This window comes from Vibrio sp. SCSIO 43135, from assembly GCF_023716665.1.
GTDB classification, from domain to species: Bacteria; Pseudomonadota; Gammaproteobacteria; order Enterobacterales; family Vibrionaceae; genus Vibrio; species Vibrio paucivorans.
On sequence record NZ_CP071859.1, the window covers coordinates 1,956,279 to 2,013,949 of the forward strand.

General features: G+C 45.1%; 56 protein-coding genes (2 of these 56 cut by a window edge). 22 read left to right on the plus strand and 34 right to left on the minus strand.

Features of this window, described 5'->3' with window-relative positions:
* The 4 genes in view from J4N42_RS08640 to J4N42_RS08655 are tightly spaced (at most 14 nt apart) and all read right to left on the minus strand, a layout consistent with a single transcriptional unit that may run on beyond the window.
* A protein-coding gene (locus J4N42_RS08640; protein WP_252027475.1) for a type II and III secretion system protein family protein crosses the window boundary here: on the minus strand, positions 1–1,267 show its 5' portion. Its footprint begins 80 nt before the window's first position; only the first 1,267 of its 1,347 coding nucleotides appear in the window; it begins with the start codon at positions 1,265–1,267; its stop codon lies off the left edge, out of view.
* Positions 1,268–1,281: 14 nt separating this feature from the next.
* Positions 1,282–2,082 carry an RcpC/CpaB family pilus assembly protein gene (locus J4N42_RS08645; protein WP_252027476.1) on the minus strand — a complete coding sequence of 267 codons (801 nt, stop codon included), beginning with the start codon at positions 2,080–2,082 and terminating at the stop codon, positions 1,282–1,284.
* Between the two features lie 5 nt (positions 2,083–2,087).
* Complete coding sequence (locus J4N42_RS08650) at positions 2,088–2,528, minus strand: prepilin peptidase (protein ID WP_252027477.1); 441 nt, start codon at positions 2,526–2,528, stop codon at positions 2,088–2,090.
* Positions 2,529–2,533: 5 nt separating this feature from the next.
* Positions 2,534–2,737 carry a Flp family type IVb pilin gene (locus tag J4N42_RS08655; protein ID WP_252027478.1) on the minus strand — a complete coding sequence of 68 codons (204 nt, stop codon included), beginning with the start codon at positions 2,735–2,737 and terminating at the stop codon, positions 2,534–2,536.
* Positions 2,738–3,153: 416 nt separating this feature from the next.
* Here J4N42_RS08655 and J4N42_RS08660 point away from each other — a divergent pair, with 416 nt between their 5' ends.
* Complete coding sequence (locus tag J4N42_RS08660) at positions 3,154–3,999, plus strand: winged helix-turn-helix domain-containing protein (RefSeq protein ID WP_252027479.1); 846 nt, start codon at positions 3,154–3,156, stop codon at positions 3,997–3,999.
* A 66-nt stretch (positions 4,000–4,065) separates the two neighbouring features.
* Entirely contained in the window at positions 4,066–4,566 is a 501-nt protein-coding gene (locus J4N42_RS08665) for a hypothetical protein (protein WP_252027480.1), read from the plus strand.
* Between the two features lie 34 nt (positions 4,567–4,600).
* On the opposite strand, the gene J4N42_RS08670 is transcribed toward J4N42_RS08665, so the two are convergent.
* The 4 genes from J4N42_RS08670 to J4N42_RS08685 all read right to left on the minus strand — a co-directional run bounded on the left by J4N42_RS08670 (position 4,601) and on the right by J4N42_RS08685 (position 9,647).
* Positions 4,601–5,533 carry a class I SAM-dependent methyltransferase gene (locus J4N42_RS08670; protein WP_252030814.1) on the minus strand — a complete coding sequence of 311 codons (933 nt, stop codon included), beginning with the start codon at positions 5,531–5,533 and terminating at the stop codon, positions 4,601–4,603.
* 22 nt (positions 5,534–5,555) lie between these two features.
* Positions 5,556–6,263 (minus strand): TIGR01621 family pseudouridine synthase, encoded by a 708-nt coding sequence (locus tag J4N42_RS08675; protein ID WP_252027481.1) that lies wholly within the window; start codon positions 6,261–6,263, stop codon positions 5,556–5,558.
* Positions 6,264–6,374: 111 nt separating this feature from the next.
* A complete protein-coding gene (locus J4N42_RS08680) occupies positions 6,375–7,988 on the minus strand; it encodes a methyl-accepting chemotaxis protein (RefSeq protein ID WP_252027482.1) in 1,614 nt (537 codons plus the stop codon).
* Positions 7,989–8,216: 228 nt separating this feature from the next.
* Positions 8,217–9,647 (minus strand): sodium-dependent transporter, encoded by a 1,431-nt coding sequence (locus J4N42_RS08685; RefSeq protein ID WP_252027483.1) that lies wholly within the window; start codon positions 9,645–9,647, stop codon positions 8,217–8,219.
* A gap of 347 nt (positions 9,648–9,994) precedes the next feature.
* On the opposite strand from J4N42_RS08685, the gene cls reads away from it, so the two are divergent.
* Positions 9,995–11,449: a cardiolipin synthase gene (gene cls, locus J4N42_RS08690; RefSeq protein ID WP_252027484.1), complete on the plus strand. Its 1,455-nt coding sequence runs from the start codon at positions 9,995–9,997 to the stop codon at positions 11,447–11,449.
* 78 nt (positions 11,450–11,527) lie between these two features.
* Complete coding sequence (locus J4N42_RS08695) at positions 11,528–12,718, plus strand: cystathionine beta-lyase (RefSeq protein WP_252027485.1); 1,191 nt, start codon at positions 11,528–11,530, stop codon at positions 12,716–12,718.
* Positions 12,719–12,770: 52 nt separating this feature from the next.
* Here J4N42_RS08695 and J4N42_RS08700 read toward each other — a convergent pair whose 3' ends face one another.
* From J4N42_RS08700 to pspA, 8 genes are all read right to left on the minus strand, one after another.
* Complete coding sequence (locus J4N42_RS08700; RefSeq protein WP_252027486.1) at positions 12,771–13,229, minus strand: globin family protein; 459 nt, start codon at positions 13,227–13,229, stop codon at positions 12,771–12,773.
* 79 nt (positions 13,230–13,308) lie between these two features.
* A complete protein-coding gene (locus J4N42_RS08705; protein ID WP_252027487.1) occupies positions 13,309–13,872 on the minus strand; it encodes a DNA-3-methyladenine glycosylase I in 564 nt (187 codons plus the stop codon).
* A gap of 56 nt (positions 13,873–13,928) precedes the next feature.
* Positions 13,929–17,030, minus strand: a complete 3,102-nt coding sequence (locus tag J4N42_RS08710; RefSeq protein WP_252027488.1) for an efflux RND transporter permease subunit — start codon at positions 17,028–17,030, stop codon at positions 13,929–13,931.
* Positions 17,030–18,109, minus strand: a complete 1,080-nt coding sequence (locus J4N42_RS08715) for an efflux RND transporter periplasmic adaptor subunit (RefSeq protein WP_252030815.1) — start codon at positions 18,107–18,109, stop codon at positions 17,030–17,032. Before J4N42_RS08715 ends, J4N42_RS08710 begins: the two co-directional genes overlap by 1 nt.
* A 2-nt stretch (positions 18,110–18,111) precedes the next feature.
* Complete coding sequence (locus J4N42_RS08720; protein WP_252027489.1) at positions 18,112–19,143, minus strand: efflux RND transporter periplasmic adaptor subunit; 1,032 nt, start codon at positions 19,141–19,143, stop codon at positions 18,112–18,114.
* A 159-nt stretch (positions 19,144–19,302) separates the two neighbouring features.
* Entirely contained in the window at positions 19,303–19,722 is a 420-nt protein-coding gene (pspC, locus tag J4N42_RS08725) for an envelope stress response membrane protein PspC (protein ID WP_252027490.1), read from the minus strand.
* Positions 19,685–19,918, minus strand: a complete 234-nt coding sequence (gene pspB / locus J4N42_RS08730; RefSeq protein ID WP_252027491.1) for an envelope stress response membrane protein PspB — start codon at positions 19,916–19,918, stop codon at positions 19,685–19,687. Before pspB ends, pspC begins: the two co-directional genes overlap by 38 nt.
* A 9-nt stretch (positions 19,919–19,927) precedes the next feature.
* On the minus strand, positions 19,928–20,596 hold the full coding sequence (gene pspA, locus J4N42_RS08735) for a phage shock protein PspA (RefSeq protein WP_252027492.1): 669 nt from the start codon (positions 20,594–20,596) through the stop codon (positions 19,928–19,930).
* A 196-nt stretch (positions 20,597–20,792) separates the two neighbouring features.
* On the opposite strand from pspA, the gene pspF reads away from it, so the two are divergent.
* The 7 genes from pspF (at position 20,793) to J4N42_RS08770 (ending at position 27,964) form a co-directional block, all read left to right on the plus strand.
* A complete protein-coding gene (gene pspF, locus J4N42_RS08740) occupies positions 20,793–21,797 on the plus strand; it encodes a phage shock protein operon transcriptional activator (protein ID WP_252027493.1) in 1,005 nt (334 codons plus the stop codon).
* 118 nt (positions 21,798–21,915) lie between these two features.
* The gene (locus J4N42_RS08745) at positions 21,916–23,535 is read left to right on the plus strand and encodes an ABC transporter substrate-binding protein (RefSeq protein ID WP_252027494.1); all 1,620 of its coding nucleotides are present in this window, start codon (positions 21,916–21,918) and stop codon (positions 23,533–23,535) included.
* Positions 23,535–24,497, plus strand: coding sequence for an ABC transporter permease (locus J4N42_RS08750; protein ID WP_252027495.1), 963 nt, complete (start codon positions 23,535–23,537; stop codon positions 24,495–24,497). Before J4N42_RS08745 ends, J4N42_RS08750 begins: the two co-directional genes overlap by 1 nt.
* A complete protein-coding gene (gene sapC / locus J4N42_RS08755; protein ID WP_252027496.1) occupies positions 24,484–25,371 on the plus strand; it encodes a putrescine export ABC transporter permease SapC in 888 nt (295 codons plus the stop codon). Before J4N42_RS08750 ends, sapC begins: the two co-directional genes overlap by 14 nt.
* Positions 25,371–26,366, plus strand: a complete 996-nt coding sequence (locus J4N42_RS08760; protein WP_252027497.1) for a peptide ABC transporter ATP-binding protein — start codon at positions 25,371–25,373, stop codon at positions 26,364–26,366. The genes sapC and J4N42_RS08760 overlap by 1 nt, the downstream gene beginning before the upstream one ends.
* The gene (locus J4N42_RS08765) at positions 26,363–27,148 is read left to right on the plus strand and encodes a peptide ABC transporter ATP-binding protein (protein ID WP_252027498.1); all 786 of its coding nucleotides are present in this window, start codon (positions 26,363–26,365) and stop codon (positions 27,146–27,148) included. The genes J4N42_RS08760 and J4N42_RS08765 overlap by 4 nt, the downstream gene beginning before the upstream one ends.
* Positions 27,149–27,187: 39 nt before the next feature.
* Complete coding sequence (locus J4N42_RS08770; RefSeq protein WP_252027499.1) at positions 27,188–27,964, plus strand: DUF2927 domain-containing protein; 777 nt, start codon at positions 27,188–27,190, stop codon at positions 27,962–27,964.
* Positions 27,965–27,993: 29 nt separating this feature from the next.
* Here J4N42_RS08770 and J4N42_RS08775 read toward each other — a convergent pair whose 3' ends face one another.
* Positions 27,994–28,377, minus strand: a complete 384-nt coding sequence (locus tag J4N42_RS08775; RefSeq protein ID WP_252027500.1) for a DUF2750 domain-containing protein — start codon at positions 28,375–28,377, stop codon at positions 27,994–27,996.
* A gap of 74 nt (positions 28,378–28,451) precedes the next feature.
* The gene (locus tag J4N42_RS08780; RefSeq protein WP_252027501.1) at positions 28,452–29,357 is read right to left on the minus strand and encodes a manganese-dependent inorganic pyrophosphatase; all 906 of its coding nucleotides are present in this window, start codon (positions 29,355–29,357) and stop codon (positions 28,452–28,454) included.
* 213 nt (positions 29,358–29,570) lie between these two features.
* On the opposite strand from J4N42_RS08780, the gene J4N42_RS08785 reads away from it, so the two are divergent.
* Positions 29,571–30,290, plus strand: coding sequence for a substrate-binding periplasmic protein (locus tag J4N42_RS08785; RefSeq protein ID WP_252027502.1), 720 nt, complete (start codon positions 29,571–29,573; stop codon positions 30,288–30,290).
* Between the two features lie 75 nt (positions 30,291–30,365).
* Entirely contained in the window at positions 30,366–31,574 is a 1,209-nt protein-coding gene (locus tag J4N42_RS08790) for a putative manganese transporter (protein WP_252027503.1), read from the plus strand.
* A gap of 66 nt (positions 31,575–31,640) precedes the next feature.
* Here the strand turns inward: J4N42_RS08790 and J4N42_RS08795 are convergent, their stop codons facing one another.
* Complete coding sequence (locus tag J4N42_RS08795) at positions 31,641–33,380, minus strand: glycoside hydrolase family 36 protein (protein ID WP_252027504.1); 1,740 nt, start codon at positions 33,378–33,380, stop codon at positions 31,641–31,643.
* Between the two features lie 248 nt (positions 33,381–33,628).
* On the opposite strand from J4N42_RS08795, the gene J4N42_RS08800 reads away from it, so the two are divergent.
* Positions 33,629–34,417, plus strand: a complete 789-nt coding sequence (locus tag J4N42_RS08800) for a substrate-binding periplasmic protein (RefSeq protein WP_252027505.1) — start codon at positions 33,629–33,631, stop codon at positions 34,415–34,417.
* Between the two features lie 99 nt (positions 34,418–34,516).
* On the opposite strand, the gene torA is transcribed toward J4N42_RS08800, so the two are convergent.
* The 3 genes from torA to torE are packed head-to-tail and all read right to left on the minus strand — an operon-like array spanning position 34,517 to position 38,420.
* On the minus strand, positions 34,517–36,979 hold the full coding sequence (gene torA, locus J4N42_RS08805; RefSeq protein WP_252027506.1) for a trimethylamine-N-oxide reductase TorA: 2,463 nt from the start codon (positions 36,977–36,979) through the stop codon (positions 34,517–34,519).
* A 24-nt stretch (positions 36,980–37,003) separates the two neighbouring features.
* Positions 37,004–38,185: a pentaheme c-type cytochrome TorC gene (gene torC / locus J4N42_RS08810; RefSeq protein WP_252027507.1), complete on the minus strand. Its 1,182-nt coding sequence runs from the start codon at positions 38,183–38,185 to the stop codon at positions 37,004–37,006.
* 52 nt (positions 38,186–38,237) lie between these two features.
* Complete coding sequence (torE, locus tag J4N42_RS08815) at positions 38,238–38,420, minus strand: trimethylamine N-oxide reductase system protein TorE (RefSeq protein WP_252027508.1); 183 nt, start codon at positions 38,418–38,420, stop codon at positions 38,238–38,240.
* 440 nt (positions 38,421–38,860) lie between these two features.
* Between torE and J4N42_RS08820 the strand changes: the two genes are divergently transcribed.
* Positions 38,861–39,655 (plus strand): ABC transporter permease, encoded by a 795-nt coding sequence (locus J4N42_RS08820; RefSeq protein WP_252027509.1) that lies wholly within the window; start codon positions 38,861–38,863, stop codon positions 39,653–39,655.
* 157 nt (positions 39,656–39,812) lie between these two features.
* Here J4N42_RS08820 and focA read toward each other — a convergent pair whose 3' ends face one another.
* Complete coding sequence (focA, locus tag J4N42_RS08825; protein ID WP_252027510.1) at positions 39,813–40,655, minus strand: formate transporter FocA; 843 nt, start codon at positions 40,653–40,655, stop codon at positions 39,813–39,815.
* A 417-nt stretch (positions 40,656–41,072) separates the two neighbouring features.
* On the opposite strand from focA, the gene J4N42_RS08830 reads away from it, so the two are divergent.
* Entirely contained in the window at positions 41,073–41,306 is a 234-nt protein-coding gene (locus J4N42_RS08830; protein WP_252027511.1) for a TIGR02647 family protein, read from the plus strand.
* Positions 41,307–41,354: 48 nt separating this feature from the next.
* On the opposite strand, the gene J4N42_RS08835 is transcribed toward J4N42_RS08830, so the two are convergent.
* Positions 41,355–41,789 carry a PACE efflux transporter gene (locus J4N42_RS08835; protein ID WP_252027512.1) on the minus strand — a complete coding sequence of 145 codons (435 nt, stop codon included), beginning with the start codon at positions 41,787–41,789 and terminating at the stop codon, positions 41,355–41,357.
* Between the two features lie 87 nt (positions 41,790–41,876).
* Here J4N42_RS08835 and J4N42_RS08840 point away from each other — a divergent pair, with 87 nt between their 5' ends.
* From J4N42_RS08840 to J4N42_RS08850, 3 genes are read left to right on the plus strand one after another with little or no spacing between them, the layout of a single operon-like run.
* Entirely contained in the window at positions 41,877–42,761 is an 885-nt protein-coding gene (locus tag J4N42_RS08840; protein WP_252027513.1) for a LysR family transcriptional regulator, read from the plus strand.
* A 3-nt stretch (positions 42,762–42,764) separates the two neighbouring features.
* Positions 42,765–43,607: an NAD(P)H-binding protein gene (locus J4N42_RS08845; protein WP_252027514.1), complete on the plus strand. Its 843-nt coding sequence runs from the start codon at positions 42,765–42,767 to the stop codon at positions 43,605–43,607.
* Complete coding sequence (locus tag J4N42_RS08850) at positions 43,600–44,238, plus strand: YdcF family protein (protein ID WP_252027515.1); 639 nt, start codon at positions 43,600–43,602, stop codon at positions 44,236–44,238. The genes J4N42_RS08845 and J4N42_RS08850 overlap by 8 nt, the downstream gene beginning before the upstream one ends.
* A 64-nt stretch (positions 44,239–44,302) precedes the next feature.
* On the opposite strand, the gene clpA is transcribed toward J4N42_RS08850, so the two are convergent.
* Complete coding sequence (gene clpA, locus J4N42_RS08855; RefSeq protein ID WP_252027516.1) at positions 44,303–46,570, minus strand: ATP-dependent Clp protease ATP-binding subunit ClpA; 2,268 nt, start codon at positions 46,568–46,570, stop codon at positions 44,303–44,305.
* A gap of 46 nt (positions 46,571–46,616) precedes the next feature.
* Positions 46,617–46,937, minus strand: coding sequence for an ATP-dependent Clp protease adapter ClpS (gene clpS / locus J4N42_RS08860; RefSeq protein ID WP_252027517.1), 321 nt, complete (start codon positions 46,935–46,937; stop codon positions 46,617–46,619).
* A gap of 471 nt (positions 46,938–47,408) precedes the next feature.
* Here clpS and cspD point away from each other — a divergent pair, with 471 nt between their 5' ends.
* Positions 47,409–47,630 carry a cold shock domain-containing protein CspD gene (cspD, locus tag J4N42_RS08865; protein WP_252027518.1) on the plus strand — a complete coding sequence of 74 codons (222 nt, stop codon included), beginning with the start codon at positions 47,409–47,411 and terminating at the stop codon, positions 47,628–47,630.
* Between the two features lie 160 nt (positions 47,631–47,790).
* Positions 47,791–48,351, plus strand: coding sequence for an SOS response-associated peptidase (locus J4N42_RS08870; RefSeq protein ID WP_252027519.1), 561 nt, complete (start codon positions 47,791–47,793; stop codon positions 48,349–48,351).
* Between the two features lie 64 nt (positions 48,352–48,415).
* On the opposite strand, the gene J4N42_RS08875 is transcribed toward J4N42_RS08870, so the two are convergent.
* On the minus strand, positions 48,416–50,641 hold the full coding sequence (locus J4N42_RS08875) for an NADP-dependent isocitrate dehydrogenase (protein WP_252027520.1): 2,226 nt from the start codon (positions 50,639–50,641) through the stop codon (positions 48,416–48,418).
* Between the two features lie 309 nt (positions 50,642–50,950).
* On the opposite strand from J4N42_RS08875, the gene J4N42_RS08880 reads away from it, so the two are divergent.
* The gene (locus J4N42_RS08880) at positions 50,951–51,670 is read left to right on the plus strand and encodes an rRNA large subunit pseudouridine synthase E (protein WP_252027521.1); all 720 of its coding nucleotides are present in this window, start codon (positions 50,951–50,953) and stop codon (positions 51,668–51,670) included.
* A gap of 97 nt (positions 51,671–51,767) precedes the next feature.
* On the opposite strand, the gene hisIE is transcribed toward J4N42_RS08880, so the two are convergent.
* The 7 genes from hisIE to hisD all read right to left on the minus strand — a co-directional run.
* Positions 51,768–52,403 (minus strand): bifunctional phosphoribosyl-AMP cyclohydrolase/phosphoribosyl-ATP diphosphatase HisIE, encoded by a 636-nt coding sequence (gene hisIE / locus J4N42_RS08885; protein WP_252027522.1) that lies wholly within the window; start codon positions 52,401–52,403, stop codon positions 51,768–51,770.
* Complete coding sequence (gene hisF / locus J4N42_RS08890) at positions 52,400–53,173, minus strand: imidazole glycerol phosphate synthase subunit HisF (protein ID WP_252027523.1); 774 nt, start codon at positions 53,171–53,173, stop codon at positions 52,400–52,402. The genes hisIE and hisF overlap by 4 nt, the downstream gene beginning before the upstream one ends.
* Positions 53,155–53,892 carry a 1-(5-phosphoribosyl)-5-[(5-phosphoribosylamino)methylideneamino]imidazole-4-carboxamide isomerase gene (gene hisA / locus J4N42_RS08895; protein ID WP_252027524.1) on the minus strand — a complete coding sequence of 246 codons (738 nt, stop codon included), beginning with the start codon at positions 53,890–53,892 and terminating at the stop codon, positions 53,155–53,157. The genes hisF and hisA overlap by 19 nt, the downstream gene beginning before the upstream one ends.
* A gap of 12 nt (positions 53,893–53,904) precedes the next feature.
* Positions 53,905–54,519 (minus strand): imidazole glycerol phosphate synthase subunit HisH, encoded by a 615-nt coding sequence (hisH, locus tag J4N42_RS08900; protein WP_252027525.1) that lies wholly within the window; start codon positions 54,517–54,519, stop codon positions 53,905–53,907.
* Positions 54,520–54,545: 26 nt separating this feature from the next.
* Positions 54,546–55,619: a bifunctional histidinol-phosphatase/imidazoleglycerol-phosphate dehydratase HisB gene (gene hisB / locus J4N42_RS08905; RefSeq protein ID WP_252027526.1), complete on the minus strand. Its 1,074-nt coding sequence runs from the start codon at positions 55,617–55,619 to the stop codon at positions 54,546–54,548.
* 68 nt (positions 55,620–55,687) lie between these two features.
* On the minus strand, positions 55,688–56,728 hold the full coding sequence (gene hisC, locus J4N42_RS08910; RefSeq protein WP_252027527.1) for a histidinol-phosphate transaminase: 1,041 nt from the start codon (positions 56,726–56,728) through the stop codon (positions 55,688–55,690).
* Positions 56,729–56,740: 12 nt separating this feature from the next.
* A protein-coding gene (hisD, locus tag J4N42_RS08915) for a histidinol dehydrogenase (protein ID WP_252027528.1) crosses the window boundary here: on the minus strand, positions 56,741–57,671 show its 3' portion. The gene runs 380 nt beyond the window's last position; 931 of the gene's 1,311 nt are visible here — the last part of the coding sequence; its start codon lies off the right edge, out of view; the stop codon is at positions 56,741–56,743.

Genomic DNA, 57,671 nt, shown 5'->3' on the forward strand with positions numbered 1-57,671 from the left:
CAAAATATCGGCTCAGGGTGCTGGTTTTCTGCATCATTGGTAATTGAAGTTGTGAGGCTTCAACGGGTTGCACTAAATTAACCGTGGCAACAATGATGAGCTCCATTTTGTTGCGTTTGGTTGAGCTTTTTCGAAACAGCGCACCGAGTACGGGAATGTCACCAATGTAAGGAATCTTGCTCAGTGACTCTTGGTCTTCAGAGCTTAATAAGCCAGCTAAAACAAAACTTTGACCATCACCCAACTCCACCGTTGTTTGGGCTCGGCGGGATTTGAGGGCGGGTAAGCTATATCTTCGATCTTCATATTGAGTATCGAGAGAGCTTACTTCTGGCATCAGAGCTAGCTTGATCTTTTCGTCGTTCAGCACTTTGGCCATTAGGTCTAGGCGAATACCAAACTCTTTGTATTCGATATTGGTCCCACCATCGACCACAGTGACAACAGGGATTTCCCCACCTACCAAAAAACTGGCGTTCTCGCCGGAAATGACCGATAAATTGGGCTCTGCTAGCACATGGCCCACTGTGTCATCACCAATTGCGGTGATCACCGACAAGATATCCGAAGAACTGAAGTCTTTAATTGGATTAACAAAAATGCCCGGATTCGCTCCCGAACTCCCATACTGCACACCAATTTCTTCCATAAAGCTTTGTGATACTTCGGCGATAGTGAGCTTTACGTTCACCTGCTTCGTGGTTACCACTTCGATATTATTGACCAGCCCTTCGAAGCTACGGCGTGTCATAAAGCTGACTTCGTTATCATTTTGATCATCTAAATCGCCAGACCACTCGACCAATTTCTCGTCAGACTTCTTAGCCAGCAACTCACCAACCATCACACCTAAATCATCTTTGAGCTGTTCGTTTGGCACCGTACCTGTCAATACGACCTGGTCACCAATATTCGAGACGTTAACCTCAACATTGGGGTAATGAATCTCAAGTTGTTGACGAATTGGCTCTAAGCTTTTATTCACTTGAATGTTCTTGGTTACAATGATTTCGCCATTCTCATTAAAGACCAATAAAGCTGCCCTGCCTGTTTCTTTGGCGTAGACCACGATGTTTCGACTATCAATCACTTGATAGTCGGCGATTTCTGGCTGAGAGATAAAAACAGAAGAGACATCCTGTTGTACCGAAATGGTCTTTGCCTGTCCTTCATCCATCTTGACTAGTTTTTGTGCTAGTGCTGAATTTGAGATGAGCAAAACCAACCCAAAGGATAGCCACCTACCCAGGTTTATAGTCGTTTTCATTATGTTTATGAGCTCTAGTTAATGGATAGTTCGCTCGCGCGAAATTCTCTTACGGCATTAAAGCCAGGGAGTACGTCACCGGCATTGGCGCTCATTGCAGCTTTGTCTGGTACCCCTAGTGCATGGTGGACTTCGAGATCCGCCACTTTTCGGGCAATGGTCAGTTTCGCGACTTGTTTTCGCTCAAGTTCTAGCACAAGATCCACACTACGAGACTCTGGATAGTTACGTGTCGCTTCAGTGATCTTAGTATCCAGCTTGAGAATCTTGACGCCCATTAATACGGGCGAGACAGAGATTGATTCATTAGCCGCTCGACTTGAACTGCCAACATTCACTGCTGCGCGCGTTTTGGGAGAGGTGATGGCCACAACATCGACATAACTACCGACACTTAGCTCTTGCCCGATCGCTGACTCAGCAGGGAAAGATAAATAAAACGGCACCTTGCCAGGCTCTATCGTGAGCTCAACGTACCCGTTATCACCAGGTTGGAGGATAGACTCAGGGTAAACCAACTCACCTTTCTCAAGCGGACGTGCGTAGACCGATAATCGATCAAAATCGACTGACATATCCTGATTGACGCCCAATGCATTGGCTTGTAGTAACGTCACCCGCTCTAAAATGAAGTCTCCGCGTTCGATGCTTTCGCCAGATCCAACGTTTCGGCTTAATTTAACTAACAAGATTTCAGGCTCTTTCTCGTCAATGATATGTGGTGTTTCGGGTTGAGCCGTGAGCTCGATAGATAACACGTACATCCCAAAAGCCAGAACTAAAAAAGAGAGTAATAGTGGTATTTTTTTATTCATTAGATTTACGCAATTGAAGCAGCAATACAAAAGATTCCGGATACCCCTATCGGCAGTCCATAAGGAAGCCCTTCTTTAGGGTTAGTTACATTTCCGAACACTCGATGACATCCCCAGTAAAAGGTCGCCAAAATACCACCCAATAACAGAATGATTACGATATATAGCAGAGCCAATTCAGGTTTAATTGCAGTAGAATAGGCCAGTATCAGTTTGATATCTCCACCACCCAAGATATTTTTTGAATGTAGAAATAAGCCAATGACAAATATCAATATCGTTACATTTAGCGAAGCATAGCTTTCATTTAATATCATCAAAGATATTGCGGATACCGCAACAAAAACCACAATACAATTGGGTATTAACCGGTGAACTATGTCGGATAAAAAGATAAAAAGGGTGGCTATTATAAGCCCCCCTATTAACAACCATTTGAGATCCATTTACCTTACGATTGTACATTATCTCCGGCTTCACCAATGTGATCGCTAATAGTCGTCATTGCACCTTCTAATGCATCTTGAAGGCTACCATTAAATACTGCTAGTACGATTGCAGACATTGCAACACCAATGATTGCGTATTCGATCGCTGTTACACCGCGCTCATCATTTTTTAAAGCTAATAGTTGGCAAGCAAACTTATTCAACATGACAATTCTCTCTTATTATTTATGGTTTTACTCGATTATTAACACGTACAAAATTTCGAATATTACTTGTACGTTTTGTTTGTTTAATAAGCGCAGTCAAAATTCTAACGCTTGAAAACAAACGCAACGTTACCTGAAGCGAAATCACACGCATACAACCTGAAAGCCAAAATCACATTTTCACCAATAAAACACCCACATACTATTGATTATCAATGAGTTATCAAAGTTGTGAAATGCCTTTTTCACACCAACATATTTGGTTATTTACCGTTATCGAGAGTGATTGAGAATATTTATGCATTTATATAGAAGTTCTAGCCACGCCTTGTATTTCATTAGTTATATTGATGTTTATATTTAATATGGCCGTGCTATAGTTGGGAGCAACATCAACAAACCAAACCGATAACGCTGTGCAATGGATAATCAACGGTCGACTTTTTGACGCCGATAAAAAACAGATAACCTACAAAGATAAATCCATTTCTTTAGGTTATTACGACACAAGGTTGTTATCGATATTATGCGAGAGTGAAGGAAAAGTAGTGTCGAAAGAGACACTTCTCGCGGCATGGGCGCCTAAAGTAGTATCTGATACCAGCATTACACGCTCTATTTCAACACTACGTTCTCATATTGGGGACGATGGAAAGCAACAGTTAATCTTGCAAACTGTTGCCAAGAAAGGCTATTGCCTGAACCACGCGCATTTAAGCTTGAACCAAGATAGTGTTCAACAAGATGAAGACTATAATTCAGTCGTAAAAGTGGAAGTCGATTACGAAACTAAACCACAAGAAGAAATTAGTTTTGAAGATTCCATTATTACCACTAATAAAGCACATCAACTTGGCCATATTCAATTATTGAAATACACCAAGGTAATAACGTCATGTTGCTTTTTGTTACTTGCTTTTTATATTACGTTTGATCGCCCTATTGGTATGTTCATATTTAAGAATAATCAGTTAAATTATATTAACGCAACCAAGATTTTGGAAACAAATAGAAATACTTTCCGCCATACATTCTATGCCAAAGGGGATACATCAACACTCCAACCGATTGCTGAGTTATTAGATATTCAGGTCGAAAAACACTTAAACCTATACTTCAACATACAGCGTCATAACCTAAATGTTGCAGTGATTGATGTCGTCAGGCCAGATAAGTCATTCACTATCACGGTTAAAAACCATCACACAGACCAAGCGTATACCGTTAACACGATAGAACGCGCTATCAACGCTGAGTTTTGAGGCTCCAAGCGTTTAGAATCCCCTCAACTGGGTAGGCGTTGAAACGCTGTAGGAAAAAGAAAAATAATGATTAAGAACAAGACAAACGCTTTGTTGCTTTTCAGCAGTGCTGCACTGCTAGTTGCTGTCGTGTTGGAGACTTTCGTGGAACCGATTACTTTGCATGGTTCTAGCAAAATGTATGTATTCGATGCCGACTGCAAAAATTACAAAGTTACCCTAGTTTCGCACTTAGTGCTCACCGAAGACCAGTTCGATATAACGGCTTCGTTCGAAGAAAGCGGTGTTGACGGGTTATTCCATGTCAACTACCAGATACCGGTAAAGCGCTCGCTGCCCTTCTCACTGGATACAGCGAACATTCGCACTAATGTGGACACCAACAACATTAAAGTGAACAGCTTATTTGAAAGCCATTGGTATCGACTTTCTTTAAGAGAAGGGAATCGTGTGTTCTTACACAAAAGCTTGAGCCACTATGACTTAGAGCTTGAACCGAAATCTCGTAATGTTCTATTCGACATAAATGGATATTGGTTTACCACTAAGCCTGCGATGTACTTGTAATCGCAGGCTCAGTTCGCATAAGGCGCTATATAGATTACGAAAACACCAAGGCTTTTAAACTTGCTTCACTGTCAGAGTCAGCAAATTCAGGCGGGTTATCTAAGCGGTATTGGTATTCGAGCGTTGGCGCTTCTTCTTTCATGCTATCAATGAGAAATGCGCAGTTCACTACTGGAGAGTTCACACAGGCGAGCACTTGGCCTCCTTCGCTAAGCAACTCAGGAAGCTTGCGTAGGATTCGCTTGTAGTCTTTTGTTAGGGCGAAGCTGCCTTTTTGGAATGAAGGTGGATCGATAACAATCAAATCGTAAGGACCGGACTTTTTAATCTTCCCCCAAGATTTGAAAATATCGTGGCCTAAAAATCCCACTTGATTCAAATTGTGCTGGTTTAGCTTGTGGTTTTCTCGCCCTTTATTTAAAGATGAACGCGCCATGTCGACATTGAGAACTTTGTCAGCCCCACCCGCAATCGCCGCAACAGAAAATCCACAGGTGTATGCAAATAGGTTAAGTACATTCTTGTGCTTGGCCTGATTTTGAACCCATTCACGCCCTAAGCGCATATCGTAAAACAAACCAAAGTTTTGGTTTCGACCAATATCAAGTTGGTACTTCAGTCCGTTCTCAGTAACAACCGGACGTTCGTCGAGCTCACCGACCAAAACTTCAGACGGTGCGCCTTGCGCGTATCGGTGTTGAATGAGAATACAAGACCCTCGTTTTTCTTCCCACAATCCACTTTGACTAAGAGCAATGAGCCCAGCCTTTAAGGACGCTAAAAAACTTTCATCCACTTCCTTGAACACATTCACGATAAGTTGGCCTTGCAGCCAATCGCAAGTAAGCTGTTCTAGCCCTTGCCAACAACGTCCTCTGCCATGAAACAAACGGCGTACTTCGTTGGGAGCAGAGACAAGTTGTTCGGTGATATGTTCAAAAAACAATTCCAGTTGAGATGTTTGCATTGGTTTCTCGAAGTTAATGAAGTTAGTGTTGAATCGACGTAGGAAGCTTTGGCCAAGATAGTGCCCACGGTGTGAGCCAAGATTCGATCCCATTTGAAACAGGCTCACTTGTCCACAGTTGACCAAAGTTTTCAAAGGATCGCGGGTCACACACAAATTCGTATTGCTCGCCACTATAAGCAATCCTCAGAGCAAACGCATGTAAATAACCACGATCTACCTGAGAGGCGGAATTGTAAATTGGGTCCCCCTCAATACCAGAGCCCACCGATTTAAGTGCGACACGGATTTGGTGAGTCTTTCCTGTGTATGGTTTACATAGAAACAGTCTTTGCCCTGGCTCTCCTGCAAGTGAGAAAAATTGAGTCACAGCAGGGTTAGATTGAGAGCTCACTAATTTCCATGATGAACGACGTGAGCGTTCCATATCCCCAACAATAAGCCCCTGCTTCTTCTTCGGCTTTTTACTGCCTATCGCTAAGTAAAACTTTTCCACCAGCCTATCTGCGAACTGTTTTGATAGCTCGCTGGCAGCTTGAGCATTACGTGCCAGAATCAACAGCCCAGAGGTCATCTTGTCTAAACGGTGCACTAAGTAAAGTTGTGAGTCCCCAGATACTTTGGCGACTTCTTGCAACAGCATAGTGTCGCCGTCATCTTTATGGACAGATACATTAGGGTGTTTATTGATCACCAGAAAGTCGTGATGAGTATAGAGAATATCGAACATTGACTCGCTCCAAAGCTAGAGCGAGGAGTATACCTAGAATTGCGTTAGATGCTAGTGTTTGCCTAGCCTGATACCTAGCGAGACAAACACTATCCAGCCATATAGCTAGCTTTAGGCGAGTTTAAATTTACCAATCAATTGCTCAAGCTCAGCCACTTTGTGATTTAGCCCAGACGTGCTTTCAGAGCTTCGATTCGCTAAGGTCAATGATTGTTCTGAAATGTCGCTAATAGCCGTAATATCCGCTGCAATCTCTTTGGTCACCGCAGTTTGCTCTTCTGCAGCCGTGGCGATAGAGTTCACCATACTTTGCACATTGGCCGCACCAGCAACGATCTCTTCGAGCGCACTCACTGCTCCGTTACTTTGCTCAACACCTATCTCCACCAAACGGCAGTTGTCATCGGTGTAAGTGACCGCTTCTTGGGTCCCCGTTTGAATGGCTTGGATAATCCCTGACACTTCTTGTGTTGCTTTGGTTGTCCTTTCAGCAAGCGCTCGAACTTCATCTGCTACCACAGCAAAACCACGACCAAATTCGCCCGCTCGCGCAGCCTCAATCGCGGCATTCAAAGCCAACAAGTTGGTTTGTTCAGCAATATCTTCAATTACTTTGATCACACTGCCGATTTGTTCACCATGAGAGCCAAGCTGATTCATTTGCTTCGACATATCCGTCATCTGTTGAGACACTTGCTGAATGCTTGCTACCATCTCGACGATGACGTTACGCCCTTCTTCTGCCGATGTTTCTGAGCGCTGTGCTTCTTCATAAGTAGCGGAACCTTGCTGCGCGACTTCTGATATCGTCAAACTCAACTCTTCTGCGGCAGTAGCAATTAGGCTTGCTTTATCCGCTTGCGCGGAAGCGCCATTTACAATATCGCTACTGATTGACGACAACTCACCCGTCACCGTTTGAACCTGATCGGTCACCGAAGAAATAGAACCAATGAGATTCACAAGTGAACTCTGCATTTGGTTAATTGAAGCACCCAGATTTGCCAGTTCATCACCCGAGTTATCGACGATATTTTCTGTGGTTAGGTCACCACTGGCAACGCGCTGCGCTACCTGCTCCAAATTGGTTAAACGCGAGGTGATCGACTTGGACAAAATAAACGCGATAAGGCCACCTAGGATGAGCGCGATTGTGGACATAATTAAAATCGAGTTTTCGATCAAATTAAATGACTCATTAAGTTCTAGTAACGCAGTGTTAGTTTGCTGCTGCTCATTGGCAGAAGCTTGGTCAAGCAACGCCTCTATAGGCAATAGATACTGCTCGTAAAGGCCACGTAGTTCTCGAATATCGAACACTAAGTCACCTTGGCCAACATTCGGCACTATTTCATTTTCGAAAACTTGGGTAAAACTGTTCATCAGCGATTCGATACGCTCGATACGCTGGTAATCTTCACTTCCACGATTCTCTAAGCTTTTAGCTTTCTCAATCGCCTGCGCAAACTCTTTTTTATTGTCTCTGTAATCTTGAATGCCATTATCAACGCCGGTTACAGTTCCCATAGCGTCACGATATACATCTCCAGCTTCATCTATCAGCACCAAATACGTAACCGCTTCAGGCACATCATCGGTACGAATTTCCGTTGCGACATTGTGCGAACTGAGCACTTCAAACCATATGATGGTAACCAGTATTAATAGTAAGGCGAGGATGGAACCAAAGCCTGCATACAGTTTTTTTCCTACTGACAATTTCACGTGACACCTTCCCTAAGTAAAAAGTCACTCGCTAAGAGTGCGAGTTCATCTATTATTATCGGCGCCTATACTGATACCTTTAGCAATAAACTAATAATATGCTAATTAAATCATTGAGATACCAGTACTACGGGTGTTGCTTGCTGTACGCTGTTGACCCAAATAGAAAGCACAAAAAAGGCGAGAAACCTAAGTTTCTCGCCTTTTCGTATTTTATCTATCTAAGCGTTATAGCTTCTTAGATATGATACCTGTTAGAGCAATGATACCAATACCAACTAGCATGATTGCACCTTTTCCGCTATCGAAGCCACTAGAGATACCAGCGAATGCTACTACCGCTACCGCTACTGGGATTACGTACTTAACTAGGTTGTACCATAGACCGAATAGTGGGAACTTAACTTCACCGTCGTTTGTGATTTCTTTTTCAAGCTCTTCGCGAGATAGTCTCCAACCAGCGAAGATACATACAAGCATACCACCAACAGCAAGGAAGATTTTATCAGTAAGTAGGTCGAAGATATCGAACGCACCAGTACCGAATAGTGTTGGACCAACGCCGCCAAGTGACAGAGAAGCAAACACACACAGTACCGCCATTACTGCACCTGCAGATAGAACAGCCGTCGAACGCTTCATACCTTTCTCATCGATTAGGTAAGAAACCACTACTTCTAGTAGAGATACTGAAGACGTTAGTGCCGCTACTGTTAGACCTACGAAGAATAGTAGAGCGAAGATTACGCCTACACCGCCCATTTCAGCAAATAGCTGTGGTACAACAACGAATACTAGACCTGGACCAGCTGCTGGCTCCATACCAAGTGCAAACATTGCTGGGAACATTGCGATACCGGCTAGGATAGCAACACTTGTATCCATTGCAGTAACCATACCTGTAGTTTGTACTAGGTTTTCTTTCTTCTTCAGGTAGCTACCGTATGTAATCATACAGCCCATACCCAGACTTAGAGAGAAGAATGCTTGACCAAGAGCCGCTAGAATTACGCCGCTGTCTACTTTCGAGAAGTCAGGGCTAAATAGGAACTCAACACCAGCCATTGCGCCAGGAAGCATTAGACCTTTCACTGATACGATGATCAGGATAAGGAATAGAATTGGCATCAGAATCTTACCCGCTTTCTCGATACCACCTGAGATACCACGGCTAACGATTACGATGTTCATTAGAAGGTAAATACCCATCCACATAAGTGGTTGTACAGGGTTAGTGATAAAGCCACCAAAGCTATCACCGATTGCTTCAGGAGTGCTTAGTAGGCCCCCTGCTACTTTCTGAACGTAAGCAAGAGCCCAACCACCCACTACAGGGTAGAAGCCCATGATCAATAGGCCACTCAGTACGCCGATAACGCCGACGAAAGTCCAGCGACCATCGGTCGATTTGAATGCACCCACTGCTGCACGACCAGTCTTACGACCAACCGCAAATTCAGTCAGCATTACGCTAAAACCAATGAAAATTACGAACGCAAGATAGATAACGATGAATGCACCACCGCCATTTTCACCTGCTGTGTATGGGAATTTCCAGATGTTACCTAAGCCAACAGCAGAACCTGCTGCAGCCATTACGAATCCTAGTTTCGACCCCCAGGTATCACGGGGTTTCGTGGTTGAATTGCTAGTAGCCACTTTATCTCCAAAATTTTGTGTTGTGTTTGCATTATCTGTGGCGTCAAATTTTTTAGTGTAAATTAATATTTACGCTTATTAAAAGTTATAGGTGACGCTTCTACGGTAGCAAGTAAACCAGTTTGAGATTAAAATTGGAACCCCGCAAAGTCTATTTTACGGCTTTATCTATAGTTCTATAGCTTATTTGTTGCTTTTTTGAGCTAATAACGTTAATGAATCCTGTCATTTACACTTTGGTAACAATTTCCGACTAGTTCTCACACTTTGATACCAAATAATTCCGTTTCCAAACGCCATTTTTCTATTTAATATCAACCTCAACTCATAAAACATGAAATGGATGTATGGATAAGTTCTATCACTTCCTCACTTTAGCTAGCATTGCCCTTTACTGGCTGCTTGTCGCAGGTGTCACTTTACGTGTGGTCCTTAAGCGTCGCTCAGTCAGCGTTTCCCTTTCTTGGCTAATGATTATTTATATTCTTCCCGTCGTCGGTGTTGGCTGCTACTTTCTATTCGGCGAACTCAACCTAGGTAAGAAGCGAGCAGACCGCGCACGCGATATGTTCCAGCCGTTTGGTAAATGGTTTGGTCAATTGAATGATTGCCACGCCCACCTTCCCGAGTCTATGGGCGCGCATATCTATAAGATTGACGAGTTATGTAACAACCGCATGGGGATCCCTGCACTCAGCGGTAACACTCTGTCTCTACAGAATTCACCCAGTGAAATCCTCCACTCCATAATTAATGACATCGAACAAGCAGAGCAAAGCATAAGGATGGTGTTCTACATCTGGCACCCTGGTGGGCTTGCTGATTCTGTCGCCTCTGCACTTATTCAAGCGGCTAAACGCGGGGTGGATGTAAAGCTATTGCTTGATTCAGCCGGCAGCCCTCGTTTTTTCCGCAGCCCGTGGGTTTCAATGATGAAAGATGCGGGTATCGACGTTGTTCAAGCATTAGAAGTGAGCCCATGGCGTATCTTCCTGCGTCGTCTCGATCTACGTCAACATCGTAAAATTATTGTCATTGACGATAACGTTGCTTACACAGGCTCAATGAATATGGTCGATCCTGCTTATTTTAAGCAGAGTTCAGGCGTTGGTCAGTGGATAGACATCATGGTTCGCGTCACTGGCCCAACCGTCAACGTGCTTTCAGCCATTCATTGCTGGGACTGGGAAGTAGAGACGGGCTCTCGTACCCTGCCTCAACTACCACAATGCAAAATTGACCCAACTCTACAACAGCATCCGGTACAAGTTGTACCATCGGGCCCGGGGATGCCTGAGCATCTGATTTCCCAAGTATTAGCTTTGGCAATCCACCAATCCAATAAATCCGTTCGCATCACCACTCCTTATTTTGTCCCAAGCGCAGACTTACTTGAAACTCTCAAAATGACGGCGCAGCGTGGGATTAACGTGGAACTCATTATCCCACATAAGAACGACTCAATGATGGTGCAATGGGCATCACGAGCTTTCTACGCTGAGCTGCTGGCAGCTGGGGTTAAAATCTATGAGTTTTACGGTGGACTACTGCATACAAAATCCGTTGTGATTGACGACCAATTCTGTTTGGTCGGTACAGTCAACATGGATATGCGCAGTCTATGGCTTAACTTTGAAGTTACCCTAGCAATTGATGATCAAGCCTTCACTCAAGAAATGCGCTGGCTACAGCAAAGCTATATTGAGCAGTCTTACTCCATCGATGAAAAGCAGTGGAAACAACGTTCATTGCGTTCACGTTTCCTTGAACGCCTGTTCTACCTGTTTAACCCTCTTCTGTGATCTTTTTAAATCATGGGGTTGCAAATATAGGCAGCTCCATGGTTTAAATAAGTGATACAACTCAGCCAAGGAACTCTTATGTCGGAAGGCAAACAAACCAAATACGTCACCGCTGGCCGTGACAAAAAGTGGACTAATGGTGTAGTGAACCCACCAGTCCAACGTGCTTCTACTGTAGTTTTTGACACGGTTGCCGAAAAGCACAAGGCAACGGTCAACCGTGCCAACAAAACGTTGTTTTACGGGCGCCGTGGTACCAATACACACTTTGCTTTCCAAGATGCGATGGTTGAAATCGAAGGTGGTGCGGGCTGTGCGCTATACCCTTGCGGAACAGCTGCAATTTCTAACGCAATCTTATCGTTTGTTGAAACAGGCGATCACATATTGATGGTCGATACCTGTTATGAGCCGACCCGTGATTTTTGCGACAAGATCTTGAAGAAGATGGGAGTGGAAACCACATACTACCAACCGACCATTGGCGAAGGCATTCGTGAACTGATTAAACCAAATACGCGTATTCTATTTACCGAATCACCGGGCTCTATCACTATGGAAGTCCAAGACATCCCTACTCTTTCTCGTATCGCTCACGAGCACGATATCATCGTTATGCTCGATAACACATGGGCGGCGGGCGTTAACTTCTCACCTTTTGAACATGGGGTGGATATTTCGATTCAAGCCGCGACCAAATACATTGTCGGCCATTCAGACGTCATGTTAGGAACGGCAATTGCCAGCGAGAAGTATTGGGACCAGTTGCGTGAGCAAAGTTACTTAATGGGGCAATGTGTATCTCCCGACGACGCTTACCTCGGCTTACGTGGGATCCGCACACTCGATGTACGTTTACGCCAGCACGCAGAGAACAGCTTGAAAGTCGCAGAATGGCTACAAAGTCGCCCGGAAGTGGATCACGTTCGCCATCCAGCTCTAGAGTCATGCCCTGGCCATGAGTTTTTCAAACGTGACTTTACTGGCGGTAATGGCCTATTTTCATTTGTACTCAAATCTAGCTACCCGCGAGCGACAACGGCTCTACTTGATGGGATGAAGCATTTCAGTATGGGCTACTCTTGGGGCGGGTATGAAAGTTTGATTCTTGCCAATGAGCCTAAGAGCTTTAATAGCCTTCGCACCATTTCGAATCCAGAGTTTGAAGGCACGCTAATCCGTCTTCACATTGGTCTAGAAGATGTCAGTGACCTCATCGCCGATCTAGAAGCAGGCTTTGAGCGTTACAACACCCTCGTAAACCAATAAATAGCCTCTACGTTGTTCAATAAAAAAGCCTGACCGTTGTCAGGCTCTTTTATTAGTGATTGTAGCGCTTGCGATTCTGATAAGTATCTGGGTCAAAGTCCGAGTACGCTGCTGTTCTCATCACTAGCGCAATGGTCGAAAACACTTTTACCCAAGCATTTCTGGTTCTGTCGTCAAAGTCTGCGCCAAGTCCTGTTTTCAACGTATACAAAAGTGCATTTCCCACTGGTGTGTAATCGTCAGCTTTCACACCGTAAGCAACATGCCGCCGAGCCAAATCCTGCAATATAGGAACCAAAGCTTCTAGATCATCTAACCCCTTTACGGCAACGGTTAAGGTGGCCATGAGTTTACGCCCCTGATCTTTTAAATTGGACTTGAATAAGCGACGTAAACTCGGATCGTATTCAAATAGCTTGGCATAAAAAATTTCTGCTGCTTGTTCAGCTATAGGCTCAACTTTGGCAAAACTTTTCTGAATCAATTGCTTTTCAATCGCACTAATCGACATTGTCACTCCTAGCCTTTTATTATTTCTTAAGAGTAGAAGTAATTCATAGCTTTAGCTCAGATAATTACCTGCCTTAACCTCATTTTTTATAGCAAGGACATGAAACAAGGTGATCATTCACCATGCCTGTCGCTTGCATAAATGCGTAGCAGATTGTTTCTCCGACGAACTTAAAGCCCTTCTTCTTGAGAAACTTACTCATAGCGAGAGATTCTGGTGTCGAAGCTGGGACTTGATCCATCGATGTCCACGCATTCACCTTTGGTTTATCATCAACAAACTGCCAGAGAGCTTTGGATAACGAACCATATTCTTTCTGCAACTCTATCGCAGCCCTCGCATTACCGTATACTGAAGCGATTTTGCCTTTATGCTTCACCACATCAAAGTTCTCAATGATCTTCTCTACGTTATGTTCATCAAGCTTTGACAAAGCTTCAATATCGTAATCAAGAAAGGCGTGTTTGTAGCCATCTCGCTTTTTCAAAATTGTAATCCAGCTCAGGCCAGCTTGAGCGCCTTCAAGTGTAATGAACTCAAATAATACTCGGTCGTCATAAACCGGTACGCCCCACTCAGCATCGTGGTATTCACGCTCTAGCGGGTGATTCATCGCCCAAGCACACGTTGTATCTTTTGTCATAGTCTGTTCCTTACAAAAACGCCTCTGCAAGCAGAGGCGTTTACATCAATTTTCTATTAGGCTGGTATCTTCACTCTGTGGAAAATACGATACAACACTGGCACGACAATTAGTGTCAGTACGGTAGCAAAACCTAAACCAAACATGATGGTTACTGCCATTGGCTTAAAGAAGATATCAGGTAGTAGAGGGATCATACCAAGAATAGTCGTGATCGCCGCCATACATACCGGTCGTACACGACTTAGCGCCGCATCTACCACTGCCACATATGGGTCTTTACCTGACTTCATTTCAATCTCAATTTGGTCAAGCAACACGATACCGTTTTTCAGCAGCATCCCAGACAAACTCAAGAAACCAAGTAGAGCCATAAAGCCAAACGGAGTATTCAATGCAAGTAAACCAGTGGTAACCCCAATAACGGCGAGTGGTACAGTTAACCAAACGATTAATGGCTCTTTCACCGAATTAAACAAGAACACGGTAATCAAGAACATAAATAGGTAACCAAGCGGCATTGTGGTGAACAGAGATGCTTGAGCATCACGAGAAGACTCGTATTCGCCGCCCCACTCCAAAGAGTAACCTGGTGGCATTTCAATAGCTTCAATTGCAGGCATCAAACGTTTTTGCAGTGTTGACGCGGTTTCTTCACCCAGAAGGTCGGGATCTGCCATAACGGTCAACATGCGCTTACGATTCTTACGTACTATGATTGGATCTTCCCATAGTACATCGTAACCCAAGGTGACTTGCTGCAACGGAATGAACTCACTTTGAGCTGGGCTCCAAATCTTCATCCCTTCGATATTACGAATATCGATACGCTCATCTTCTGGCAAACGTGCCACGATCGGCATCAAGGTCGTACCATCACGATATACACCAATAGACTTACCCGAGAAAGACATCGACAAGAAATCATCGATATCTGACTTAGTGATGCCGTAACGTCTAGCCTGACTCTCGTTGAATTGAGGCTCAAGTACTTTGGTACGTTCACGCCAGTCGTGTCTAACATTGGTCGCACCTGGATCTGCATGCATGATGTCCACTACTTGAGAAGCAATACTACGCAAAACGGTTGGATCTGAGCCAATGATTCGCGCTTCTATCTTAGCGCCACCACCAGGGCCTAACTCAATCTGTTTGAGCTTGTAGTTCACTTCTGGGAAGTTATCTTCAACATGCTGTCTAAAGTTGGTCATGAGCTCGTGGAGCGCTTCATAACTGTCGACACGTGTTGTGATCTCACCGTAGGCTGCATAGCTCTTTTCTGGAGCATAAGTCAGCATAAAACGCTGTAAACCTTTACCTGCTGTTGTGGTGATATGCTCAACATGATCTTGCTCAGAAAGCCATGACTCCAGTGCTTTTAACTTGGTGTTGGTCGCACGAATATCTGTCCCTTCCGGTAACCAAATATCCGCTTGGAACATTGGTGTCGTCGAAGATGGGAAGAAAGCTTGCTTCACAAGCGTAAAGCCGTACAAGCTCACTCCTAAACCAACAACCAATACTACAACCGTGAGCCATGCGCGTTTCATACAGAACTCTAAGAAGTTCTTGTAGATGACAAAAACCATACCATTGTATGGATCACTATCTTCTCCACCTTCTGGCGCTTTTTGACCTTTGAAGAACATATCGGCAAAAAACGGAGTGAGAGAGATAGCGGTAAACCAACTCAGCATTAGCGAGATAAGTAATACCGTAAACAGAGTTCCACAGTACTCACCGGTCGAGTCTTCCGACAAGCCAATCGGAGCAAAGGCTGTAACAGCAATGACCGTAGCACCCAGTAGTGGCCATTTAGTCTGTGTCACGATGTCGGTCGCAGCTTGCATCCGCGTCCGCCCTTTCTGTGTCCCTATGAGTATCCCTTCGACCACCACTATGGCGTTATCCACCAGCATACCCAGCGCGATCACCAAAGCACCTAATGAAATACGCTGGAGATCGATTTTGAAGTACTGCATGAATATGAAAGTGCCCAACACGGTTAGCAACAGAATCAGGCCGATAAGAAGACCAGAGCGAAGCCCCATGAAGAACAGCAATACGATAATAACGATCGCGACCGCCTGCCCTAGACTGACGACGAACCCACTTACCGATTTGTCTACTTCCTTCGGTTGGCTGTATATTTCGGAAATCTCAACACCGACAGGTTGCTGGAACTTGAGTTCTGCAAGTCGCCTATCAAAACGTTCGCCCACTTCAACAACGTTGACGCCTTGTGCGAATGACACACCGACGTTCAGTGCCAGTTTACCGTTATAGTTGATAATGTTAGTTGGAACTTCGATATAACCACGCGTGATTTCCGCCACATCGCGCAAGTAGATTAAGCCTTGAGCACCACTTTCAGTGATGATCAAGTCACCCAGTTGGTCGACATTTTTGAACTCACCAGTTGGGTGAATACGAATGTACTCGTCACCAATTCGAATTGCACCTGCATCAGATACGATGTTTTGAGTCGATAGCAGGTTAAACACTGTGTTTGGCGCAATACCTAAGCTGCTCAAGCGTTTCATCGATATTTCAATGAACACTTGTTCCTGCTGCTGACCTGTCACCGAGATTTTGCTGACCCCATCGACCAGCTCCATTTCACGGCGCAGATAATCAACGTAGTCCAGCAACTCTTTGTAGCTGTATCCTTCACCAGTCACGGCAAGCAAAATCCCGTACACATCACCAAAGTCATCGATGACGCTTGGCTCATTCACTCCTGGTGGTAGCGAACCCTTTAAATCATTGACCTTGCGACGAAGCTCATCCCAGATTTGCGGTAAGTCGTCGGGGCCATAGTTATTCTTCATCGTCACAGTAATTTGCGACAAACCTCGGCTCGAAATCGAGTTGACTTCATCCACATAGGTTAACTGCTGGATGGCCTTTTCGAGGGGATACGTTACTTCTTCCTCGACCTGTTGCGGAGTTGCACCAGGATAAGACGTAACAACCATGGCATCTTTGATGGTAAACGCTGGGTCTTCTAATCGGCCTAAGCCAAAGAACGCCGATACACCACCAATCAGGAAGATCAGTGAAATCATCCAGCTAATCACACGGTTACGAATAAAGTATGCCGCAATACCGGTTACGTTTTCGTCCGACTGAGACAAGTTCTTTTGTTCTTCACTCATTACTTGTCTCCCTCTGAAATTACATCCACTTTCATTCCTTCACGCAATTTCGATACGCCCGCAATCACAACGGTATCTTCTGTATCAAGCCCATCAAGGATCTGCAAATCTCTCTTAGACGCTTTACCTACTATCACTTTACGCTTCGAAACCGTCTTGTTATCGTTCACAACCCACACAAACTTTTCGGCTCTCTCGAGCTCATCACCATCTGCATTAAAAATGGCTTCAATCGGTACTCGTACACCGATATTCAGGCCGAGGCCGATACTTTGACCACGAGAAGTAACTTCTACCGCCATACCATCAAGAATGTATTCATCTTCAGGCATCGGCAGGGTCAGCGTGACAGTAAAGGTCCGTGTAGCCGGGTCAGGTTCCGTCGTGAACTCTTTGATTTCAGCTTGATATTCATTACCGCTAGGCACTCGAACAATGGCATTAATCTTCTCTAGCTTTTCCTGGCTAGGCTGATTCGAATACAAACGGTCAGGAAGTTGGATTAACACCTCAACACTGTCAACGCTGTGGATGTTAACGATCTGCTGTCCCACTTGGATATTTTCAAATTGGTCTACAGCCACACGAGATATGATGCCATCTACCGGAGCACGTAGCATGGTGAACGACAATCGAAGCTTCGCCAGCTGTAGCTCAGCAAGTGCAATTTGACGCTGCGCTGCTATTTCATCGAACTGCGACTTAGCTAATAAACCTTTTTTGACCAGCGGGCTGGAACGTCGATACTGACTATCAATTACTGTGTAACGAGCGGAAGCATTATCGACATCGAGTTGATAATCTGTCGGGTCGATCTCTGCAAGGATATCGCCTTTTTTAACTCGGTCCCCCTCTTTCACGTTAAGTAAGCTAATTTCACCTGAAACTCGGAAACTTAAGTGTGAACGCTCCGCAGCATTTGCTACCGCTGGGAAATACAGGCTATCGCTAACTACTTTGTTATCTAAGTTAGCGACCCTCACCTTGGGAAGCGCTGGTTCTACGTTTTCAACTGGCTTACCACACCCCGCCAATAGTATCGGCAAGGACAACAGACATAAGCTTTTAATTGGCTTCATCATTACAGTCCTCGCTCTTTAATCCATTCACGAACTTTGATACCAGACTCGATACCACTTACGCCGGAAACGATGATTCTGTCGCCGTCGTTCAAGCCAGCAAGAACTTGTCGTTTGTCGTTAAGTTCAACTTCTACCTGCTCAACGATACCCTCTTCGTTAACTCGCCAAACGTTTTGTTTCCCTTCTACTTCAAACAAAGCCGCTTTAGGGATATGCGTAGCACCTGCTGAATCAACAACCGCATGCACACTGCCTGACATACCTGGCAAAATACCGATATCCGTTGGGCGCTCCATCACCATCGTCACTTTGTATGAACCAGTTTTCGGGTCCGCTTCGGTATCAATTTCTTGGAATGTCAGAGGATAAGAATGTTCAGGGAAAGCATCAAACGTCATCGTAACCGTTGGTTCCAACTGGCTAGCAAATCGGTTTAATAGGTAATCGGGCAACAAGAACACCACTTTCAGTAGCTGGTTACTTTGGATGTTCATAACGCCAGTTTTGGCAGCAACGTATTCGTGATTTTCAGCAGGGATCAGCGAAATGGTGCCGTCGTATGGCGCAATCAATTTGGTGTAGCGGAGATTCGCGTTAGCTTGATCTGACGTTGCTTTAGCAGAATTGTGGTTGGCTTTGGCTTGATCAAAATCTTGCTCAGAAACCACTTTATCGATACGCAGCTTTTTGTAACGCTGATACTGAACGTCAGCAAGCTTGTAGTTAGCCTGAGCTTGCTTGGCCAGAAGAGAATACTCGTCTGGGTTCAGGGTTGCGAGTAAATCGCCTTTTTTGACCATTTGGCCAGCAGTCACGTCGATAGATTGCAGCTGCCCCGGTACTCGGAAAGCGAGGACGGCTTTATCACCGGCTTCAGATGTGGCAGGAAAATTTCGTTCAAACTGGTTATTGCCGACTGAAACAGAGAAGAGTTTGGCTGGCCGCGAGTCGGGCTCGGGCACCGGAGGAAGTTCCTTCCCACAACCGCCGAGTACTGCGGCAGCTGAAAGGAGCAATACGGCTTTTTGCATCGTAGTTCGTCCAATTGAATCATTTAGTTACAAAGATAGATGAACGGTGGGATGACTTCCAGTGATATGAGTGTTAATTAGTTGAAAATTAACAAAATGAGAGCGGTATTCATTACCGCTCTCAATAGGTTTGCTCTTAAAGCAGACGGAATACGGATTTTATAGCTTACTGAACTCTCGATTTACTTTGTACGCATCAGAGGTCACGTAGGCTTCCATATCGCGAAGTTTCGTTTCCATGTTGTCAAAGTCTTTCTCAAGTGTCCCCAATAAAGCATTGGCTGTTTGCCCCTGTTGCCAAGGCTTACTTTTTAGTTTGTGCTCTTGCTTTGCCTTTAAGGTTTCAACGTAGTTAGAGGGCTGCTTTTCTAACATTAACGTCATTGCCACATACGCAAGCAAGACTAAAAAACTCCCGCCGAGAAGCGCTGCAGATATCACTAATATGCGAATCAACCACACTTCTGCACCAAAGTAATTCGCGATACCAGCACACACTCCAGAGATCTTGCCGTTCGCGGTGTCTCGGTATAATTCACGATTACTCATAGTTACGTCTCCAATTTGGCGACTCTGCATCAAGAATACGCTCTAACGTATCCACTCGAGTTTGCATTGACTCAGCTCTCGCTGATAACGCTTGCAAACGTTCATAGTCGTCTTTTGACAAACCACCGTCTGTTTTTCGCTTGCTGCGGTAATGCAAAAACAACCATAACGGAGCAACGAAAATCAGAAAAACAATTAACGGACCTGCAATCAGAAATGATGACATACGTGTCTCCTATTTTTTCTCTTCTACTTGCTTCTTCAGCTTCTCAAGTTCTTTTTCGATTTCGTCTTGCGCCTGAAGTTCAGCAAATTCTTGATCCAGCGACTTTGCTTGCCCGCTTTTAGCAAATACATCTGCTTCGGCTTCTAACTCGTCAATCTTACGAGAATATTGCTCGAATTTCGCCATCGCTTCATTAGTTCGAGCTGTGTGTAAGTGCTTTTGAACATCACGTCTGTTAGAAGCAGTTTGGCTACGAATCGCTAACGCTTGCTGCTTAGCTCTGGTCTCAGTAATTTTGGTTTCAAGCTTACTGATTTCACCAGTCAGTTTTTCAATGGTTTCTTCAACCAACGTTTGTTCAGTATGAAGCCCTTTGATCATGTCTTGCAGCTTCTGTTTTTCAATGAGAGCAGCTCGAGCAAGATCATCGCGCTGCTTAGTTAAAGCCAAAGTAGCTTTTTGCTGCCAATCGTTGATCTGTTCTTCAATCGATTCTACTTTACGAGCAAGCTCTTTTTTATCAGCAATAGCCTTCGCAGAGTTAGTGCGAACTTCTACCAATGTGTCTTCCATTTCTTGAATGATGAGGCGAATCATTTTCTCTGGATCTTCCGCTTTGTCCAAGAGAGCGCTGATGTTTGAATTTACGATGTCTGCAAATCGAGAAAAAATACCCATGATGGTTCTCCTGTTAGCGTGAGTGAAAAATTGTCTCAATAGTTTTATCTACTGCTTTACCTATAACCAAGTTACGTGCCAACTTTTTAGTTACTACTTTTCAACGACTTAAGTATTACTGGGTAATTAGAATAAGTATGCTATGATGAATTTAACCAACCATTGGTAAATTTAACCAACTTTAGGGCAGTCACTTATGCAGCAAAACCTTATCGGCGAATCACCCGCGTTTTTATCGGTGTTGGACAAAGTATCCAAGCTAGCGCCGATTGAACGTCCTGTGCTAGTGATTGGTGAACGAGGAACAGGTAAAGAGTTAATAGCCCAACGCTTGCACTATCTTTCTAAACGTTGGGACCAACCACTTATCTCCTTGAATTGCTCTACGTTAAGTGAAGGATTGATCGATTCTGAACTGTTTGGCCATGAATCAGGCTCATTTACCGGTTCTAAAGGGCGTCATCAAGGTCGGTTTGAACGAGCAGAAAATGGCACCTTATTCCTCGACGAATTAGCCACAACCCCACTTTCCGTCCAAGAAAAATTGTTAAGAGTCATTGAATACGGCCAGTATGAACGCGTGGGTGGACACAAGGCACTAAATGCCAATGTTCGCCTAGTCTGTGCGACCAACGCTAACCTGCCAGAAATGGCCGAGCAAGGTTTGTTTCGCCCAGATTTACTCGACCGTTTAGCTTTCGATGTTATACAGATACCGCCGCTGCGTGAGCGTAAGGAAGACATTTTGCTACTCGCCGAGTATTACGCAATCAAGATGTGCCGAGAGCTTCAGCTCGATCTGTTCACTGGTTTTACACCTAATGCAGAGCAATCACTTCTAGATTACCAATGGCCGGGCAATGTGCGGGAACTTAAAAATGTGATTGAGAGAGCGGTGTATCAAAACGGTACTGCTGATACACCGATTGACCAACTGGTCTTCAATCCATTTGCCAGTGATTGGGAAAAGACCACGCAGAATGACAACAGCGAAAACAGCGACCATACTGAAACTACTACTTTTACTTTCCCTATGGATTACAAACTTTGGCAAGAGCAGCAAGATCGGTCGTTGCTTGCTCAAGTTTTGGAAGAGAGTAAATTCAACCAACGAAAAGCAGCCGAGATGCTTGGTTTAAGCTACCACCAGCTTAGAGGAATGGTACGAAAATATGACTTGGCTGGACAAAATAGCGAATAACCTTATTTCGGCTACCGTTTTGATATGGTGGCAGCTAATAAACAATGGTAAATTACTGAGATCTTAAGGCATAATGACAGGCTTTATTTTTGCCTTGTTTCTCAAAACAGTTCTTTCTATGAAAGCTTTTTTACGACTCACACTTGGAATTTGTGGCTTTAGCCTACTGGTAGGCTGTAGCGATGAAATCGACCACAACAAAATTCGACAAAGTGGTTTTGTTTATTGCGGTCAAGGCAGTCCACAGACCTTCAACCCTCAACTCGTCGATAGCGGAATTACATCTGAAGCACTAAGCCCTCAGATTTTCGATACCTTAGTGACTCTCGACCCGACCTCGCATTTGCCAGTAGCAAGCTTAGCAAGCAGCTGGAAGGTCAATAAGAGTCGGACTGAATACATCTTCCAATTACGTAACGACGTAAATTTCCAGACCACAGATTGGTTTACGCCCTCGCGCAAACTCAATGCTGATGACGTCGTATTCAGCTTTCGCAGAATCATAGATTCAACCCACTCGTTCCACTATGTCAGTAATGCTCAGTATCCTTGGTTCAACGGGATCGATTTTAAGAACTTGTTGATTGATGTCCAAGCTATCGACAAATACACTGTGAAATTTACTTTGAGTCGCCCAGATAACACCTTTCTATCCAACATAGCGACTAGCCACGCGGTGGTACATTCACAAGAATATGCACATCAATTGGAGCTGTCAGGTCAAAAAGAACGTTTGGATAGTCACCCTGTTGGCACGGGGCCGTTCTACCTCGATGAATATCAAGTTAACGATCTGATTCGTCTACGCCGCAACAACGCATACTGGAATCAAGTCGCTAAAGTCGAACAAGTGGTATTCGATATTTCACATCGCGGGACTGGTACCTTGGCAAAACTGCTGCGAAACGAGTGTGATGTGCTCAGTTCTCCAATTTCTAGCCAAATTCCTATTATCGAACAGCAAGATTCACTGGAGCTTACCGCAAAACCTGCGATGAACGTGGCTTATATTGCGGTTAACACCTTGCACCCTGCGCTGAATGACTCTCGCGTTCGCAAAGCACTAAACTTCGCAATTAATCGCCAAAACATTTTAGATTCTGTGTATTACGGTACTGGCAGTCTGGCCCATACTATTCTTCCACCTTCTTCTTGGGCATACCAAAAAGACGAGACGCACATTCGTTTTGACAGAAACTACGCAATTGCACTGCTAAGAGAAGCGGGATACAGCAAAGGGCTTGAGCTTACCATGTCGGTTCCTCTCGAGCCTAAGGCCTATAACCCTAGCCCTCGAAAGACTGCTGAGCTTATCCAAGCAAACTTCGCTGATATAGGGATTACCCTCCACTTAGTCACAGAAGAGCGTGCTAAGCGTAGTGATGCCACCTCTAAAGCGAATATAGACCTATTCCTCACAGGTTGGTTCGGCGTGACGGGAGACCCTGACAACTTCTTTAGACCACTGCTTTCCTGTGACTCTGAACGTGCAGGGCTGAATATGTCGATGTGGTGTGACGCCGATTTCGATTTCTTGCTCGACCTTGCTCTCGAAGTCGATAAACCACGGTACCGAACTAATCTATACAAGCAGGCGCAAAACATCTTGAACGAAGAGTTTCCTGTTATCCCTTTGGCACATGGGATGCAATTTAAAGCCTACGATAAGACTCTGACTGGCTTTAAATTCAGCCCATTTAATGTTCAGCCATTTAACCTAGTCGAAAGGGTGAACTAATGCTGCTTTATACAGTTCGTCGATTAAACCTTTTCATCATCACGCTGTTGATTCTAACTATGGTCGGGTTCAGCATCTTGCGCTTGAACACCACATCTCCTTGGGCGCAATACGATTTTTGGACCGGTTGGATGGCCTACGTAGGTGAGCTGACTCACTTTAACCTAGGGGTAAATCGCAACGGTGTCCCTATCATTGAAGAGCTTGCAGTTGTTTTCCCGGCCACACTTGAGCTCTGCTTTGCCGCATTTGTGATTTCGATGCTGATCGGCATCCCATTGGGCACGCTCGCAGGCATGCGTCAGGGGAAATGGGTAGATACCATTATCTCTTTCACCTCGATGACTGGCTATTCTGCACCACTTTTCTGGGTAGCTCTGCTTCTCATCATGGTGTTCTCGCTGCACTTCCAAATGCTGCCTGTGTCCGGTCGCTATGACCTACTCTACCAAGTCGAACATGTTACTGGATTCGCCTTAATTGACGCGTTTTTTGTCGAGGGTAAGTATCGTGCCCACACGTTGCAGAGCGTTATTGAACATATGATTCTGCCAAGCTTAGTATTGGCACTAGCTCCAACTACTCAGGTTATCCGCTTGATGAGAACGTCTGTTGCGGAAGTCATGGGGCAAAACTTCATTCGCGCCGCACGTATCAAAGGTTTAACTACCCATGAAATCGTAACGCAGCACGTGCTGCGTAATGCTATCCCGCCTATTATTCCTAAGATTGGCGTTCAGCTTTCAAGTATGCTAACGCTTGCCATAGTGACTGAATCTATTTTCAACTGGCCAGGTATTGGTCGCTGGCTGCTCGATGCATTAGCAAACCAGGACTATGTCGCGATTCAAGCCGGCGTTATTGTTGTGGCTACACTGGTACTCACAGCCAATATTGTGTCTGATTTATTGGGTGCCATGGTCAACCCGCTAGTAAGGAAAGAGTGGTATGCTAACCGATAACGTTTATCAAGAAGAGCGCATACCGACACAGTTCGAGCGTTTTTGGCGCAGTTATAAAGCCAACAGTTTAGCCATGTTTGGCTTATGGTGTTTGCTGCTTTTAGTGATCATTACACTCGCTTCACCTTGGTTAGCGCCTCATGACCCTCAGGCACAAACTGGGCAACTGCTTGTGCCGCCGTCTTGGAACACAGTTGGTACAGTCGAATACTTCCTTGGCACCGATGACCTTGGCCGCGATATTCTTTCACGGCTCATCGTAGGCTCACAGCTGACGTTTGGCGCTGCTATTATCATTACCGTTATCGCTGCCTTGATAGGTTGCGCGATTGGTATTTTAGCGGGTATGACGAAAGGCCTGCTGTCGAGCACTCTAAACCACTTACTTGATACGGTGATGTCTATCCCATCTCTGCTGCTGGCGATTATTTTCGTCGCTTTCTTGGGCTTTGGTGAATTCAATATATTGCTCGCGATCTGTTTGGCTTTGATCCCTCGCTTCGTCCGCTCTGTTTATATCGCGGTTCACACAGAAATAGAAAAGGACTATGTGATGGCTGCACGGCTTGATGGTGCGAACAACTTTTACTTATTGTGGAACTCTATTCTGCCCAACATCTTGGTGGTCATCGCCACTGAAGTAACTTTCGCCTTGTCGATCGCTATTTTAGATATCACTGCTCTGGGTTTTCTTGGCTTAGGTGCCCAAGCACCAAGCTCTGAATGGGGAGCAATCCTGGGCGACTCAGTGGAGCTTATTTACCTTGCCCCTTGGACAGTAACCTTACCGGGCTTAGCGATTATGTTTGCAGTCATTGTGGTCAACTTAGTTGGCGAAGGTGTTCGCCAAGCACTCAATGCGGGGACGGAATAATGCCTTTACTCGATATTCGTCATCTCACCATTGAGATAGATACGCCGCAAGGGCTCGTTAAGGCCGTCGACCGGATGAGTATCACACTAAACGAAGGTGAAATCCGCGGTTTGGTAGGTGAATCAGGTTCAGGTAAGAGCTTGGTAGCTAAGGCGATTGTAGGCGTCTGTAAAGACAACTGGCGCGTCACTGCTGACCGAATGCGCTTGGGTAACATTGACTTACTGCAACTCACACCGAAAGAAAGGCGTCGCGTGATCGCACGTGATATCGCGATGATTTTCCAAGAACCATCCACATGCTTAGACCCATCTGAGGAGGTTGGCAGGCAGTTGATTGAGTCCATACCTTCTCATTCTTTTGATGGTAAGTGGTGGGAGCGATTTAAGTGGCGCAAAAAGCAGGCCATTGCCCTACTGCATAAAGTGGGCATCAAAGATCATAAAACCTTGATGGAAAGCTACCCTTATGAGCTAACCGATGGTGAGTGTCAGAAGGTCATGATCGCAATGGCGATTGCGGCCAAACCAAAACTGCTTATTGCCGACGAGCCAACCAACGACTTGGACCCAATTACTCAGTCGCAGATTCTGCGCCTGTTGAGTCGCATGAATCAGGTGAACAACACCACTATAATGCTAATTGGTCACGACTTGACGACCATTACCCAGTGGGCCACTCGAATCACTGTGATGTACTGCGGTCAATCTGTTGAATCGGCTGATACGAAGAAAATCCTTAAGGCGCCAAAACACCCATATACCGTTGCATTGCTCAAAGCTATGCCCGATTTCAGTGATTGGATTCCGCATAAAGAGAAGCTGCAGTCTCTACCAGGCTCAATCCCTCCGCTTCAGCATTTGCCGATTGGGTGCCGCCTAGGTCCTCGTTGTCCATATGCTCAGCGCCAATGTGTCGAGATCCCACCAACACGTCGCGTTAAGCACCACAAATTTGCGTGTCACTTTCCGCTCAATATGGAGAAAAAATCATGAGTGCTTTGCTTGAAGTAAATGGCTTAGCCAAAGATTTCGTGACTCGCTCTGGCTTGTTCCGTAAGAAGGTACAACACGCAGTAAAACCCGTTAGCTTCTCTCTAGAAGCAGGACAAACCATCGGTTTCATTGGCAAAAATGGTTCTGGCAAATCAACCTTAGCCCGAATGCTGGCGGGCATGGTAGAGCCGACAACCGGTGAAATCCGAGTTAACGGCGAACTACTCGAGCACAAGGATTACTCAACACGATGTAAATTGATTCGGATGATATTCCAAGATCCGAACACGTCCCTCAATCCACGTATTCAAATTGGTCGTATTCTAGAGGGGCCTCTTAAAAGAAATACTAATATGCCACCCGAGGCCCGTATGAAGCGAGTGAAAGAAACTTTGCTTCGGGTTGGTCTGCTCCCAGAGCACGCTTACTTCTACCCTCAAATGCTCGCGACAGGGCAAAAGCAGCGTGTCTGCTTAGCAAGGGCGCTTATTCTCCAGCCTTCGATTATCGTCGCAGATGAAGCGCTCAACGGCTTAGACATGGCAATGCGTTCTCAGATCATCAATTTGTTCCTAGAGTTACAGGAAGAGATGGGCGTTTCCTTTGTCTATGTATCTCAGCATATCGGTATCGTCAAACACATCACGGATAAAGTCATGGTGATGCATGAAGGTAACGTTGTAGAGGCTGGCGACACTCAAACCGTGCTCAGCCACCCAGAGCATCAAATCACGCAAAGAATGGTCGAAAGCCACTTCAACAAAGCGCCATGTTTTAAGTAGCGTTAGTGTTGTAAATAACATTCGCACAGGGAGTCAATTTTGCTAAGGATAGCAGTATTACTTTTTACCATATTTAGTGCGACGAGCTCCGTACTTGCCGCGGGTGAAACTTGGTATGACTCTTCTTTCGTTAAACGTGCATTCTTTGAAGTCGCGTTAAAGAACGAATACCGAACTGGTTATAAGCCGTTAAATAAGTGGGATACACCAGTAAAAATCTGGGTGATTCATCAAGTTCCAGACGTTGCTCTGCACGATGAACTCACTGACCTTCATATCCAACACCTTACCGACATCACTTCATTTCCGATTGAGCGTGCAAAATCAGAACAAGAAGCCAATATCCGCTGGATATACACCAATGAAAAACAGTGGGTCGGTGACATAGAAAAAGAACTTGGAAAGGCTTCAACCAAAAATTTGCGTGGCGTGGTTTGCAAAGCAGGCTACCGAGTCAACTCAAGTACCAAAAACATAGTACAAGCATCTATTATTATTCCGGTCGACCAAGCCAGAGAGCGTGGCAAGTTATTAGCTTGTATCGTTGAGGAAATAACTCAAGTTTTAGGGCTGCCCAATGATAGTCCTCATGCCTACCCGTCTATCTTTAATGACGAAACACCGGATGATTTGCTTTCACCGCTTGATATCGTGTTATTGCAGCTTCTGTATGAACCAGAACTCAAAAGTGGGATGACTAAGTCGCAGCTAGAGCCGGTCGTTAGCAAAATACTCAATCGCTATCAGAGTCAGGGGGTATTAAGCGGTGCTGTGCAGGAAGCGAAAGGCGCACCGCTCTATCAATTACTAAGGTAATACAAAACTACCTAGTGGTTCGAGGCTTACTAACGAGAGGCTTTCTTTAGTTCAAAGTCAAACTCGTCAGGAAATAACACCACACCTTCTTCTCGCTCATTAGGAAATACCACTACAGACAACTCATCATCTTCGAGGCCGTATGTCCAACGACTGTGCCATTTGTTGAGAGAAATCGGTTCTGGTACACACTCTTCCCATTCGCCTGTCGCCCATGCTTGAGCGAACTCTTGATTCGGCCATACTGGCACACAATCATCGTCTTCTGTATTCAGCATGACACAACCATGCTCATCTTTAAGAATCCACACGGTACGATTCGCGACGATTTCTTTAATACAGTACTTAAATCGCTGCTCTTCATTGTAGCGATTAATGGTATCGATTTGTTCTGTAGTCAAAGACTTAGACATGCTTCTACTCCAATTAAAAACGCCCATAGTGTTGTCACTATGGGCGATAAATATCAACTTTACTAGTCGATGTCTTATGCTAGCTCAGTTTGTAGCCAAGGCCAGCCTTGCTTCTTACGGCTCAGCGTATTCTCCATCATAAGCACGCCATCTTTTTCGTGCTTAACGAGCTTCTCGGCCCACTCACCTTTGTAAAGTAGACGAGTTTGAGCTGTTGTGATGTCAGTCAGCATAACTGCAGCAAACGCTAGACCGTCTTTCTCACAGCGAGCTTCCAGATCCGCTTCTAGTGCTTCGATCATACCATCTACTTGCTCTAACGTTGCAAGTTCAACTTGGCCAACAACTACATCACGACCGTTAAATGGGTAACCTTTCAGGTCTTTTTCTACAAGTTCAGCCGCAGATAGGCCTTCGATGTTTGTCTTAGCGATCAATAGATCTTTGATGAATGCATCAACGTCTTGTACATCTGCAATTTCAGCCAGTTCAGCCACTGCGTCTTTGTCTTTTTGAGTACAAGTTGGAGAAGCAAAACCAACGGTGTCAGAAAGAATTGCAGACATCATTAGCTTAGCGATTTGTTGTGAGATTGAGTGACCTTCAATCTTGAACATGTTGAACAGTACTGTGTTGGTACAACCAACAGGCCAGATCCATGCTTCCATTGGGTTCACAGTCATCACGTCACCTAGACGGTGGTGGTCTACGATACCTAGGATTTCAGCGTCAGCAACGTCGTCAGGTGCTTGTGCTAGATCAGAGTAGTCTACTAGCCAAATTTTCTCACCAGCTACAGATGTACGTAGCTCTGGAGTTGGTGCACCAGCAACTTCCAAAATGTGCTGAGTTTCACGGTTAATTTCGCCTTGGCGAATTGGCATTGCATCAAGACCACGCGATTTAAGTAGCTCAGTTGCTACTAGTGCACTACAAATACTATCGCTATCTGGGTTCTTATGACCGACAACTAGAATCATCTTTCTTCCTATTCAAGTCTGTTAAAGGCCTATTTCTAGGCAAATTGCTCACAAAGGCCGTTACTTTACCTGATTTTGAAAATTTGTCATCGGTTGTTGATGGATTAGACGTAACAATTCATCGCACCCAAGACAATCTCCCCACTCCAAACCATCTCGAAGTGAAATTAGAAATTACGACTAAACTTAGGAGAATGCTGAAAGGAGTCGACGATGCTGAAAAAAATATTCGTTCTTGTTCTGTTGTTGCATGCTCCCTACGTTCATTCAAAACTCATCAAAGCGACTCAAGCGGTGTGGCCACCGTACATATTTGAACAACAAAACTCTGGGCTCGCAGTCGAGATCGTTACCGAAGCATATTTATCTCAAAACTACCACTTAAAGCTCGAAGTTAAGCCTTGGCTTCGCTCACTGAAGGAAGTTCGCAACAAGCAACAAGATATTCTGGTGTCTATCTGGTGGTCTGACGATAGGACGGAACTGCTGGACTACAGTGTCCCCTACCTGATGGTTCAGCTTAAGTTTATTGTGCTGAAAGAGAACGCTTTCGAGTATGAGGACTTTAGCTCATTGTCTGGAATGAAAGTCGGCATCATCCAAGATTATGGCTATGGTGAAGAGTTCAATGAATCCAGCAACTTTACTCGAGTCGTCGCCGAAGACCTCAGCACTAACATAAAGAAGCTTAAAGCCAAAAGAGTCCATGCCATCATTGCCGACGAGCGGGCGGCCATCCACACCATCCGTCAACTAGAGTTAGACCAAGACGACTTCTATTTCGTCCATAAGAGCTTAATGATCAAACCTGTACACTTGGCCATTGCAAAAGATCACCCTGATAAACAAAAGCTCATGGTGAAGTTTATGATTGGCTTGCACCAACTCAAGCAAAGCGGCCGTTACGATCAACTGTTAGAAAAATATCGTTAGTGCCTCGATAAATAGAGTTGCGAATAATTCTCACTTACATATAATGAGAATTATTCGTATTCTCATGAGGCAATTATGGATTTCGCTCGAACTGCTGTTTCATTACCAAGTTGGTTATCGCTTTCCCAGTTTAGATTAGCCTACAAACGCTTATTACTGCCTGTAATCCTGATAGCCCTATTGGTGGCGCCAATCACTCGTGAAGTGACCGTCGCCACCCTTTCTGACGCGTTTTGGGCCGTGTCTAGCTACGTAGCTTTTACGTTAGCTATATACCACTACCTCTCTGTCTTTATGAATAAGCAGAGCCGAGTCGTCGATTTATATCAAAACTCCCGTGGCTACCAAGTCATGTTCGCCTCTATTCTCGGTGCGCTTCCTGGCTGTGGTGGCGCAATCATAGTCACAACCCAGTATGTGAGTGGACGTGCTGGTTTTGGCGCTTTAGTCGCAGTGCTAACTTCAACCATGGGGGATGCGGCATTCTTGTTGTTGGCTAGCCAACCTGAAACTGGCTTTGTTGTCATCGCGCTCGGTGTAATCGTAGGAGCACTCTCTGGTTGGGCAGTCAATCTAGTCCACAAAGATGATTTCCTTCGCCCGGAAATAAAAAAAGTCGCTCCTCAGGTATGCCAACACAAAGAGGGGGCGAAAAGCAGCCTCGAAACTAACGCCATTAATTTACAAGGTGCGTTTTGGAAATGGTTGCTGGTTCCAGCCACCATCGTTGCAGTGCTCGGCTCTTTCCAAGTCGACGTGAACGAATTACTGCAATTGCCAGCCACCAGTATCGAGTGGACAGGAGCACTGCTCTCAGTCACCTGTATGCTACTTTGGGCGTTGACTCAAGAGATCAAAGATTACGAATCGACCGTATCCGAAGACGCAAAGTGCGTATCTTCACACCCTATCCAAAAAGCAGCGCAAGACACTAACTTTGTTTCTGCTTGGGTAATCGTCGCTTTCTTGGCTTTTGAGCTAACGACCTTTTTTGGTCAATTAGACCTTGCTAATTTGTTCAACGGTTGGGGAATATGGATGCCATTGATGGGCTTAGCGGTTGGAATGCTTCCTGGCTGTGGGCCACAGATATTGGTAACTAGTCTCTATATTAGTGGCGCAGTACCGCTATCTGCTCAGCTCTCGAATGCCATCGCTAACGACGGTGATGCGCTATTCCCTGCTATTGCTCTCGCGCCGAAGGCTGCCCTAGTGGCCACGATATACACCGCGCTTCCTGCACTTCTGGTTGGCTATGGTTATTACTACTTATTCGAAATTTAGACTTAGTCAGATAGAGAAAAAGAGAGGCGAGCCTCTCTTTTTCAGTCTTTACTCTCAACTTTTAAGCTAAGGTGAAGTAATAATTGCTCGGCTGGTTAACCCCGCCTCTAACGGAATTTCTACTACTTGAACCGGCTCCTCGGTCAGCTTCTCGCCCGTCCAATAGTCATACCAATACACTGGATGATCAGAGGTTAACGTCACCTCTTTAGCATCCTCATGATAGTTAAACAAACAGTGAAGTTGATTACGATCGGTTAACTCCAGAAATGCGTGATGCAATGAGAGCGATGTAAAACGCGCCGCATTTTGGTTGTGGCGCTGACGTAGCATTAATTTGCTTAATGCTGTCTTAGCGAAAGGAGTCAATTCAGGCAGTGGATCTCCAGACAACAATAGCCCACCACATGTTAGGAGGGTATTGCGGTGAAATTCGTAGTTACTTCTGTCTGTCGCTTGGTTGGCTAACGACACGAAAGTCGCACAATCTGGGTCGATCTGCCATAGCTTGCGATGTTGCCAACTTCGATAAAAGGTTTCTTTGGCGATCTGTTCAAAACGTTTTGGGTTACGTTCAACATCGTCGGATACACGCATAGCGTCTACTAGCCCTAGTGAGGGCCACATCGGTGCATTACACCCAAGCAACCATGCATCTTTCACACCTTCCGCTATCGCTTCCATTCCTAATCGATAGGCCTGTACACCTGTCACCCCACTCACGTGGCGCTTACCCTTGAGTGTTCCCCAGTAATTGGCATCAAGTTTAAACAGTTCAACTCCCCACTCTTCACGCATTACACGTACAACATGGGTTAGGTGTTCTTGCACTTCAGGGTGAGACGTATCTAACACATACCATGGAGTGCAACGCCATCCACCATAAGTGACATCTTCAGCTTTCAGCAGCTCACCATTCGGATGTCGAACAAACCAATTCGGATGCTGTTTAAACACCTTAGACTCTGGCTGAGCAATAAACGGGGCGAGCCAAATTGCAGGTTTCTTACCCTTACGTTTAATGTCAGAGATAAGCTCTTTCACACCACCAGAAAACTTATCTGAAGGTGTCAGCCAATCCCCCATAAACGCTTGGTAGCCATCATCCAGTAACACCCATTCGAGATTACTTAAATCACCAGACATCACTTCCAAGTTTTGTCGAATATTGTCTTCATTTACATCAGCGTAATAGGCGTACCAAGAACACCAGCCAATCGGCGCTTTGGATTCCACACCGGCTCTTGGTGGGTGGCGCTGTGAGATCAAATCAGAGTATCGTTGGTACAGCCCTGATAACGACTCTCCATTCAGCACAACTACAGACTCTAGCTCGGTACTATCCCAATCCAGAGGATAGGTATCTTCACCATCAATATTCGCTGAAATCTGAACGGAATGTTCTTCTTGGCTTACTTCAAAGTAACCCGCAAAACGTGAGCAACTAGTAAAACCAAACAGGGTATAACCCACTGAGTCCTCAACCACCAAATAGTTGTAATAACGCTTATTTTGTTGTCGGCCGTAAATGCGGTATGAAGGGCTGTTATCTGGGCACCGGCCAATATCGACTGGCTGCTCAAATGTCCCCGTCGTTTGCGCCAACATTTGGAACCCATCGCCAAGGAGCGTCGCACTGTGCTCGAAATCGAACTCACAGGTAAATAGTTGGTAGTCACTTGGAATGGGATGATTGTGTAAGCCAATATAGCGGAAGGTCACTTCGTTGCCTTGGACTTCATCCAGCAAATCAGGATTCACAACAACAATATCTCTATGACAAGGAAGATGAATGGTATGAGACATAAGCACCTATAAAATTTGACCAGCGAAAAACCACTCTAAATTATTGACTCTATTATCTATGTGATTCATTCCCCATAGCGTTACTGCAATCACGAATTCAGCGAATTTTACAACAAAAAACCTGCCGAACCGGCGACCAGAGCTATCAGTTCATGGATAGCTCTGCCGAAGGTACATTCATGCATTGCTCAAGTGACCTACACTTAAACTAATCTGCCGCTTCTAGGATTAACATAAATTAGAGTGACATGTTGAACGCGATACGACTCCTGCTCATCACTTTTGTCTTCATTTACTTCCCTCAAGTAAATGCCCATGTTGTGACGGCGGCACAAAATGAATGGCCGCCTTACATCAACGACTCAGGTGAAATGCCCGGCCTCGCATACGAAGTCGTGCGAAGAGCACTACGCGTGGAGGGGTTTAAGTTACGTTTTAGGCTCAAGCCTTGGAGCCGAGCATTCAAAGAAGTGTCCAATCAAAAAACCGACCTATTGATCTCGGTTTGGTATAACGAAGAAAGGGCAAAAACCTTTCTTTATAGTCAACCGTTTATGATTAACACGGTACGTTTAGTGACGCTAAAAGATGACGACTTTTCCTACCGGACGCCTAACGATATCCGCAATAAAAAGGTCGGCATACTCGACAATTATTCTTATGACGAAAACTTCTTAGCTTCCGAGGCTTACACTAAGGTAACAGCCGTCGACCTTATCGCCAGTATTAAACTGCTCAAATCAGGTCGAATCGATATGTTTGTTTCAGATGAGTTGGTTGCACGTTGGACGATCAATTCCCTAGCCTATAACGTTAGTGACTTTGCTTTTATTCATAATGAGATCGCTTCCCAGCCACTATACATTGCTATTAGCAAGTCACACCCTAAGGCAAATCAGATAATCGAAGCGTTCAACCAAGGTTTACAGTTTCTAGTGGAATCAGGAGAGATGAAAGCAATCTACAAACGCTACCAGTTTGATTTCGACCAACAATACTGGGATGAATGGCGCAGCGAAGCGATGCGTGCAAAATAGAACAGCATAGGATCAACCCAACTGTGTATCGCCCAACCTAGATTACGGACATAAAAAATGCCGGCTTATAGCCGGCATTTTGATTTAAGGTTCTAGCAATTATGCTACTTCAATCGGACCACCGAACGAAGTCACTGGTGGAAGCTTGCCTGTAAACTTCTCAAAGTCCACCAAACAAGTATTTGCAGAGGTTGCTTGCGCTAGTTCAGACGTTGGGATGTCTTGAGTCAATGTGTTTGGATCGCCGTATGTATCTAGAGCGCCAACTTTTTCATTGATTGGGCCATACCAAGCACCTTCTTCAATACGCACAACACCAGGCGCATAGCTATCCATTAGGACAGCACCAGCAAGCAGTTGACCACGGTCGTTAAACACACGTACTACATCGCCATCTTTGATGCCTTTCTTCTTAGCATCTTGTGGGTTGATGTAAATAGGCTCACGACCTTGTACTGCATATGTCGCACGGAACTCTTCAGACTCACACATTTGCGAGTGAAGACGTTTGTCTGGGTGACAAGATTGCAGCCAGTATGGGTGCTTGTTAGAACCAGGGCCACCATGTGAGCGCTCAGACTTCTCGAACCACATAGGGTGCTCCTGACAGTGCTCGTAACCCATGTTGCCGATTGTACGGCTGGTGATTTCGATAAAGCCTGATGGTGTGCCCAGCGCGTTGATCTCTGGATCTTCACGGAACGAAGCGTGACGTGTCCAAGGCTTACCTTTACCAAAGTCTAGGAAACCTTTTTCCCAGAATTCTGCAAATTCTGGCATTTCAAAACTGCCTTCGTTCGCAGCACGACACTCGTCGTAAAGTGATTTCACCCACTCCATTTCATCCATACCACGCGTGTAATCATCGAAACGACCCCAGCGCTTGGTTAGGTTAGACATGATTTCAAAGTCAGTCTTAGATTGGAATAGCGGGTCAACTAGCTTATGCATTGCAATCAAGCCACGACCTGAGTATGCACCGTAACCATCGATATCGTTACGTTCCCACTGAGTACAAGCAGGAAGAACAATATCAGAATGACGACACGTCGCAGTCCAAGCAAAGTCGATCGCTACGACAGTTTGCAGAGTTTTGAACGCTTTACGCATCTTGTTGCGATCTTGGTGATGGTGCCATGGGTTGTTACCACTGAATACCATCATCTTAAGATCTGGCAAGGTTACCGTCGCACCATTCGCTTTGATCTTCTTACCAGGCTCTAGCAAGCTGTCTACCCAACGTGCTACTGGGATTACACGGCTATAACCTTTGTAGTCAGAGTTAGTGTACTTAGGCTCTTGACCTTGGTCGATATTAAGCGGGAACGAACCCGGAGCAGCGAAACCAGTTGATGATACACCGATACCTGAGTAGTGGTGACCGTAAGAAATACCACCGCCAGGAAGACCAATTTGGCCAACCATTGCAGCAATGACAGCACACATCCAGTAAGGTTGCTCACCGTGTTCTTGACGCTGAATACTCCAACCTACCAAGATTTGTGTACGACCGCTTACCAACATCTTAGCAAACTTACGAATAGACTCAGCGCTTGCGCCACAGATCTCTGCAGCCCATTCTGGTGTCTTCTCGACTTTATCTTTCGTTTCACCTTGAACGTACTTGATGAAATCATCGAAACCTAGACAGTAAGTTTCGATGAACTTCTTGTCGTATAGGCCTTCGTTGTATAGCACGTGCGCAACACCCAGCATGAACGGTACGTCCGTTTGTGGGTTGATGTACATTTGCTCGTTGTCTAGGAAGCGACCTGTTTTATTCTTAACAGGGTCAACAGACACAACGTTCACTTCTTTCTTCGCAACTTTTTCTTTTAGTTGCTCAAGGTATGCGAACGACTCGTGAGTTTCACATGTCCAGCCCACCTGTAGGTTCTTAACTGGATCGTTACCCCACAAAATGATGTTGTCACTGTTTTCTAGAATCAGTTCCCAAGATGTACCTTGTGCATAGACTTCTGTTGAACCCAGAACGTAAGGCATGATGGTTTGACCCGCACCAGTCGAGTAGTCACCGATCTTCTTCACTGAGTTGCCATGTAGTGCCATTGCACGTTGCATGTGGTTAGTACAGCTGTGGAACTGACCTGTTTGTCTCCAACCAGTTTGACCCGTGTGCAGCGCGTATGGACCGTAGTCTTTCTGGACACGCTCAAGCTCGCGGTAGAATAAGTCTAGAGCTTCGTCCCAAGTCACACGGATGAAGCGGTTGTTACCACGAGTATCCGCGCTGTATTTATGCTTCTTAAGCCAATCTAAGCGAACCATTGGGTAACGCACACGTGATGGGCTGTAAATGATACCTTTGATACCGTTAAGCATATCGGTTGGATGCTTATCGATTTCTAACGGCTTAATCTCTTGAACTTTACCTGCGTACACTCGAGCGCGGAATGCGCCCCAGTGTGAACCAGATACTTTCCAAGTACCGTCAGTTTCTGCCGCAGAAGCAGATGCCGACGCCAATAGGCTTGGGCCAATAACCGATGCCGCGCTGGTAGTAGCGACACCTTTCAGAAAACTTCTTCTTGTAATTGCCATTGTGTTACTCCAATTGACGTCTTATTAGTGATGGCCGTCAGAAAAATCTGATGAGTGCTTCTGTAGATACTTAAGAACAAGCGCTTCTGTATCAGTATCGAAGTTAACGAATGCAATCATACCGTCTAGCATGCCTACCCAACCGTTAGCACTGAAGTGCGCTTCGTCTGGCTGAGAGTGACAAGTTGAACAGTTCGATTGGTATGCTTGACCCGCTGCGTTCCAGATTGGATCGAAGTTATCAACCATAGACTCTTTCTTCATCCAAAGCGCTAGGTTTACTTCTTCCCATGGGAGACCCGTTAGCTCATCTTCTTTCTTCTCGCCCACTGTGATCACGTCACTTTGAGATACTTCTTTCGTTAGGATCGCTGTTGAGATGTTCATACCAAACTCTTCTTGGATTACACGGCCAAAGCCTTTCGCTTTACGCCATCCATCGATTTGGATTTTGATCATGTCGCCTTTCTCATCGATCACCGCTACTTTACTCGCAGGGCTTAGTAGGCCTGCCTCAACGGTTGCTGACTCGTCGGTGTACATAGGTAGGTGACGGATAGAAATAACGTCGTTGCCTGAAGAGTAAGACGTGCTGCTTGCTACTTGCTCTAGCTCACCTACGATACCGCTCGCTGATTCCATATCGAGTGGAAGGTTATGCGCAATACCCTTGTGACAATCCACACAGCTTTGGTCACGCTCAGCAGCGTTCTTCATTTGAATGCGAGCTGTTGGACGCATGTTGTCGAAATCCATAGAGTCGTAGTTGTGGCAGTTCTTACACTCTAGAGATTTGTTTGCAGAGAAACGATCCCATTCGTGTTTTGCTAGGTCGATACGACGCTCTTCGAATTTTTCTGGGGTGTCTAAGTCGCCAAATACTTGTGCGAACACTTCCTTAGAAGCTTGCATCTTACGCGCGATCTTAGCTGTCCATTCGTGTGGAACGTGACAGTCTGGACACGTTGCACGAACGCCAGATGTGTTTTTCCAGTGCACAGTGTCTTGCAGTTCTTGATATACGTTGTCACGCATGGTGTGACAGCTGATACAGAATTCTTCTGTGTTGGTCGCTTCTAGTGCGGTGTTAAATCCACCCCAGAAGATTACGCCGGCAATAAAGCCGCCCATTGTTAGTACACCTAAACTGATGTGTACGGCTGGGCGAGTCATTGTACGCCACAGTTTAACTAATAATGACTTCATGATTAGCTCTCTTAAAAATTGATTCTATATAAAATGTGGATGCGAGAAGGCATTACATGCCGCCATGTGCACCAGGAGGTCCGAATACAAACACTTGCAGGGCCCAAACAAGGAAGCCGTAACCACCTACGAAAGCCACACTTAATACGGGAAAAAGAACTACGGTAATGAAGAGGAAAGACTTCCACTCCAATGAGCGCTTCTCACCACTCTCAATTTTGTTAACATCACTCATACATTTGCCTATTTTGTATTTAGTAATTGGAACTGCCCTGTGCACCAGAGCAAAAGTTTTTTCATTTTCTAATGGGAAATGTTAGACCATACCAAGAGTAAGGTTCAATGAAATACACACCTCCCAGCCTTGTTATCAAACACTTTTTTGAGCTCATCCAGAGATGTGTTTGATTAACAAATCATGTATAAAAATATTAATAGATGTGAAGAAAAAAGCAGGTTACTACTTAGTTAAATTCATCACATGAATTTAACGCACATTGATTTAGATCAATTTAAATCAAGGCTTTAAGCACACTTTTTGCGTGCTACCCAGTAATTAAGTGTAAATCAATTGTTAGTAAATGTGTTAAAAACTTATCTGAGATTCACTTCTAAGAAATTCACACAGTTAGGTGGAAATTCAGTACAATAGCCAAAGCTATTCGAGGACCCCGCATGGACAGTGTTGTAGACATTTCTTTCTGGCAATTAGCGCTATTTAGCCTCACCCTTCTCATCCCAGTTTCAATTAATCACTATTACCAGTTATCACTCGGTAGGGACATTGTGATTGGAGTGCTACGCATGACGATTCAGCTGCTTGCTGTTGGTGTGTATTTGGAATATTTGTTCCAGCTCAATAGCTTGTGGGTGAATATGCTTTGGCTGGTGTTGATGATAGGCATTGGAAGCAGTTCGATTATCAGCAAAGCGAAGTTAACCAAACCTTACCTCTTTCTACCTGTCACCCTTGGCTTGACGGTTAGCTTAGTTCCTTTATTGATTTTGATTTGCGTCGTCGTTGTGAAGCCGACGCCACTGTATAACGCGCAATACCTCATTCCTCTTGCTGGCATGCTATTGGGGAATTGCTTAAGCGGAAACATCGTTGCGTTACAGAACTTATTCACTGCCTATGACGAACGAAAGCACGAATACGAGGCAGCGATCTCGTTAGGGGCAACTCCAATTTACGCCTCTATACCATTTATGCGCGCTGCGATGCAGAAGTCCTTTGCACCGATTCTGGCGACAATGATTACTACGGGGTTGGTGACGCTGCCCGGAATGATGACAGGCCAGATTTTGGGGGGCGCTTCTCCAATGGTCGCCATTAAATATCAGCTACTGATCATGATCGCGATCTTCGTGATGATGAGCGTCTCAATTACGTTATCACTAAGGCTGACAATAGCTCGTGCTATCTCTCAAGAAGGGCGAATTCTAGTCACTCGCATTGATAAGTCATAGCCGATAGCAACTGATTACTTTACAACCACTTATGACTTGCACACCGACTTTGAAACACGTTATCCACAGAAAATGTGGATAACCTTAATAAAGTGCGGTGAATGCTTAGCTGCAGCATTTAAGCTAAACAGTAAAAAGGCGGCTAACGCCGCCTTCTTTAATCTCTTAGATAGATTAACCAGTACCACATGCCAACAAAAACCCCACCCCCAATAATGTTGCCCAATGTCACTGGAATCAGATTATTGAGGAAAAAGCCCATCAGATTTAAGTCTGCGTAATCGGCGATGTTTGCGCCAGTCATCTGCCAGAACTCGGCTGGAGCAAAGTTTTTGATTGCTATTGCCATTGGCACTTGAAACATGTTGGCGATGCAGTGTTCAAAGCCCGCTGAAACAAACATGGCAACAGGAAGGATCATCACCATTATCTTGTCTGTTAAAGTGCGGCCACTGAATGTCATCCACACTGCTACACATACCAGCACGTTACACATAATGCCCAATGCCACTGCAGACAAAAACGTATGGTGCAACTTGTGCTGAGATATGGCCATTGCATTGATGCCGACTTGACCATGATCGAACATGTATTGCTTGGTAAGCAGCATACATACCACCAGCAGCAATGCTCCTATCAGGTTACCTGCATACACCACTAACCAGTTTTTAAACAACATTTTCCATGTAATTTTTCCACTTGCACGTGCTACCAGCGTTAATACCGAGCTTGTAAACAGTTCACCGCCAGTCACAACAACCAGAATCAGGCCAAGGCTAAATGCCAAACCACCAACAAACCGAGTCATTCCCCAAGGCATATCCCCCGCACCGGTGGTGACTATGGTGTAGAACACGAATGCAATACCAATATGAATGCCAGCCGAAATAGCAAGGAGAAAGGATTTAACAGGATCTTTGGTCGCCTTACCCACGCCAATTTCTGCAGCGCGTTCCGCCATTTGTGGAGGCAATAAAGAGTCGAAGTGATTGAGGTCCATAGGTCTGTTACATTTTGAAACAAGTGAAAAAGTGCGCGGATAATCGCTTTATTTCCCTAACAATTCAAGGGAGAAATTACATGTTCACTTAAATTGTTTTTATCGTGACATCAATAGCATTACATTCAACACCCTCACGGCCTAATCGCACGTGAATATCTATCACATAAAGCTTTGTATTAAAAAGACATTTACTAAAAAACCATCACCCACCAATTTCTATAGAAGTAACTATTATAACTACGCAAACTATTAGATAATTTTGGTATTAGAGTGACTGGTACGCTAAATTAATGGGGAACAACGATTAATTCTCCACCAATTTGGGTATAGGTAACACTTCTTTCTTTAGGTATTTGCAGAGCTCAGTAACCAGGCTTAATGTGTCTGTAATCGCTTATAAATAAGGACGATAGAATGAAATATTCTCCAGAGCATATCTCCGAACTCAATCTTCTGCTGCAATTCGATTTAAGTAGTGCTGCTACCGGTATTAAAGTTCATCACGACGCCTCAGAAGAAATGCAGTCAGCCGTGAGCCGACTATATGAAAAGGGGTTATGTACCTTGCCTGATGGAGGCTACCTAACCGACGAAGGCATTGAAGTTGCTGAACATGCCGACAAGATCCTACGAGTTTTGAGTTCTTAATTCTTACTCACAACAAAGGGCTAGATTAAAATAATCTAGCCCTTTGTCTTATTCAGCGATACTTCGCTTATGCCCAAATAGGCGCTTATAAGGCTGGTACTTGTCGTAAACCCAGTTGAAACCCGTTGCGTAGAAAAAGAAGAAGACCAAGAACCCAGCTTCAACCGCTAAAGCCCCTAACCAACTGATATTGAGAAACCATGCAATCGCAGGCACAGTGACAAATATCAGCCCTCCTTCAAACCCAGCAGTATGGGCTAAGCGTAACTTCAGCGACCGGTCACTTCGGTTGTCACCAAAAAGCTTATCGAAGCCAATGTTATAGACATAGTTCCACACCACCGTGAAGATGCTTAGGCAAATCCCAACAACCAACAGTTCATTACCACTTTTACCCGTAAGCAAAGAAGTGACTGGCACAATTATCGCCAAAGCCACCATTTCAAACGTAATCGCGTGGAATACTCTTTCATTCGTTGTCATCAAATTGCTCGCTCTTGTTTTTGCTTTGGTGGGATTATCATCTATAGTAGAGATAGTTAATAATTAGATCCCATCAGTAAAAACGATATGTTTAGCATCGAACAGCTCGAAGCATTTATCGCGACCGTAGAAAGCGGCTCGTTCTCTGGTGCGGCACGTAAACTTGGCAAAGTTCAATCAGCCGTAAGCCAGCACATTATCAACTTAGAAATCGATACCAATGTCGCCCTGTTTGACCGCGAAGGTCGATACCCTAAGCTGACAAGTGATGGACACAAACTTCTCCCCTATGCACGTGCGACGTTACTTCAACATCAAAGGCTGAAGAACACCGCAAAAAACCTGTTTAACGAGCCCGATAACCGGTTAGTTCTAGGAATCGACGAAGGTATTCCTTTGAAACAGATTTCGCTACTCATACAGCAGTTGGAACAAGACTACCCTAATATAGACTTAGAATGCCTCAGCGCTTCAAGTACGGATGTGATTGATCTGGTTGAGTCAGGAAGAGCGACCACTGGGCTCGTTTTCAGTGAACTATCACTCCCCTCATCACTCGACTTTGAAAGCATCGGTACTGTTCACTTCGATGTGTACGCAAGCCCTAATCACCCCTGTACAAAGCGTACTCAGGCCAATATTGATGAGTTACGTTTGTTCAGGCAACTTATCATCCGCTCAAAGAACCAAACCACCTCATTCTTCCATCAAGCATTTAGCCCTGATGTCTGGTACGCGGATAACTACTATATGTTGCTCGAGTTTACGATTCGTGGCTTTGGTTGGTCACTTCTACCTTCGCACTTAGCGGAAAATGCGTTACATTCAGGTGAGTTAGTACGTGTCCCTGTAGACTTCGAGCAGCTTGGTTGGGTAGCCAACGTGGATGTAATACAGCATCAAACATGGAGCCACGACCCCATGCATAAGAAAGCACGTCAGCTACTGCGTAATTTATTAAATGAGATTTAGACTATGAGTACGATTACTGTCGTTGGTGCAGGCTGGCTAGGATTGCCGCTGTGCGAAAACCTAGCGCTTAAAGGCCATACTGTGTATGCCAGTCGAACAACTGAGGAAGGCAAGAACGAATTGAGTTCGAAAGGCTTACACGCATTTGTATCCAACTTAAATGAACCGGCAAGCAATGGGCTGTCCTCAATCCTGCTTTCTCAGCAAAGCGAGATTGTAGTGGGTAGTTTTCCTCCCGGTTTTCGCAAGGGTAACTCTACAGGCTATATCGATTCATGGCGCAACCTTATTGCACAGGTGCGCAAAAGTAACGCCAAAAAGCTCATTATGATTAGCTCAACCACGGTATACCCTAATCTAGCCGAGGATATGTCAGAAGACGCTGCGTCCTTAGCTTTAGCTGAACAGTACGACCACTTCAGTGACAATGCTCGTACCATGCTACAAGCCGAACAACTACTCATCGACTCAGGGTTAGACTATGTCATTCTACGCTGCTCAGGCCTCATTGGACCAAACCGTAATCCTGCTCGCTTTGCTAGCAAGCTAAAGCAGATTAGTCGTTCTGCGCCGGCCAATATGTTACACCTGCAAGATGCTGTCGATATCGCAACATTCGCAATTGAAAACGCCAGTAATACGATACTAAACGCCACTACACCAAATTGTCTCAGCAAATCAGAGTTCTACCCACTTGCGATAGAAAAAGCAAAACTCGACGACATCGTGCTCCCACCAATTGTCGATATTCCTGACAAACGTATTTTGTGCAATAAACTCATCGCACTAGGCTACCAATTTACTTTCGACAACCTTCCTTCAGCGCTGGACGATATCAATGGCTAAACATCTATATCAACACATCGAATCACTTTGGCAGTACATGTTAATGGAGCATTCACTAGAACAGTCAGACATTATCTTTGTACTGTGCAGTAACGACATAAGGGTTGCAGAGCATGCAGCCAGCCTTTATTTGAAAGGTTTGGCGCCTAAAATCGTCTTTTCTGGTGGTGAAGGCCGGTTCACCAATGGATTGTTTGATAAAAGTGAAGCTGAAACCTTTGCTGCTATCGCTAGAGACTGCGGTGTTCCTGCTGAAGACATTATCATTGAGAGCCTTGCAACCAATACCGGAGAAAACGTTCTATTCACTCATAAGCTATTGCAAGAAAAAGCGATCAGCCCGGAACGTATTATCTTGGTACAAAAGCCGTTTATGGAAAGACGTACCTATGCGACCTTCATGAAGCAGTGGCCAGATGAAGTTCAAGCGGTATACGTCACCTCTCCTTACCAGCCATTCTTTGATTACTTGAACGAGCACATGACACTTGATCTTGTCGTGGAAGCTCTGCTATCAGACTACGAACGTATTCTCAATTACCCAGCACTCGGATTTCAAATCGAACAACCCACTTCACCAGAAGCGCAGCATGCGTACGAAAAACTGAGAGAAGTGTTTGTTAAGTCGTAAATCATCAACTAAACAAAAAGGCCAGAGTAAAACTCTGACCTTTTGATTAGGGTCTGTTGGCATTCTAGTGAAGAACTTCTTCTTTTGCGCCAAGATATTTGAACTTAAGTTCATCTTTCTTAAGTGACACTTTCACAGTACCACCATCGACCAATGAACCAAACAGTAACTCGTTAGCCAAAGGCTTCTTAAGCTGCTCTTGAATCACTCGGCTCATTGGGCGAGCGCCCATCGCCTTATCGTAACCTTTCTTAGCAAGCCAGTGTCTTGCATCTTCAGATACTTCCAACGATACTCCTCGCGCATCAAGCTGAACTTGTAGCTCTACAATGAACTTATCAACCACTTGATGGATGACATCTTCATCTAAACTGTTAAACCAGATGATGTTATCCAGACGGTTTCTAAATTCTGGTGTGAACACCTTCTTGATAACTGACATTGCATCGTGGCTGTGATCTTGTTGAATCAGGCCAATCGACTTCTTCACTGTCTCCTGTACACCAGCGTTGGTAGTCATCACTAAGATGACGTTACGGAAATCAGCTTTACGACCGTTATTATCAGTCAAAGTACCATTATCCATCACCTGCAGTAGCAAGTTAAAGATATCTGGGTGCGCTTTCTCGATCTCATCCAACAGCACAACAGAGTGTGGGTGTTTGATAACTGCATCAGTCAGTAGACCACCTTGGTCATAACCTACGTAGCCAGGAGGAGCACCAATCAAACGGCTCACTGAATGGCGTTCGCCATACTCTGACATATCAAAGCGCAACAGCTCGATACCAAGAAGTTTTGAAAGTTGAACCGTCACCTCTGTTTTACCAACCCCTGTAGGACCAGCAAATAGGAAAGAACCAACAGGCTTGTTGTCTGCACCAAGGCCAGCACGAGTCAGCTTAATTGCCTCACTGAGAACATCGATAGCCGGATCTTGCCCGAACACCAGCATCTTCATCTTGTCATCGAGATTTTGCAGAATGTCTTTATCTGAAGAAGAGACTGATTTCTCTGGGATACGTGCCATCTTCGCAACCATAGCTTCGATATCGGCCACGCTAACAGTTTTCTTACGGCGGCTCGCAGGCGCTAAGCGGCTACGCGCGCCAGCTTCATCGATAACGTCGATTGCTTTATCCGGCAGGTGACGCTCATTGATGTATTTCGCTGAGAGTTCGACTGCTGCACGCAGTGCTTTGTTGGTATAACGCACCTCGTGGTGTGCTTCATATTTAGGCTTAAGACCAATCAAAATCTTAGTCGTGTCATCAAGAGACGGCTCAACAATATCAATCTTCTGGAAGCGGCGAGACAGCGCGCGCTCTTTCTCAAAAATATTGCTGTATTCTTGATAGGTTGTAGAACCAATACAACGAAGCTTACCGCTACTCAACAGTGGCTTGATAAGGTTTGCTGCATCGACTTGACCACCAGAGGCCGCGCCTGCACCAATAATGGTGTGGATTTCATCGATGAACAAAATCGCATCTTCTTCTTTCTCAAGTTGCTTAAGAATTGCTTTAAATCGTTTTTCAAAATCACCGCGATATTTGGTACCCGCTAATAGCGAACCAATATCCAATGAATAAATAACGCTATTTTGGATAACTTCAGGTACCTGGCCTTCGACAATTCTCCAGGCCAAGCCTTCAGCAATCGCGGTTTTACCCACGCCCGCCTCACCAACCAGTAGAGGGTTGTTCTTACGGCGACGACATAAGACTTGAATAGTGCGCTCTAGCTCTTTATCACGACCAATGAGTGGGTCGATATTCCCCTGTTTAGCCACGTTATTGAGGTTGGTTGCGAAACTCTCCAAGCGCTCTTCCGAATTTACTTCTTCTACGCTGTCATTGTTGAATGATTCTGAAGATGAATCATCGCTAGAGTCAGAAGATTTGGTAATGCCATGAGAAATAAAGTTAACAATATCTAAGCGGCTAATGTCATTCTTTTTAAGCAGGTACGCTGCGTGTGATTCTTGCTCGCTAAAAATTGCGACAAGTACATTAGCACCCGTTACTTCATTACGCCCTGAAGACTGAACATGGAATACGGCGCGTTGAAGAACACGTTGAAAACTCAAAGTCGGTTGGGTTTCTCGAGTTTCATCGTTTTCTGGTATTAGAGGTGTGGTTTGATCGATGAATACATCGAGTTCTTGGCGAAGTGCGTCTAGATCTGCCTTGCAAGCCAATAATGCTTCCTTAGCGGCATCGTTTTCTAATAATGCCAATAGGAGGTGCTCGACAGTCATAAACTCATGTCGTTTGTCTCTGGCACGAGCAAATGCACCGTTCAGACTCGACTCTAATTCTTTATTAAGCATAAGTACCTCCTTTAGGAACAACTCTGTTGCTCGAGCAAGTGATTATTTACGCTTGCTCCTTTGTACACAGCAATGGATGCTCATTTTCCCTTGAGTACATAGTGACTTGGGCCACTTTTGTCTCAGCAACTTCGGCGGTGTAAGTGCCACAAATTGCTTTCCCTTCGTAATGCACCTTGAGCATGATCTGCGTTGCTTGATCAATGTCCTTCGAGAAAAACCGCTCAAGGATTTCGATAACAAAGTCCATCGGCGTGTAGTCGTCATTATTAAGCACAACGTTATACATCGCAGGTGGCTTTATCCCTGTTTTCTCTCTCTCCAGTAAATCTGAGTCTGGAGTCACCCATTCAAAATTTTTACTCATGACTAAATCAATATTCGAGTGTTTCTGTACTCAATTTTACCATCTTGTGTTGTGAAAGTTTTCGATTTTTCTCATAAAGTCGAAGAGAAAAATCATCGAGTCTAAAAACATCTCTTACTTAGAGACTAATGCAGCATTTGAGTCGCTGCAAATAAAACATTTCTATCATTCGGCTTGACTTATCTAATTGATTAAAAAGACACCAGAAAGCAATCTTAGTGACGAAAAAATCTTCATATTGACAGTTGCATTCATTACACAAATGTAAATCTTAAAAGTGATTTACTTGCAAATATGTCGAGTTTTAGACCTTTTGCCTATTGACTGTGTTCAATCATTGACTACATTGGTCAATTAGTGACTAAAAATTTGGCATCCGCTGAATTGATATTCACTCATACAACGTCGAGTCAGGGGTTGATTCGGCCGTAGTAACAACATCAGTAACAAAATGCATGAGGGATGTATAGCATGGCTACAGGTACAGTAAAATGGTTTAACAATGCCAAAGGGTTTGGTTTTATCTGCCCGGAAGGCGAAGATGGCGATATTTTTGCACACTACTCCACAATCAAGATGGACGGATACCGCACTCTGAAAGCAGGTCAGCAAGTCTCCTATGAAGTAGAGCAAGGGCCTAAAGGTTACCATGCAAGTTCTGTCGAGCCACTTGAGACTCAAGCTGCAAAGTAACTGCTGTCTTAGTTATAAGCTGTTTTACAGCGCAAGATAACCCGCCCTATGGCGGGTTTTTAGTCTCTATTTTCATCTGGCAACTCATTGGCCATCTTGTGACTTTCTAGTCTCGCACTATTCTTAGCTTAGGACTTGTTTAAATAGGTGTTCGTCACTTATGTGTGGCAGACTAAACATCATTGATGACCCGCTGACTCGTCTAGTGAGTCAAATCGCCGGCATCAGGTTCACCACCAAATCTAACAGCAACCTTTGCCCCACTGATTCAGTCTCCGTCTTAGCGACCGCTCAAGGCCGTATCACGCAACGGACGCTATCATGGGGCATAAAACCTCACTGGGCGCAAAGGCTCATTATTAACGCGCAGGCCGAAACTGCGGCTATCAAGCCAACGTTTAAACCGGCTATACACCAGAATCGTGTCATCATCCCCTGCTCCGGTTGGTACGAGTGGACCGGCGAAAAAAACCACAAAGAAAAATATTTGTTTCGCGTCGACGACTCTCACCTGACATTGATGGCTGGTATCGCTCTCGGTAAGCATCTCGTCACCCTCACCACACAAGCGAATGAACGATATCGCCAATACCACCATCGAATGCCGCTGTTGGTGCAAGAAGAAGATGTGTTTGATTGGTTAGGAAGCGCCGACTCTAAGTGGGTTGATCTACTCGAATCAAGTCCGGCTAGTCATCTATTAGTAGCGCGTTGTGCTTAACTGACTCCTCAGGCAAGATCAAAAAAAGCCCGCTGTTAAGCGGGCTTTATATTCTTTAACGGGATTAACCATTAATAATGCTGTTTAGCGTAGAGCTAGGACGCATCAATTCAGATGCTAGAGCATCTACTGGAGCATAATAGCCACCAAGCTCGCCTGCAACGCCTTGAGCACCGTTCAACTCAGCAACAATTGTTTCTTCATTGTCTGCTAGTGATTTCGCTACTGAAGCAAACTCTGCCGCCAATTCTGCATCTGCAGTTTGCTCGGCTAGTGCTTGAGCCCAGTATGTCGCAAGGTAGAAGTGGCTACCACGGTTATCCAACTCACCCACTTTACGTGAAGGCGACTTGTTGTTATCTAGGAACTGGCCTGTTGCTTTATCTAGAGCGTCAGCAAGTACTTGTGCCTTCTTGTTGCCTGTCACTACACTTAGGTGCTCTAGAGAAGCCGCTAGTGCTAGGAATTCACCTAGAGAGTCCCAACGCAAGTGGTTTTCTTTCTCTACTTGTTGAACGTGTTTAGGCGCTGAACCGCCAGCACCAGTTTCGAATAAACCACCACCGTTCATTAGCGGAACGATAGAAAGCATCTTCGCTGATGTACCTAACTCAAGGATTGGGAACAAGTCTGTTAGGTAGTCACGTAGAACGTTACCCGTTACAGAGATCGTATCTAGACCTTCTTTAATACGAACTAGCGAGAACTGACACGCTTCTAATGGAGCAAGGATCTTGATTTCCAAACCATCAGTATCGTGCTGTGGTAGGTACGCGTTTACTTTCTTGATAAGCTCTGCATCGTGTGCACGATTTTCGTCCAACCAGAACACGGCTGGAACACCTGTTGCACGTGCGCGAGTTACCGCCAGCTTAACCCAATCTTGGATTGGCGCGTCTTTCACTTGGCACATACGGAAGATATCGCCTTCCTCTACTGATTGCTCCAGTAGAACGGCACCAGATGCATCCACAACACGTACTGTACCTGCTGCATCGAGAATGAATGTCTTATCGTGAGAACCGTACTCTTCCGCTTTTTGAGCCATTAAGCCTACGTTTGGCACGCTACCCATAGTCGTTGGGTTGAATGCGCCGTTCTCTTTACAGAAATCGATAACTGCTTGGTAGATACCCGCGTAGCTACGATCAGGAATCATCGCTTTGGTATCTTTCTGCTTACCATCTGGTCCCCACATTTGGCCAGAAGAGCGCAGCATTGCTGGCATTGAAGCATCTACGATAATGTCACTAGGTACGTGTAGGTTAGTGATACCACGATCAGAATCAACCATCGCAAGAGGTGGCTGAGTTTGGTATACCGCTTGAAGTGCAGCTTCGATCTCTTCTTTTTGAGCTGCAGGCAGTGATTGGATCTTCGCGTAAACGTCACCAATACCGTTGTTAACATCAACACCAAGCTTGTCAAACAACTCGCCGTATTTCGCAAACACATCTTTGTAGTAAACCTTAACCGCGTGACCGAAGATCACAGGGTCAGAGACTTTCATCATGGTTGCTTTCATGTGCAGAGAAAGCAGCACGTCTTTTTCTTTCGCGTCTGCGATTTCTTTTTCAAAGAATGCAACCAGTGCAGCCTTGTTCATCACAGAACAATCGATAATTTCATTGTCTTGTAGAGGGAACGCTTTTTTCAGTTCTTTCACAGAACCGTCTTGTGCAACAAATTCAATCTTCACGTCAGTTGCTTTTTCTACTGTCGTCGATTTTTCGCTGCCGAAGAAATCTTGGCCTGACATGCTTGATACATGAGACTTAGAATCTGCTGACCAAGCGCCCATTGAATGAGGATTTTTCTTTGCATAGTTCTTTACAGAAAGCGGGGCACGACGGTCTGAGTTACCTTCACGTAGTACTGGGTTTACCGCACTACCTTTGATCTTGTCGTAAGTCGCTTTGATTGCTTCTTGCTCGTAAGTGCTAGGCTCTTCAGGATAGTTAGGAAGAGCGAAACCTTTGTCTTGTAGCTCTTTGATTGCCGCTTTTAGCTGCGGGATAGATGCTGAAATATTTGGTAGTTTAATGATGTTTGCTTCTGGCGTTTTCGCCAGCTCACCTAATTCTGCCAGTGCATCACCAATACGCTGCTCTTCTTTCAAGTGCTCAGGGAAGTTTGCAATAATACGCCCTGCTAAAGAGATATCACGTGTATCAACGTCAATACCTGAAGAAGCTGTAAATGATTGAATAATCGGTAATAGCGAGTAAGTTGCTAGTGCTGGTGCTTCGTCAGTAATCGTATAGATGATTGTAGGTTTTTCTGTAGGCATGAAATTTCCCTATTGTTCTAACAGCCTCTATTGGATGAATAGTGCTGTGTGAATGTACGCTTCCAAACTGGTACTGCATCCCCAAAACGTTTGGTCGCGATATTGTCACTCTTTTAAAAATACTCGGCTTTGCGTTGAGCATCGAAAACCTGAGTCCGTGAGTGTAGTTACTTATAATTAAACAAAACGAAGATAATAGTCTATTATCTTGTGCATTAATCTGTTTTTGGGCGCGCAAATGATAGCTCAAATTGGAAATTCTTAAAACTTTCAAACACAGTTCATTTACATTTTTGCAAGGTAGTTAACATGTCATCACGCTCCAGTCGTGACTCTAATGGAAAAGCCAATCAGGCAAATAAGCCAAAATTTAAACAAAACAAACCGTCAGCATCTTGGAAAAACCGTTCACAAGACAGCCTTTCTAAAAACAATCGCGCTCAGTTTAAGCGCAAATCTAAGGCGGAGCCTAAACGCGTTTCTGCCGAAGAACGGAAAGTCATTGTTTTTAATAAGCCATTCGACACACTAAGCCAATTTACCGATGGAGAAGGTAGACAAACTCTCGCTGACTACATCCCTGTAAAAGATGTCTATCCAGCAGGCCGTCTAGATAGGGATAGCGAAGGGCTTATGGTGTTAACCAATGACGGCATTTTGCAAGCTCGATTGACTCAACCAAAATCGAAGTCTCCTAAAACCTATTGGGTCCAAGTCGATGGCGCCCCTCAAGAAGCCGATTTAGAAAAACTACGCAAAGGTGTCGAGCTAAAAGACGGCATGACACTACCAGCCAAAGTAGAAAAGATGGATGAACCTGATATCTGGCCCAGAACACCACCTGTCAGATTTCGCGCTAATATACCCACGACATGGCTTGCAATTACAATTATCGAAGGAAGAAATCGTCAAGTACGTAGGATGACAGCCCATATAGGCTTCCCTACCCTAAGGCTGGTACGTTACTCAATGGGAGACATTACGCTAGCCGATCTGCAGCCGGGCGAATGGAAGGAAATTAAGCTCTAAATTAGACCTAAAAAGCCTCTACGAACGTAGAGGCTTTTACTTCATAACCATCTAACTTTTAGAGCAACGCAAGCATCAGCATACATACTCGCTCTAGTTACTTGTGGCGCTCTTTAAGTTTGTTCACAACATCATTCATTGACAGACCTTGGTCCTGAAGTAGAACCATTAGGTGGTAAATCAAATCTGCCGATTCACACACTAGCTCCGCCTTATCGCCCGACGTCGCCGCAAGCGCGACTTCAACGCCTTCTTCGCCCACTTTCTGCGAAATACGCTTGGTGCCACGGGCATAAAGACTGGCAGTATAAGAGGAATCTGGGTCGGCACTCTTGCGGGCAGCCAATAGCTGCTCAAGTTGATGAAGCCACACCATTTGAGACTCCTCTTGTGGGTCACCATCCCAACAAGTTGTGGTTCCTGTGTGACAAGTAGGGCCAATAGGATTCACCTTAACTAACAATGTGTCATTGTCACAATCAAGTGAAATATTCACTAGCTGCAATACATTACCGGAGGTCTCCCCCTTGGTCCAAAGGCGCTCCTTGGTACGAGAGAAAAACGTCACTTGCCCCGTTTCACCCGTTTTTGTCAACGCATCTTGGTTCATGTAACCCATCATCAGCACTTGGCTTGATTGGAAATCTTGTACGATGGCAGGTACCAGACCATCCACCTTTTCCCAGTTGATGCGCTCAGCTAGAGAACTCACTTCGGTGGTGTTTAAACTCATAGTCGCACCTCAATACCTTCTTGTTTCAAATACTGCTTTAGTTCACCAATATTGATGACTTGTTTATGGAATACCGATGCGGCAAGCGCACCATCCACATTTGCTTTTTGGTAGGCTTCTGCGAAGTGCTCCATGGCACCCGCCCCACCCGATGCAATCAATGGTACGTTACACACTTCACGCACCATATTAAGTTGTTCAATATCGTAGCCGTTACGCACGCCGTCTTGGTTCATCATGTTCAATACTATTTCACCAGCGCCACGCTTTTGCACTTCTTGCACCCAATCACGCGTTTCCCATTGGGTTGCTTTGGTACGTTCTTCATCACCAGTAAACTGGTAGACCTGATACTTGCCGGTCTCTTTGTCGTAGTATGAATCGATACCAACAACGATACATTGAACGCCAAACTTATCGGCAAGATCGGTAATCAACTGCGGGTTCGCCAACGCAGGTGAGTTGATCGAGACTTTGTCCGCGCCAAACTCAAGAATGCGTGCTGCGTCTTCGGCTGATTTAATGCCACCAGCGACACAGAAAGGAATATCAATTACTTCCGCAACGCGAGCGACCCAGCTTTTGTCAACGACACGACCGTCACTTGAAGCGGTAATATCGTAGAACACAAGCTCATCAGCGCCTTCTTCTGCATAACGCTGTGCCAAAGGAACGATGTCACCAATGATTTCGTGGTTGCGGAACTGAACGCCCTTGACCACTTGTCCATCACGAACATCAAGACATGGAATTATTCGCTTTGCCAACATGCAAACGCCTCCTCTGCGGTGAACTTACCATCTAACAGCGCACGACCGACAATCACACCAGCCACACCGCTACCTTTAAGTGCTTCGATATCGGCTAGCGAACCGATACCGCCTGAAGATTGGAACTGCACTTGTGGGTACTGTTTACATAAGTCGACATAAAGTTCAACATTTGAGCCTTCTAGCGTACCGTCACGAGAAATGTCCGTGCAAAGCACGTGTTGTAGACCTACTGTTAGGTAATCGTTAATCAGAGCTTCGATAGTCACCCCTGAATCTTCTTGCCAACCAGAGATCGCTACTTTACGTGTGCCGTCTTGGTCGATGTTAATGTCTAACGCGAGAACGATTTTCTCCGCGCCATACTTTTCCATCCAACCTTTCACAAGCTCTGGCTTTTTTACTGCTGTAGAACCAACTACAACACGTTGAGCACCTGCTTCGAGTAGATCAATGACATCTTGCTCTGTACGCACACCACCGCCGATTTGGATGTTCGCTGGCGTACTTGCTAATAGCTTTGCAATCAAATCAAGCTGGCGTGCTGTTGTGTCTTTCGCGCCGGTTAAATCCACCAAGTGCAGCCAGTTAGCACCAGCCTGGTGATACAAGTTGAACTGCTCTGCTGGATCGACTTTATACTCGGTTACTTGGCCGTAATCACCTTGATAAAGGCGAACCACCTGTCCTTCAATTAAATCAAGAGCTGGAATAATCACACTAAATCCCTTTTATAATTCTAAGAAGTTTTGAATAAGTTTCGCGCCTGCTTTTGAAGAACGCTCAGGGTGGAATTGCACGCCGTAGTAGTTACCGCTTTGTACTGCTGCTGTGAACGGGTTGCCATATTCACATTGGGCAATGGTGTAGTCACCTACTGGCATCGCAAAGCTGTGGACGAAGTAGAAATACTCCCCCTCTTCAATGCCTTTGAACAATGGGTTACCTGATTTTGCAGACACCGTGTTCCACCCCATATGCGGCAGCGGTAAATCGCCGGTTTGTAACAACTTCACTTCGCCATCACAAAGTCCAAGACACTCAACCAACTCATCTGCTTTCTGCCCTTTCTCTTGAGACACTTTGCCCAACAGTTGCATGCCCAAACAGATACCTAGCAGCGGCTTTTCTACCTGCTTTACCAAGCTGATAAGGTCACGCTCTTCAAGGTTTTTCATCGCTTCGCTGGCGGTTCCCACACCCGGTAGGAATAGCTTGTCTGCCGACAATACAACTTGCGGATCTTTTGAAATTGTTACGTCATAGCCTAGGCGTTCAATAGCAAACTTCACCGAAGAGACGTTGGCACAGCCAGTATCGATAATGACAACTTTCTGTTCTGTCACTGTTTTTCTCCTTGCTAACGTTAGCCTTAAAGTACGCCTTTACTACTTGGCAGCTCAGTGCCTTCTACTTTGATTGCTTGACGCAAAGTACGTCCAAACGCTTTGAACAAGCTTTCAATGATGTGGTGATCGTTATCACCAGCTGAAGAAAGGTGCAGCGTACACGCTAGGGTGTCAGTCAAAGAACGGAAGAAGTGAACCACCATCTCTGTTGAAAGATCACCGACTTGTTCACGGCTGAACTGCGCGTCAAACTTAAGGTAAGGACGACCAGACAGGTCTAGTGCACATTGTGCCAAACATTCATCCATTGGCAGGCTAAAGCCAAATCGGCCAATACCACGCTTATCACCTAACGCTTCTTTCAATGCTTGCCCTAAAGCAAGAGCGGTGTCTTCTACTGAGTGATGATCGTCAATGTGTAGATCGCCCTCCACCTTACACACCATCTTAAATCCACCGTGCGTTGCGATTTGATCCAGCATGTGGTCAAAGAAGCCTAGGCCTGTAGAAATATCATTACCGCCTTGGTCATCAAGATTTACCAAGACTTTAATATCCGTTTCTTTCGTAGTACGAACTACTTCCGCGACGCGAGCTTTTACTGTTAAATCTTTAAGGATCTGCTTCCAGCCCATGGTTTCTGGATTGTATTGAATGCCACGAATCGCCATGTTTTCCGCAAGTTGAAGATCCGTTTGACGATCGCCAATCACAACTGAGTTTTGGAAATCCACTTTTCCACCTTGAAGGTACTCTTTCACCATGCCTAACTTAGGCTTACGGCATGTGCAATTATCTTCTTCAAAGTGAGGGCAGATCAGTACGTCATCGAACTTCACACCTTGAGATTCAAAGATCTCCATCATCATATCGTGTGGCGCATCAAAATCTGCTTGTGGGTAGCTGTCGGTACCTAAACCATCTTGGTTCGTTACCATCACTAGACGGTAACCTGCTTCCTGTAACGACAACAGGCTTGGGATAACGAACGGCTCTAGCTTTAGTTTATCTAGACGGTCTACTTGAAAATCAACCGGTGGCTCAACGATTAAAGTGCCATCACGGTCGATAAAAAGGATTTTTTGTTGTTTGCTCACTCGAACTTCCTTATTACTAATCTTTGGCGCTTCCGCTTGTTAGCGAAAACAAATAATTTTATCTCTACTTATGAGTAGTAGTTTCTTATAAATCCGAGCGTTTTTTCACACTCGTCGCGGTTACCTACACTGATACGTACGCAGTTTTCAATAGGCGAGTTACGCAAAATAATGCCGGTATCCCATGCAGCTTTAAAAAGATCGTCGCCATCAGGGAACTTCACCAATAGGTAGTTGCCCCACCCCTCGAACACTTCCAAACCTGGAATCATCGACAAACCCACCTGCAAATAGGCACGGTTTGCATTTAAATCAAGCACTTGAAACTTGGCTCGTGCCAACCCTGACTCAGATAATGCTTGAGTTGCAATTTCGGCAACCGGAACGGGTACTGGGTATGGTGCAATAACCTTAAGAAGTACATTAATCAGTTCTTCGTTCGCAAGCGTAAAACCACAACGTAACCCCGCAAGAGCAAAAGCTTTCGACAGAGTGCGCAAAATCGCTAAATTTGGGAACTGTTCAAGCAAGTCTACTGTTGACGCTTCAGGACAAAAATCGATGTACGCTTCATCCATCACCACGATAGCGCGGTCTTTGGTCATCTCAAGTAACGAAACAATATCTTCACGCTTAACCAAGTTACCTGTTGGGTTGTTTGGCGAACACACAAAAACCAATTTGACGTCATCTAGGTTGGCTTCAATGCCAGCAAGATCAAGCTGCCAGTTCGAGGTTAACGGGACGGTTTTACGCTCGACACCAATTGTTTCTGAACTGATAGCGTACATACCGTAGGTTGGTGGACAATATAAAATCGCATCTTCACCTGGCTCACAGAATGCACGAATCAAAAGCTCTATACCTTCATCGGCACCACGAGAGGTCAGCGTTTGTTCTGGCTTAACACCAGCGTAGGCAGCATAGGCTGAAATCAGTTCTTTAGGCTGGCATTCGCTGTAACGATTAAGCCTAGCAAAATCGGTCTTATATTCATTGTTGAATGGTGATTCATTAGCATTCAGCCATACATCACCAGTACCACCGATACGACGAGCTGACAAATATGGGGTAAGTTTTTGGACTTGTTTACGCGCTAGCTTTTCCATCTCATTGTCCTCTTACTTCGCAGCCAGTTTTTCGACACGGCTTAACTTTTCTGTACGAATAGTCACGGCACGTTTGTGAGCATCTAGGCCTTCAGCTTCAGCCATCGTCACAACCGTTGGAGCTAAACCTTTGAGACCTTCAGCAGACAGTTCTTGAACCGTCATACGTTTAGAAAAGTCCGCTAGCCCTAAGCTTGAGTATGTACGCGTGTATCCGTATGTAGGAAGAACGTGGTTAGTACCCGACGCATAGTCTCCTGCTGATTCCGGGGACCAGTCACCTAGGAAGATGGAACCTGCATTATCCAGTAATGGCAAAAGCTCTCGAGGGTTTTTAGTCTGAACAATTAAGTGCTCTGGACCGTAGTAATTTGAGATTGAAACTGACTGAGTCAGTGATTCCGCAATAATGATTAAACTAGATGCCAATGCTTTTTCCGCAATATCGGCACGCGACAGTTCTTTTAGCTGACGTTGTACCGCGTCTGTCACTTGATCGGCAATCACTGGAGATGGAGTCACCAAAACAACTTGAGAATCAGGGCCGTGCTCTGCTTGACTTAGAAGGTCGGCAGCAATGAAATCCGGATCGGCGGTATCATCGGCAATCACTAACACTTCTGATGGGCCAGCAGGCATGTCAATCGCTGCACCTCGGAAATCATTGCTCACTTGGCGCTTAGCTTCGGTCACATACGCATTACCTGGGCCAAAGATCTTATCGACTTTCGATACAGTTTCAGTTCCGTAAGCCATTGCTGCCACAGCCTGGCCACCACCAACATTGTACACTTCATCGATATTACAAAGCTTAGCGACGTAAAGAATTTCGTCGGCGATAGGCGGTGGTGAACACAATACAACTTTTCGGCAACCTGCAATCTGAGCCGGCACACCTAACATCAGTACCGTTGATGGCAGGGGTGCACTGCCACCTGGAATA

Bases quoted from the DNA above. Each gene is read 5' to 3' on its own strand.
- J4N42_RS08645 (WP_252027476.1), bottom strand. From the start codon at position 2,082: ATGAATAAAAAAATACCACTATTACTCTCTTTTTTAGTTCTGGCTTTT.
- J4N42_RS08650 (WP_252027477.1), bottom strand. From the start codon at position 2,528: ATGGATCTCAAATGGTTGTTAATAGGGGGGCTTATAATAGCCACCCTT.
- J4N42_RS08655 (WP_252027478.1), bottom strand. From the start codon at position 2,737: ATGTTGAATAAGTTTGCTTGCCAACTATTAGCTTTAAAAAATGATGAG.
- J4N42_RS08665 (WP_252027480.1), top strand. From the start codon at position 4,066: ATGATTAAGAACAAGACAAACGCTTTGTTGCTTTTCAGCAGTGCTGCA.
- J4N42_RS08670 (WP_252030814.1), bottom strand. From the start codon at position 5,533: ATGCAAACATCTCAACTGGAATTGTTTTTTGAACATATCACCGAACAA.
- J4N42_RS08675 (WP_252027481.1), bottom strand. From the start codon at position 6,263: ATGTTCGATATTCTCTATACTCATCACGACTTTCTGGTGATCAATAAA.
- cls (WP_252027484.1), top strand. From the start codon at position 9,995: ATGGATAAGTTCTATCACTTCCTCACTTTAGCTAGCATTGCCCTTTAC.
- J4N42_RS08695 (WP_252027485.1), top strand. From the start codon at position 11,528: ATGTCGGAAGGCAAACAAACCAAATACGTCACCGCTGGCCGTGACAAA.
- J4N42_RS08700 (WP_252027486.1), bottom strand. From the start codon at position 13,229: ATGTCGATTAGTGCGATTGAAAAGCAATTGATTCAGAAAAGTTTTGCC.
- J4N42_RS08705 (WP_252027487.1), bottom strand. From the start codon at position 13,872: ATGACAAAAGATACAACGTGTGCTTGGGCGATGAATCACCCGCTAGAG.
- J4N42_RS08710 (WP_252027488.1), bottom strand. From the start codon at position 17,030: ATGAGTGAAGAACAAAAGAACTTGTCTCAGTCGGACGAAAACGTAACC.
- J4N42_RS08715 (WP_252030815.1), bottom strand. From the start codon at position 18,109: ATGAAGCCAATTAAAAGCTTATGTCTGTTGTCCTTGCCGATACTATTG.
- J4N42_RS08720 (WP_252027489.1), bottom strand. From the start codon at position 19,143: ATGCAAAAAGCCGTATTGCTCCTTTCAGCTGCCGCAGTACTCGGCGGT.
- pspC (WP_252027490.1), bottom strand. From the start codon at position 19,722: ATGCAGAGTCGCCAAATTGGAGACGTAACTATGAGTAATCGTGAATTA.
- pspB (WP_252027491.1), bottom strand. From the start codon at position 19,918: ATGTCATCATTTCTGATTGCAGGTCCGTTAATTGTTTTTCTGATTTTC.
- pspA (WP_252027492.1), bottom strand. From the start codon at position 20,596: ATGGGTATTTTTTCTCGATTTGCAGACATCGTAAATTCAAACATCAGC.
- pspF (WP_252027493.1), top strand. From the start codon at position 20,793: ATGCAGCAAAACCTTATCGGCGAATCACCCGCGTTTTTATCGGTGTTG.
- J4N42_RS08745 (WP_252027494.1), top strand. From the start codon at position 21,916: ATGAAAGCTTTTTTACGACTCACACTTGGAATTTGTGGCTTTAGCCTA.
- J4N42_RS08750 (WP_252027495.1), top strand. From the start codon at position 23,535: ATGCTGCTTTATACAGTTCGTCGATTAAACCTTTTCATCATCACGCTG.
- sapC (WP_252027496.1), top strand. From the start codon at position 24,484: ATGCTAACCGATAACGTTTATCAAGAAGAGCGCATACCGACACAGTTC.
- J4N42_RS08760 (WP_252027497.1), top strand. From the start codon at position 25,371: ATGCCTTTACTCGATATTCGTCATCTCACCATTGAGATAGATACGCCG.
- J4N42_RS08765 (WP_252027498.1), top strand. From the start codon at position 26,363: ATGAGTGCTTTGCTTGAAGTAAATGGCTTAGCCAAAGATTTCGTGACT.
- J4N42_RS08775 (WP_252027500.1), bottom strand. From the start codon at position 28,377: ATGTCTAAGTCTTTGACTACAGAACAAATCGATACCATTAATCGCTAC.
- J4N42_RS08780 (WP_252027501.1), bottom strand. From the start codon at position 29,357: ATGATTCTAGTTGTCGGTCATAAGAACCCAGATAGCGATAGTATTTGT.
- J4N42_RS08785 (WP_252027502.1), top strand. From the start codon at position 29,571: ATGCTGAAAAAAATATTCGTTCTTGTTCTGTTGTTGCATGCTCCCTAC.
- J4N42_RS08790 (WP_252027503.1), top strand. From the start codon at position 30,366: ATGGATTTCGCTCGAACTGCTGTTTCATTACCAAGTTGGTTATCGCTT.
- J4N42_RS08795 (WP_252027504.1), bottom strand. From the start codon at position 33,380: ATGTCTCATACCATTCATCTTCCTTGTCATAGAGATATTGTTGTTGTG.
- J4N42_RS08800 (WP_252027505.1), top strand. From the start codon at position 33,629: ATGTTGAACGCGATACGACTCCTGCTCATCACTTTTGTCTTCATTTAC.
- torA (WP_252027506.1), bottom strand. From the start codon at position 36,979: ATGGCAATTACAAGAAGAAGTTTTCTGAAAGGTGTCGCTACTACCAGC.
- torC (WP_252027507.1), bottom strand. From the start codon at position 38,185: ATGAAGTCATTATTAGTTAAACTGTGGCGTACAATGACTCGCCCAGCC.
- torE (WP_252027508.1), bottom strand. From the start codon at position 38,420: ATGAGTGATGTTAACAAAATTGAGAGTGGTGAGAAGCGCTCATTGGAG.
- J4N42_RS08820 (WP_252027509.1), top strand. From the start codon at position 38,861: ATGGACAGTGTTGTAGACATTTCTTTCTGGCAATTAGCGCTATTTAGC.
- focA (WP_252027510.1), bottom strand. From the start codon at position 40,655: ATGGACCTCAATCACTTCGACTCTTTATTGCCTCCACAAATGGCGGAA.
- J4N42_RS08830 (WP_252027511.1), top strand. From the start codon at position 41,073: ATGAAATATTCTCCAGAGCATATCTCCGAACTCAATCTTCTGCTGCAA.
- J4N42_RS08835 (WP_252027512.1), bottom strand. From the start codon at position 41,789: ATGACAACGAATGAAAGAGTATTCCACGCGATTACGTTTGAAATGGTG.
- J4N42_RS08840 (WP_252027513.1), top strand. From the start codon at position 41,877: ATGTTTAGCATCGAACAGCTCGAAGCATTTATCGCGACCGTAGAAAGC.
- J4N42_RS08845 (WP_252027514.1), top strand. From the start codon at position 42,765: ATGAGTACGATTACTGTCGTTGGTGCAGGCTGGCTAGGATTGCCGCTG.
- J4N42_RS08850 (WP_252027515.1), top strand. From the start codon at position 43,600: ATGGCTAAACATCTATATCAACACATCGAATCACTTTGGCAGTACATG.
- clpA (WP_252027516.1), bottom strand. From the start codon at position 46,570: ATGCTTAATAAAGAATTAGAGTCGAGTCTGAACGGTGCATTTGCTCGT.
- clpS (WP_252027517.1), bottom strand. From the start codon at position 46,937: ATGAGTAAAAATTTTGAATGGGTGACTCCAGACTCAGATTTACTGGAG.
- cspD (WP_252027518.1), top strand. From the start codon at position 47,409: ATGGCTACAGGTACAGTAAAATGGTTTAACAATGCCAAAGGGTTTGGT.
- J4N42_RS08870 (WP_252027519.1), top strand. From the start codon at position 47,791: ATGTGTGGCAGACTAAACATCATTGATGACCCGCTGACTCGTCTAGTG.
- J4N42_RS08875 (WP_252027520.1), bottom strand. From the start codon at position 50,641: ATGCCTACAGAAAAACCTACAATCATCTATACGATTACTGACGAAGCA.
- J4N42_RS08880 (WP_252027521.1), top strand. From the start codon at position 50,951: ATGTCATCACGCTCCAGTCGTGACTCTAATGGAAAAGCCAATCAGGCA.
- hisIE (WP_252027522.1), bottom strand. From the start codon at position 52,403: ATGAGTTTAAACACCACCGAAGTGAGTTCTCTAGCTGAGCGCATCAAC.
- hisF (WP_252027523.1), bottom strand. From the start codon at position 53,173: ATGTTGGCAAAGCGAATAATTCCATGTCTTGATGTTCGTGATGGACAA.
- hisC (WP_252027527.1), bottom strand. From the start codon at position 56,728: ATGGAAAAGCTAGCGCGTAAACAAGTCCAAAAACTTACCCCATATTTG.